Source organism: Microbacterium imperiale, from assembly GCF_017876655.1.
Taxonomy (GTDB): domain Bacteria; phylum Actinomycetota; class Actinomycetes; order Actinomycetales; family Microbacteriaceae; genus Microbacterium; species Microbacterium imperiale.
The window spans coordinates 1808626-1863195 of sequence record NZ_JAGIOK010000001.1; the positions used below are offsets into that span (position 1 = coordinate 1808626).

62 protein-coding genes (2 of these 62 cut by a window edge) are annotated in these 54570 nt (G+C 71.3%); 39 read left to right on the forward strand and 23 right to left on the reverse strand.

Annotated elements, in window-relative coordinates:
- The 11 genes from JOF37_RS08895 to csrA all read left to right on the forward strand — a co-directional run.
- A protein-coding gene (locus JOF37_RS08895; RefSeq protein ID WP_210006492.1) for a motility protein A crosses the window boundary here: on the forward strand, positions 1–27 show its final stretch. 777 nt of this gene lie to the left of the window's left edge; the window shows 27 of its 804 coding nt (coding positions 778–804); its start codon lies off the left edge, out of view; its stop codon occupies positions 25–27.
- 23 nt (positions 28–50) lie between these two features.
- Positions 51–839: an OmpA/MotB family protein gene (locus tag JOF37_RS08900; RefSeq protein WP_245338133.1), complete on the forward strand. Its 789-nt coding sequence runs from the start codon at positions 51–53 to the stop codon at positions 837–839.
- A gap of 323 nt (positions 840–1162) precedes the next feature.
- Positions 1163–2092 (forward strand): flagellar motor switch protein FliM, encoded by a 930-nt coding sequence (locus JOF37_RS08905; protein ID WP_210006494.1) that lies wholly within the window; start codon positions 1163–1165, stop codon positions 2090–2092.
- Positions 2089–2739 (forward strand): flagellar motor switch protein FliN, encoded by a 651-nt coding sequence (gene fliN / locus JOF37_RS08910; RefSeq protein WP_210006495.1) that lies wholly within the window; start codon positions 2089–2091, stop codon positions 2737–2739. Before JOF37_RS08905 ends, fliN begins: the two co-directional genes overlap by 4 nt.
- A gap of 49 nt (positions 2740–2788) precedes the next feature.
- The gene (locus JOF37_RS08915) at positions 2789–3169 is read left to right on the forward strand and encodes a flagellar biosynthetic protein FliO (RefSeq protein ID WP_210006496.1); all 381 of its coding nucleotides are present in this window, start codon (positions 2789–2791) and stop codon (positions 3167–3169) included.
- A gap of 43 nt (positions 3170–3212) precedes the next feature.
- Entirely contained in the window at positions 3213–3947 is a 735-nt protein-coding gene (gene fliP, locus JOF37_RS08920; protein WP_372445438.1) for a flagellar type III secretion system pore protein FliP, read from the forward strand.
- Positions 3944–4219, forward strand: coding sequence for a flagellar biosynthesis protein FliQ (gene fliQ / locus JOF37_RS08925; RefSeq protein WP_210006498.1), 276 nt, complete (start codon positions 3944–3946; stop codon positions 4217–4219). The genes fliP and fliQ overlap by 4 nt, the downstream gene beginning before the upstream one ends.
- 1 nt (position 4220) lies before the next feature.
- Positions 4221–4982 (forward strand): flagellar biosynthetic protein FliR, encoded by a 762-nt coding sequence (locus JOF37_RS08930; RefSeq protein WP_210006499.1) that lies wholly within the window; start codon positions 4221–4223, stop codon positions 4980–4982.
- A complete protein-coding gene (locus JOF37_RS08935) occupies positions 4979–6070 on the forward strand; it encodes an EscU/YscU/HrcU family type III secretion system export apparatus switch protein (RefSeq protein WP_210006500.1) in 1092 nt (363 codons plus the stop codon). The genes JOF37_RS08930 and JOF37_RS08935 overlap by 4 nt, the downstream gene beginning before the upstream one ends.
- A complete protein-coding gene (locus JOF37_RS08940; RefSeq protein ID WP_210006501.1) occupies positions 6067–8115 on the forward strand; it encodes a flagellar biosynthesis protein FlhA in 2049 nt (682 codons plus the stop codon). The genes JOF37_RS08935 and JOF37_RS08940 overlap by 4 nt, the downstream gene beginning before the upstream one ends.
- Positions 8116–8205: 90 nt before the next feature.
- The gene (csrA, locus tag JOF37_RS08945; RefSeq protein ID WP_372445439.1) at positions 8206–8460 is read left to right on the forward strand and encodes a carbon storage regulator CsrA; all 255 of its coding nucleotides are present in this window, start codon (positions 8206–8208) and stop codon (positions 8458–8460) included.
- Between the two features lie 34 nt (positions 8461–8494).
- Here csrA and JOF37_RS08950 read toward each other — a convergent pair whose 3' ends face one another.
- A complete protein-coding gene (locus JOF37_RS08950) occupies positions 8495–9562 on the reverse strand; it encodes a metal ABC transporter solute-binding protein, Zn/Mn family (protein ID WP_210006503.1) in 1068 nt (355 codons plus the stop codon).
- Between the two features lie 218 nt (positions 9563–9780).
- On the opposite strand from JOF37_RS08950, the gene JOF37_RS08955 reads away from it, so the two are divergent.
- Positions 9781–10347 (forward strand): manganese efflux pump MntP, encoded by a 567-nt coding sequence (locus tag JOF37_RS08955; protein WP_210006504.1) that lies wholly within the window; start codon positions 9781–9783, stop codon positions 10345–10347.
- A gap of 19 nt (positions 10348–10366) precedes the next feature.
- On the opposite strand, the gene JOF37_RS08960 is transcribed toward JOF37_RS08955, so the two are convergent.
- The 4 genes from JOF37_RS08960 to JOF37_RS08975 are packed head-to-tail and all read right to left on the reverse strand — an operon-like array spanning position 10367 to position 14146.
- Complete coding sequence (locus JOF37_RS08960; protein WP_210006505.1) at positions 10367–10618, reverse strand: DUF4287 domain-containing protein; 252 nt, start codon at positions 10616–10618, stop codon at positions 10367–10369.
- Between the two features lie 27 nt (positions 10619–10645).
- Entirely contained in the window at positions 10646–12001 is a 1356-nt protein-coding gene (locus tag JOF37_RS08965; RefSeq protein WP_210006506.1) for a dihydrolipoamide acetyltransferase family protein, read from the reverse strand.
- 31 nt (positions 12002–12032) lie between these two features.
- The gene (locus JOF37_RS08970) at positions 12033–13013 is read right to left on the reverse strand and encodes an alpha-ketoacid dehydrogenase subunit beta (protein WP_210006507.1); all 981 of its coding nucleotides are present in this window, start codon (positions 13011–13013) and stop codon (positions 12033–12035) included.
- Positions 13010–14146 (reverse strand): thiamine pyrophosphate-dependent dehydrogenase E1 component subunit alpha, encoded by a 1137-nt coding sequence (locus JOF37_RS08975; RefSeq protein ID WP_210006508.1) that lies wholly within the window; start codon positions 14144–14146, stop codon positions 13010–13012. The genes JOF37_RS08970 and JOF37_RS08975 overlap by 4 nt, the downstream gene beginning before the upstream one ends.
- A 178-nt stretch (positions 14147–14324) precedes the next feature.
- On the opposite strand from JOF37_RS08975, the gene JOF37_RS08980 reads away from it, so the two are divergent.
- The 3 genes from JOF37_RS08980 to JOF37_RS08990 all read left to right on the forward strand — a co-directional run bounded on the left by JOF37_RS08980 (position 14325) and on the right by JOF37_RS08990 (position 17174).
- Entirely contained in the window at positions 14325–15002 is a 678-nt protein-coding gene (locus JOF37_RS08980) for a response regulator transcription factor (protein ID WP_210006509.1), read from the forward strand.
- Positions 14995–16341, forward strand: a complete 1347-nt coding sequence (locus JOF37_RS08985; protein ID WP_307803456.1) for a sensor histidine kinase — start codon at positions 14995–14997, stop codon at positions 16339–16341. The genes JOF37_RS08980 and JOF37_RS08985 overlap by 8 nt, the downstream gene beginning before the upstream one ends.
- An 86-nt stretch (positions 16342–16427) precedes the next feature.
- Complete coding sequence (locus tag JOF37_RS08990) at positions 16428–17174, forward strand: PepSY domain-containing protein (protein WP_210006510.1); 747 nt, start codon at positions 16428–16430, stop codon at positions 17172–17174.
- Positions 17175–17189: 15 nt separating this feature from the next.
- Here the strand turns inward: JOF37_RS08990 and JOF37_RS08995 are convergent, their stop codons facing one another.
- Entirely contained in the window at positions 17190–17651 is a 462-nt protein-coding gene (locus JOF37_RS08995; protein ID WP_210006511.1) for a MarR family winged helix-turn-helix transcriptional regulator, read from the reverse strand.
- 49 nt (positions 17652–17700) lie between these two features.
- On the opposite strand from JOF37_RS08995, the gene JOF37_RS09000 reads away from it, so the two are divergent.
- Entirely contained in the window at positions 17701–18543 is an 843-nt protein-coding gene (locus JOF37_RS09000; protein ID WP_245338135.1) for an alpha/beta hydrolase, read from the forward strand.
- On the forward strand, positions 18540–19505 hold the full coding sequence (locus tag JOF37_RS09005; RefSeq protein WP_210006512.1) for a COX15/CtaA family protein: 966 nt from the start codon (positions 18540–18542) through the stop codon (positions 19503–19505). Before JOF37_RS09000 ends, JOF37_RS09005 begins: the two co-directional genes overlap by 4 nt.
- Here JOF37_RS09005 and JOF37_RS09010 read toward each other — a convergent pair.
- Positions 19483–19848 (reverse strand): VOC family protein, encoded by a 366-nt coding sequence (locus tag JOF37_RS09010; protein WP_210006513.1) that lies wholly within the window; start codon positions 19846–19848, stop codon positions 19483–19485. The two genes, JOF37_RS09005 and JOF37_RS09010, sit on opposite strands and share 23 nt — an antisense overlap.
- Positions 19849–19901: 53 nt before the next feature.
- Here JOF37_RS09010 and JOF37_RS09015 point away from each other — a divergent pair, with 53 nt between their 5' ends.
- Entirely contained in the window at positions 19902–20369 is a 468-nt protein-coding gene (locus JOF37_RS09015; protein WP_210006514.1) for a MarR family winged helix-turn-helix transcriptional regulator, read from the forward strand.
- 71 nt (positions 20370–20440) lie between these two features.
- Here the strand turns inward: JOF37_RS09015 and JOF37_RS09020 are convergent, their stop codons facing one another.
- Genes JOF37_RS09020 through JOF37_RS09030 form a run of 3 tightly spaced genes read right to left on the reverse strand, consistent with a single transcriptional unit; the run spans position 20441 to position 22829 of the window.
- Positions 20441–21262, reverse strand: coding sequence for an alpha/beta fold hydrolase (locus JOF37_RS09020; protein WP_210006515.1), 822 nt, complete (start codon positions 21260–21262; stop codon positions 20441–20443).
- A gap of 52 nt (positions 21263–21314) precedes the next feature.
- A complete protein-coding gene (locus tag JOF37_RS09025) occupies positions 21315–22190 on the reverse strand; it encodes a helix-turn-helix transcriptional regulator (RefSeq protein ID WP_210006516.1) in 876 nt (291 codons plus the stop codon).
- Between the two features lie 42 nt (positions 22191–22232).
- Positions 22233–22829 carry a TetR/AcrR family transcriptional regulator gene (locus JOF37_RS09030; protein ID WP_210006517.1) on the reverse strand — a complete coding sequence of 199 codons (597 nt, stop codon included), beginning with the start codon at positions 22827–22829 and terminating at the stop codon, positions 22233–22235.
- 199 nt (positions 22830–23028) lie between these two features.
- On the opposite strand from JOF37_RS09030, the gene JOF37_RS09035 reads away from it, so the two are divergent.
- The 4 genes from JOF37_RS09035 to JOF37_RS09050 all read left to right on the forward strand — a co-directional run bounded on the left by JOF37_RS09035 (position 23029) and on the right by JOF37_RS09050 (position 25759).
- Positions 23029–23241 carry a hypothetical protein gene (locus tag JOF37_RS09035; RefSeq protein WP_210006518.1) on the forward strand — a complete coding sequence of 71 codons (213 nt, stop codon included), beginning with the start codon at positions 23029–23031 and terminating at the stop codon, positions 23239–23241.
- A gap of 60 nt (positions 23242–23301) precedes the next feature.
- Entirely contained in the window at positions 23302–23865 is a 564-nt protein-coding gene (locus JOF37_RS09040; protein ID WP_210006519.1) for a TetR/AcrR family transcriptional regulator, read from the forward strand.
- A gap of 73 nt (positions 23866–23938) precedes the next feature.
- Positions 23939–25363 (forward strand): MFS transporter, encoded by a 1425-nt coding sequence (locus tag JOF37_RS09045; RefSeq protein WP_210006520.1) that lies wholly within the window; start codon positions 23939–23941, stop codon positions 25361–25363.
- 39 nt (positions 25364–25402) lie between these two features.
- Positions 25403–25759: a hypothetical protein gene (locus JOF37_RS09050; protein ID WP_210006521.1), complete on the forward strand. Its 357-nt coding sequence runs from the start codon at positions 25403–25405 to the stop codon at positions 25757–25759.
- A 4-nt stretch (positions 25760–25763) separates the two neighbouring features.
- Here JOF37_RS09050 and JOF37_RS09055 read toward each other — a convergent pair whose 3' ends face one another.
- Positions 25764–26828 (reverse strand): histidinol-phosphate transaminase, encoded by a 1065-nt coding sequence (locus JOF37_RS09055; RefSeq protein ID WP_210006522.1) that lies wholly within the window; start codon positions 26826–26828, stop codon positions 25764–25766.
- A gap of 72 nt (positions 26829–26900) precedes the next feature.
- Here JOF37_RS09055 and JOF37_RS09060 point away from each other — a divergent pair, with 72 nt between their 5' ends.
- Positions 26901–27308 (forward strand): phage holin family protein, encoded by a 408-nt coding sequence (locus JOF37_RS09060; protein WP_210006523.1) that lies wholly within the window; start codon positions 26901–26903, stop codon positions 27306–27308.
- A gap of 23 nt (positions 27309–27331) precedes the next feature.
- On the opposite strand, the gene JOF37_RS09065 is transcribed toward JOF37_RS09060, so the two are convergent.
- Complete coding sequence (locus JOF37_RS09065; RefSeq protein WP_210006524.1) at positions 27332–28651, reverse strand: alpha/beta hydrolase family protein; 1320 nt, start codon at positions 28649–28651, stop codon at positions 27332–27334.
- Positions 28648–29001 carry a hypothetical protein gene (locus tag JOF37_RS09070; RefSeq protein WP_210006525.1) on the reverse strand — a complete coding sequence of 118 codons (354 nt, stop codon included), beginning with the start codon at positions 28999–29001 and terminating at the stop codon, positions 28648–28650. The genes JOF37_RS09065 and JOF37_RS09070 overlap by 4 nt, the downstream gene beginning before the upstream one ends.
- 143 nt (positions 29002–29144) lie before the next feature.
- Between JOF37_RS09070 and JOF37_RS09075 the strand changes: the two genes are divergently transcribed.
- Both JOF37_RS09075 and purB read left to right on the forward strand, forming a co-directional pair.
- Complete coding sequence (locus JOF37_RS09075) at positions 29145–29621, forward strand: low molecular weight protein-tyrosine-phosphatase (protein WP_210007740.1); 477 nt, start codon at positions 29145–29147, stop codon at positions 29619–29621.
- Positions 29622–29648: 27 nt separating this feature from the next.
- Positions 29649–31031, forward strand: coding sequence for an adenylosuccinate lyase (purB, locus tag JOF37_RS09080; protein WP_210006526.1), 1383 nt, complete (start codon positions 29649–29651; stop codon positions 31029–31031).
- A gap of 94 nt (positions 31032–31125) precedes the next feature.
- On the opposite strand, the gene JOF37_RS09085 is transcribed toward purB, so the two are convergent.
- Positions 31126–31464, reverse strand: a complete 339-nt coding sequence (locus tag JOF37_RS09085; protein ID WP_210006527.1) for an amino acid transporter — start codon at positions 31462–31464, stop codon at positions 31126–31128.
- Positions 31461–32126 carry an acyl-CoA synthetase gene (locus tag JOF37_RS09090; RefSeq protein ID WP_245338136.1) on the reverse strand — a complete coding sequence of 222 codons (666 nt, stop codon included), beginning with the start codon at positions 32124–32126 and terminating at the stop codon, positions 31461–31463. Before JOF37_RS09090 ends, JOF37_RS09085 begins: the two co-directional genes overlap by 4 nt.
- Positions 32127–32243: 117 nt before the next feature.
- On the opposite strand from JOF37_RS09090, the gene JOF37_RS09095 reads away from it, so the two are divergent.
- From JOF37_RS09095 to JOF37_RS09105, 3 genes are all read left to right on the forward strand, one after another.
- On the forward strand, positions 32244–33167 hold the full coding sequence (locus tag JOF37_RS09095) for an NADP-dependent oxidoreductase (RefSeq protein ID WP_210006528.1): 924 nt from the start codon (positions 32244–32246) through the stop codon (positions 33165–33167).
- A 100-nt stretch (positions 33168–33267) separates the two neighbouring features.
- Positions 33268–33969 (forward strand): hypothetical protein, encoded by a 702-nt coding sequence (locus tag JOF37_RS09100; protein WP_210006529.1) that lies wholly within the window; start codon positions 33268–33270, stop codon positions 33967–33969.
- A gap of 92 nt (positions 33970–34061) precedes the next feature.
- Positions 34062–34508, forward strand: a complete 447-nt coding sequence (locus JOF37_RS09105) for a GIY-YIG nuclease family protein (RefSeq protein WP_271175014.1) — start codon at positions 34062–34064, stop codon at positions 34506–34508.
- A gap of 18 nt (positions 34509–34526) precedes the next feature.
- Here JOF37_RS09105 and JOF37_RS09110 read toward each other — a convergent pair whose 3' ends face one another.
- Positions 34527–35333 (reverse strand): alpha/beta fold hydrolase, encoded by an 807-nt coding sequence (locus JOF37_RS09110; protein ID WP_210006530.1) that lies wholly within the window; start codon positions 35331–35333, stop codon positions 34527–34529.
- A 34-nt stretch (positions 35334–35367) separates the two neighbouring features.
- Positions 35368–35703 carry a DUF3140 domain-containing protein gene (locus tag JOF37_RS09115; protein WP_210006531.1) on the reverse strand — a complete coding sequence of 112 codons (336 nt, stop codon included), beginning with the start codon at positions 35701–35703 and terminating at the stop codon, positions 35368–35370.
- 200 nt (positions 35704–35903) lie between these two features.
- On the opposite strand from JOF37_RS09115, the gene JOF37_RS09120 reads away from it, so the two are divergent.
- Entirely contained in the window at positions 35904–37322 is a 1419-nt protein-coding gene (locus JOF37_RS09120) for an HNH endonuclease (RefSeq protein WP_245338137.1), read from the forward strand.
- Between the two features lie 193 nt (positions 37323–37515).
- Positions 37516–38538 (forward strand): zinc-dependent alcohol dehydrogenase family protein, encoded by a 1023-nt coding sequence (locus JOF37_RS09125; RefSeq protein WP_210006532.1) that lies wholly within the window; start codon positions 37516–37518, stop codon positions 38536–38538.
- Between the two features lie 114 nt (positions 38539–38652).
- On the opposite strand, the gene JOF37_RS09130 is transcribed toward JOF37_RS09125, so the two are convergent.
- Positions 38653–40002, reverse strand: a complete 1350-nt coding sequence (locus tag JOF37_RS09130; RefSeq protein WP_210006533.1) for an APC family permease — start codon at positions 40000–40002, stop codon at positions 38653–38655.
- Positions 40003–40116: 114 nt separating this feature from the next.
- Between JOF37_RS09130 and JOF37_RS09135 the strand changes: the two genes are divergently transcribed.
- Positions 40117–40890, forward strand: coding sequence for an EI24 domain-containing protein (locus JOF37_RS09135; protein ID WP_210006534.1), 774 nt, complete (start codon positions 40117–40119; stop codon positions 40888–40890).
- Here JOF37_RS09135 and JOF37_RS09140 read toward each other — a convergent pair whose 3' ends face one another.
- Positions 40891–42177, reverse strand: coding sequence for a dicarboxylate/amino acid:cation symporter (locus JOF37_RS09140; RefSeq protein WP_271175015.1), 1287 nt, complete (start codon positions 42175–42177; stop codon positions 40891–40893). It lies immediately after the preceding gene.
- A gap of 174 nt (positions 42178–42351) precedes the next feature.
- Here JOF37_RS09140 and JOF37_RS09145 point away from each other — a divergent pair, with 174 nt between their 5' ends.
- The 3 genes from JOF37_RS09145 (at position 42352) to JOF37_RS09155 (ending at position 45019) form a co-directional block, all read left to right on the forward strand.
- The gene (locus tag JOF37_RS09145) at positions 42352–43095 is read left to right on the forward strand and encodes a FadR/GntR family transcriptional regulator (RefSeq protein WP_210006535.1); all 744 of its coding nucleotides are present in this window, start codon (positions 42352–42354) and stop codon (positions 43093–43095) included.
- Positions 43096–43199: 104 nt separating this feature from the next.
- Positions 43200–43919: a YoaK family protein gene (locus JOF37_RS09150; RefSeq protein WP_271175016.1), complete on the forward strand. Its 720-nt coding sequence runs from the start codon at positions 43200–43202 to the stop codon at positions 43917–43919.
- Positions 43916–45019 (forward strand): acetamidase/formamidase family protein, encoded by a 1104-nt coding sequence (locus JOF37_RS09155; RefSeq protein WP_210006536.1) that lies wholly within the window; start codon positions 43916–43918, stop codon positions 45017–45019. The genes JOF37_RS09150 and JOF37_RS09155 overlap by 4 nt, the downstream gene beginning before the upstream one ends.
- Here JOF37_RS09155 and JOF37_RS09160 read toward each other — a convergent pair.
- Both JOF37_RS09160 and JOF37_RS09165 read right to left on the reverse strand, forming a co-directional pair.
- Positions 45016–45402 (reverse strand): DUF2256 and DUF3253 domain-containing protein, encoded by a 387-nt coding sequence (locus JOF37_RS09160; protein WP_210006537.1) that lies wholly within the window; start codon positions 45400–45402, stop codon positions 45016–45018. The genes JOF37_RS09155 and JOF37_RS09160 overlap by 4 nt on opposite strands.
- A gap of 68 nt (positions 45403–45470) precedes the next feature.
- Positions 45471–46490, reverse strand: a complete 1020-nt coding sequence (locus JOF37_RS09165) for an LLM class flavin-dependent oxidoreductase (protein WP_210006538.1) — start codon at positions 46488–46490, stop codon at positions 45471–45473.
- Between the two features lie 141 nt (positions 46491–46631).
- Here JOF37_RS09165 and JOF37_RS09170 point away from each other — a divergent pair, with 141 nt between their 5' ends.
- The 5 genes from JOF37_RS09170 (at position 46632) to JOF37_RS09190 (ending at position 52251) form a co-directional block, all read left to right on the forward strand.
- The gene (locus tag JOF37_RS09170) at positions 46632–47585 is read left to right on the forward strand and encodes an ATP-grasp domain-containing protein (RefSeq protein ID WP_210006539.1); all 954 of its coding nucleotides are present in this window, start codon (positions 46632–46634) and stop codon (positions 47583–47585) included.
- A 61-nt stretch (positions 47586–47646) separates the two neighbouring features.
- Complete coding sequence (locus JOF37_RS09175; protein ID WP_210006540.1) at positions 47647–49203, forward strand: cryptochrome/photolyase family protein; 1557 nt, start codon at positions 47647–47649, stop codon at positions 49201–49203.
- Positions 49200–49952, forward strand: coding sequence for an SDR family NAD(P)-dependent oxidoreductase (locus JOF37_RS09180; RefSeq protein WP_210006541.1), 753 nt, complete (start codon positions 49200–49202; stop codon positions 49950–49952). The genes JOF37_RS09175 and JOF37_RS09180 overlap by 4 nt, the downstream gene beginning before the upstream one ends.
- Complete coding sequence (locus JOF37_RS09185; RefSeq protein ID WP_210006542.1) at positions 49952–50842, forward strand: UbiA family prenyltransferase; 891 nt, start codon at positions 49952–49954, stop codon at positions 50840–50842. Before JOF37_RS09180 ends, JOF37_RS09185 begins: the two co-directional genes overlap by 1 nt.
- A complete protein-coding gene (locus JOF37_RS09190) occupies positions 50839–52251 on the forward strand; it encodes a phytoene desaturase family protein (protein ID WP_210006543.1) in 1413 nt (470 codons plus the stop codon). Before JOF37_RS09185 ends, JOF37_RS09190 begins: the two co-directional genes overlap by 4 nt.
- Positions 52252–52286: 35 nt before the next feature.
- On the opposite strand, the gene JOF37_RS09195 is transcribed toward JOF37_RS09190, so the two are convergent.
- Positions 52287–53609, reverse strand: coding sequence for an APC family permease (locus JOF37_RS09195; RefSeq protein ID WP_210006544.1), 1323 nt, complete (start codon positions 53607–53609; stop codon positions 52287–52289).
- A gap of 97 nt (positions 53610–53706) precedes the next feature.
- On the reverse strand, positions 53707–54570 hold the 3' portion of the coding sequence (locus tag JOF37_RS09200; RefSeq protein ID WP_271175017.1) for an ATP-grasp fold amidoligase family protein. It continues 39 nt past the right edge of the window; only the last 864 of its 903 coding nucleotides appear in the window; its start codon lies beyond the right edge, outside the window; the stop codon is at positions 53707–53709.

The window sequence follows — 54570 nt, forward strand, 5'->3', positions numbered from 1 at the left end:
GACGAGACCGCGGACGCCGGCGTATGAGCGCGCCGCGGCGTCGCCGCGTCATGGAGTCTTCGCACGAGGGCCCCGACGAGCGCTGGATGGCGTCGTACCTCGACATGATCACGGTGATGATGTGCATGTTCATCGTGATGTTCGCGATGTCCAACGTCGATCAGGAGAAGTTCGAGCAGCTGCGCGCCTCGCTCGCGACGGGCTTCGGCTCGGAGATCTCGGAGTCGCGCGACGTCTCGGAGGGCGTGGTCGTGCCGCCCGAGCTCGTCGAGGAGGAGGGCGAGGGCTTCGTCGCGACGCCGACCGGCCCGACCCCGGCCGAGCAGGAGTACAGCTCGCTCGACGCCCTGCGCGCGCAGCTCGAGGGAGCGCTCGACGCGCAGGGTCTGGGCGACGCGGCCACCTTCACGATCGACGACCGGGGCCTGACGATCGGGCTCATCAGCGCCGAGACCTTCTTCGCCACCAACAGCACCGACCTGAGCGATCGCGCCCGGGCCGTGCTCGACGCGACCGGTGCGATCCTCGCCGCCGACTCGCACCTCATCTCGGTCGAGGGCCATGCCGACCACCGCCCCGCCGTGGCGCCCTTCGCCGACAACTGGGAGCTGTCGACCGCTCGCGCGAACGGTGTGCTCGGGTACCTCGTCGATGCGCGCGCGGTCGCCCGCGAACGCATCAGCTCCGTCGGATACGGCTCGTCGCGACCGCTCGCCGAGGGCTCGAGCGCCGAGGCTCTCGCCCAGAACCGCCGCGTCGACATCGTCGTCCTCTCGGATGCCGACGCCCAGGTGCGGGGCGAGCTCGCGGGTCTCGCCGCGGCCGACGCCGCCGGCTGACCCCGCCGCCCACGCCCGGGCGCGCCGGAGCGGGCGCGGAGCTCCGACTGGCAGCACCAGCCCCGTCCCCCGCGCCAAGTGGGCGCAACCCGCCAACTCAAGCCCCGCGCAGGATTACACCTGGCAGCAACAGCCCCATCCCCCGCGCCAAGTGGGCACAACCTGCCAACCCAACAGCCAACCCAACGGCCGACCCAAACCCCGGCCCCGCGCCCCAAGCCCCGCGCGAGACCCCACCTGGCCCCCATCCCCCATCCCCATCCCCTCCCATCCCCTCCCGGCCCGGCCTAACGTGGCACCGCGCGCGGCCGATAGTCCCCGCCGTGCAGACCGTCCGGACCGAATCGCTCGCGCGAACCGAGGATGCCGCCGCGGCAGAGCCGGTGCGCTACGACTTCGGCCGACCCGCAGCGCTCTCCCGCGAGCACACGCGCGCGCTCGCGGGCGCCTTCGACGCGTTCGCCCGCCAGTGGGCGATGCAGCTGGCGGCGAAGGCCCGCGTCCGCGCGCACATCGCGCTCGAGCGCGTGAGCCTCGAGACCTATGACGAGTACGTCGCGACGCTCCCGACGACGACGACGCTCGTGCTGTGCTCCGACGCGAGCTCGGACGACCGGGCCATCATCGAGTTCCCGCTGCCGTCGGCGCTGTCGTGGATCGTGAAGATGCTCGGCGGCGGCGGGTCGCTGCTCCCGGAGCCGCGCGCCCTCACGGCGATCGAGCAGGCGCTCGTGCGCTCGCTGATGGACGAGACCCTGGCGCACCTACGCACGGCGCTCGGCTCGCTGCTGCCGCGCGAGCTCACGGTGGGCGCGGTGCAGTACAACGCGGCGTTCGCTCAGGTCGTCGGCGCGCAGGACCTCGTCGTCGTCGCGCGCTTCTCGCTGCGCCTGGCCGACCGCACCGAGACCGCCACGATCGCACTGCCGGCCGCGCCGCTCCTCGAGCGGCTGTCGCACTCCGCGTCGACGCCTCGCGCCGCGGCCGACCCGGCGCTCGTGCGCCGCCATGTCGAGGAGACGCCCGTCGAGCTGACATTGCGCCTCACGCCGCGCGCGGTGCTGCCGGGCGACGTGCTCGACCTCGCGGTGGGCGACGTCATCTCGCTCGCGCACGCCGCGGACCGACCACTCGACCTCGCCGTCGATGATCAGGTGGTCGCCGCCGCCGCCGTGGGTGCGGCCGGCGCGCGGCTGGCCTGCGTCGTGACGGCATCCGATCTCTCCCGCTCGCTGTCCGAGGAGTCGCCATGAGCAGCACCACCACCCACGAAGCCGCCGCGGCGGCCGCGTTCGCCGATCGCCTGCCGACGGCCTCGCGCATCACCGCTCGTCCCGCGACCGGGTCGGGCGAGACCGGTGACGCGGTGATCGTCTCGTCGGTCGGCGACACGAGTGCGGCCCTGGCCGTCGTCGTGCTCGACCACGCGGCGCTCGTCGGCGCCGACGCCGAGCTGACGCTCGTCGAACGCCTGCGCGACGCGCTGGATGCCGCGGCGACGGCGTTCGGGCCGAGCGTGCTGGGCGAGCCGTCGATCGGCGACGCGTCGGCGCTGTTCGCGCACCCGGCGGCGCAGGTGTTCGACCTCGTCGACGAGTCGGGCCGCACGATCGGTCGCCTCGCCGTGCGCGTGTCGCACCCGGCTGCGGCGTCGCCGCGTCGACTGCAGCGGATCGCGGGCGTCGAGATGGAGCTCACCGTCGAGGTGGGTCGCACCCGGATGGCCGTGCGCGACGTCCTCGAGCTCGAGCCGGGCCGCATCATCGAGCTCGACCGCTCCGCCGGCGCCCCTGCGGACGTCAAGCTCAACGGCCGCCTCATCGCGCACGGCGAGATCGTCGTCGTCGACCAGGACTACGCCGTGCGCATCACCCGCATCATCGAGAACGCGGAGGCCTGACATCGACGACCTGCTGCTCGCCCTGCGCGTCGTCGTCTCGCTCGGCGCCGTGCTCGCGATCGTGTGGCTGCTGCAGCGCCGCCTCGCCCGCGGTTCGGGCGCCGGCATCGCCGGGCGGGCACGCGCGCGCACCGCGACCCGCGGCCGCACCGACGACGACATCACCGTCGTCGCCAAGCGCGGCATCGGCCCCAAGGCGCAGGTCGCGGTCGTCGAGATCGGCGGCGCGCGCTACGTCCTCGGCATCACCGAGGCCGGCGTCTCGATGCTCGATCGCGTCGACCCCGCGCCCGCAGCCGACGCCGCGGAGCTCCCGGCCCCCGTCCTCGTCCCGCGCGAGACGGATGCCGCCGACGCGGCGCCCCTGGCCCCGCCCCTGCCGCTGCGTCGTTCGGTCGCGCGGAGCGGGCATCGCGCCCGACGACGATGACCGCCCGCGACGCGGCCCAGGTGCTGCGCCGCGCCCTGGGCGCGTGAGCCCGGGCGGCGTGCTCGGGGCACTCGCGCTCGTCGCCGCCTCGGCGCCCCCGCCGGGCGAAGGCATCTCGGTCGACATCAACGGGATCGACGGCACGCCGTCGTCGTCGGTGCTCACCCTCATCGGCATCACGCTGCTGTCGGTGGCACCCGCGCTGCTGCTGATGATGTCGTCGTTCACGAAGATCTTCGTGGTGCTCGCGATGACCCGCAATGCGCTGTCGCTGCCGACGATCCCGCCCAACCAGGTGCTGGCGGGCCTGTCGCTGTTCCTGACGCTGTTCATCATGTGGCCGGTTCTCACCGAGATCAACACGGTGGCCGTCCAGCCCTACGTCGACGGCTCGCTGACCTTCACCGACGCCGTCGGTGTGGGCGCCGATCCGCTACGGACCTGGATGCTGTCGTTCACCCGCGAAGAGGACCTCGCTCTCATGACGCGCTTCGCGGGCGCCGAGAACCCGGAGGATCCGGCCAGCGTCCCGATGATCACGCTCATCCCGGCGTTCATGATCTCGGAGCTGCGGGCGGCGTTCATCATCGGCTTCGTCATCTTCGTGCCGTTCCTCGTGATCGACCTCGTCGTCGCGGCGGCGCTGATGTCGATGGGCATGATGATGCTGCCGCCGGTGATGATCTCGCTGCCGTTCAAGATCCTGCTGTTCATCCTGGTCGACGGCTGGGGACTCATCCTGCGCACGCTCATGGAGAGCTACGGAGCGGGCGGATGAACCCCGAGGCGGTCCTCGACATCGGGATGCAGGGCGTCGTGCTCGCCGCGAAGCTCGCCGCCCCGCTGCTCATCACGGCGCTCGTGGTCGGCTTCGCGATCTCGCTGCTGCAGTCGATCACGCAGATCCAGGAGGTCACGCTCTCGTTCGTGCCCAAGGCCATCGCCGTCGCGATCGCCCTGGTGGTGTGCGGTCACTGGATGATCGCCGAGTCCATCACCTTCACGCAGGCGCTGTTCGACCGCATCCCGCACCTCCTCTCGGGCGGGTGACGTGGAGATCCTCCTCGACTTCGCCTGGATCGAGGCGACGGGTCTCGCCGCCGTCCGCACCACCGCCTTCGTCTTCATCGCCCCGCCGTTCTCGTACGGCGCGTTCCCGGCTCGCATCAAGGCGATGGTCGCCGTCGGGGTCGCCCTCGCGCTGAGCGGCACCGTCGCTCCCGGGTACGAGAGCCTCGGCACCGGCCCCTTCTTCGTCGCACTCACGCTGCAGGTGCTCACCGGGGCGATCCTCGGGTTCCTCGTCCTCGCGTGCTTCACCGCGGTGCAGTCCGCCGGTGGACTCATCGACGTCTTCGGCGGCTTCCAGCTCGCGCAGGCGTTCGACCCGCAGATGAACGTCAACGGGGCGCAGTTCACGCGGCTGTTCCAGATGATCGCCCTGGTGCTGCTGTTCGCCTCCAACGGCTATCAGCTGATCCTGGCCGGGCTGGCGCGCAGTTTCACCGCGATCCCCGTCGACGGCGTGCTCGACCTCGCGCGTCCGGCCGAGCTGATGATCGGCACGGCGTCGCAGCTGCTCGTGTCCGCGGTGCAGATCGCCGGTCCGCTTCTGCTGGTGCTGTTCCTCGCCGACATCGCGCTGGGGCTCGTGAGCCGCGTCGCGCCCGCGCTCAACGCCTTCGCGCTGGGCTTCCCGCTGAAGATCATCCTCACGTTCCTGCTCGCCGGCACGGTCATCCTCGCCCTGCCCGGTGTCGTCGGCGCCCTGACCGACGACGCGGTCGGTCTCCTGATCGGGGGCGCGCGATGAGCGATGACACCGGCGAACGGACCGAGAAGGCCTCCCGGCGCAAGCTGCGCGAGGCCCGCCGCAAAGGCCAGCTGACCCGTAGCCAGGACCTGTCGGCGTGGCTCGGGATCGGCACGGTCGCGGCGCTGCTGCCGATGATGATCGGCGCGGGAGCCGACGCCGGCCGGGCACAGTTCGTCGAGGTCGCCGCCGTCATCCGCGACCCCGATCCCGGTCACGCCGTCGCCGCGCTCGGGTCGGCGCTGGCCGGCATCCCGGCGATGCTCGGCGTCGCGCTCGCGGCCGTCGCGGTGGTCGCGGTCGTCGGGTCTGTCGCCCAGGGCGGCATCCACCTGCGCGGGGTGCCGGCGCGGTACGAGCAGTTCAACGTCATCGCCGGGGTCAAGCGCCTCTTCGGGATGCAGGCCCTGTGGGAGGGTGCGAAGGCCCTCATGAAGACGGCCGCGATCGGGCTGGCGCTGTGGTTCGTCGTCGCGGGTCTGATGCCGGTGCTGATGATGAGCGGCGCGCATTCGATCTCGCGGCTGCTCGAGATCGCCTCGTCCGTCGTGACCTCGCTGCTGATCACCGCCGTCGCCGTCGGCGTCCTGCTCGCCGCCGTCGACGTCCTCGTGGTCATGCGCCGCAACCGCAAGCACACGCGCATGACCAAGAAGGAAGCGCGCGATGAGCACAAGAGCACCGAGGGCGATCCCCTCGTCCGAGGCCAGCGTCGCGCGCGCCAGATGGCGATGAGTCGCAACCGGATGATCGCCGCCGTCGCCGACGCCGACGTCGTGCTCGTCAACCCCACCCACGTCGCCGTCGCCCTGCGTTACGAGCCGGGTAAGTCGGCCCCGCGCGTGGTCGCGAAGGGTCAGGGCATCATCGCCGAGCGCATCCGCGAGCGGGCGCACGAGGCCGGGGTGCCGCTCGTCCGCGACATCCCGCTCGCCCGCGCCCTCCACGGCGCGTGCGAGCTGGGCCAGCCGATCCCGAGCGAGCTCTACACCGCCGTCGCACGCGTGCTCGTCTTCGTCGACGGGCTCAAGCGCCGCGGCGCGGCCCGCGGCGTCCACACCGTTCCGCAGAGGAAGGACCCCCGATGAACATCCTCAAGAGGTCGCTCGTCCCCGTCGGGGTCGTGGGCATCATCATGCTGCTCGTCGTCCCCGTGCCGCCGCCGCTGCTCGACGTGCTCATCATCACCAACATCCTGTTCGCGCTGCTCGTCCTGCTGACGGCGATGTTCGTGAAGAAGCCCCTCGATTTCGCCGTCTTCCCGTCGCTGCTGCTCGTCGCGACCCTGTTCCGGCTGGGGCTGAACGTCGCCTCGACGAAGCTCGTGCTGGGCGAAGCGCACGCCGGCCAGGTCATCGACGCGTTCGCCGCGATCGCGGTCGGCGGCTCGCTCGTCATCGGCATCGTCGTCTTCCTCATCCTCATCGTCATCCAGTTCGTCGTGGTCACCAAGGGCGCCGAGCGCGTCGCCGAGGTGGGCGCCCGCTTCACGCTCGACGCCATGCCGGGCAAGCAGATGGCGATCGACGCCGACCTCAACGCCGGCCTCATCACGGATGCCGAGGCGCGACGGCGCCGAGCGGAGATCGCCGCCGAGGCCGACTTCTACGGCGCGATGGACGGCGCGTCGAAGTTCGTCAAGGGCGACGCGATCGCGGGCCTCGTCATCATCATCATCAACCTCGTCGGCGGCGTCGCGATCGGCGTCATGTCGGACGGCATGGAGATCGGTGAGGCGCTGAACACCTACGCGCTGCTGACGATCGGCGACGGCCTGACCACCCAGATCCCTGCGCTGCTCATGGCGGTCGCGACGGGCATGATCGTCACCCGCTCGGGCGCCGAATCCGACATGGGCACGGCGGCGGCGATGCAGCTGACGCAGTCGCGCAACGCGCTGTCGATCGCCGGCGGCGCCGCGATCGTCATGTCGTTCATCCCCGGCATGCCGATGCTGCCGTTCCTCGCGATCGGCGCGACGCTGCTGCTCATCGCCCAGCGGGTCGGCTCGCGCACCCCGGCCCCCTCGGCCGAGGACGCGCCCCTGCCCGACACCCGCAGCGCCGACTCGCCCGAGGAGCTCGCCGAGCGCATGCGCGTGCACGCCCTCGAGATCCTGCTCGCCCCCGACGTGGTCGACCTCGTCACCGGCGGTCCCGATGACCTGCTCGGCCGCGTCCGCTCGCTGCGTCGCAAGACCGCCGCCGAGCTCGGGCTGGTCGTGCCCCCCGTGCGCACGCGCGACAGCATCGAGCTGCCGCCCGCGACCTACGTCATCCGCGTCGCGGGCATCGAGGCGGGACGCGGGGTGGCTCCGCGCGGGTCGATGTTGGCGCTCGGGGCGGGTCTCGACGCGCTGCCCGGCGCATCGTCGCCCGATCCGGTGTTCGGCATCGACGGCAAGTGGGTGCCGCTCGAGATGCGCCACAGCGCCGAGCTCGCCGGCGCGACCGTCGTCGATCGCGCGAGCGTCATCATCACGCACCTCTCCAGCGTCATCCAGACCCACGCCGCGCGGCTGCTCAGCCGCGAGGACGTGCGGCAGCTCACCGAGGCGCTGCGCCAGGTCAGCCCCGCCGCGGTCGAAGAGCTCACCCCGGCCCTGCTCTCGCTCGCCGAGGTGCAGCGCGTGCTGCAGGGACTGCTCGCCGAGCGCATCCCCATCAACGACCTCGCCCGCATCTACGAGGCGCTCGCGCTGCGCGCGAAGACCTCCACCGACCCCGAGGTCCTCGTCGAGGCCGCTCGCGCCGCGCTCGGACCGGCGGTCGCGACGAGGTTCGCGGAACAGGGGCGTCTGCGCATCGTCATGATCGATCCGTTGCTCGAGCAGTCGATGCTCGAGGCCATGCGCCCGAGCGAAGAGGGGATGCACATCGCTCTCGACCCGCGGCGGCTCGAGGCGGTCATCTCGTCGACGAAGGCGGCGTTGGCATCGGCCGGCGCCGGAGCCGAGCCCGTGCTCGTGTGCGCGCCGTCGCTGCGTCCGGCGGTGCGACGGCTCATCTCGTCGCAGACCGACGGCGTGCCGGTCCTGTCGTACACCGAGGCGACCGCCGGCGGTCTCGCGATCGACACCGTCGGCGTCGTCCGCGACACCGTCGACGACCGGCCGGTCATCAGCCCCGCGTGAGCGGGCGACAGGCGGATGCGTACGGCGCAAGCGCGCACGGCGCGGGGGACGACGACGCGCGGACGCGGAAAGTAGGGTGATCGAGTGCTGGTGTTGACGAGACGTGTCGGTGAGCGGGTGCTCATCGGCGACGACATCGAGGTGACGGTCCTCGAGGTCAAGGGCGACAGTGTGCGGCTGGGCATCCAGGCGCCGCGCGAGACCCGGATCCAGCGCGCCGAGATCGTCGCCGCCGTCGAGAGCGAGAACGTCTCCGCCGCGCACGCGCCGGCGGATGAGGGTCAGGCCCTCCTCAACGCGCTCGTCCGCCGCCAGGGCTCAGCCCCGACGGCGGACGAAGAGTAGCGGCGGCCGCGCCGCCCGCGGTGCGAGCGCTCGCTCAGCCGGCGAGCGCTTCCGACATCTCGTCGATGTTCTGCTGCATCCATTCGACGTAGTCGACGCCGTCGGGCATGAGCTCGGTGAACTCGAGCACGGGGATGTCGAGCTCTCCCGCCAGGTTCACCATCTCGGTGGTCTCGGCCCCTCCGGTCTGGGCGTTGACGATGACGACGCGCACGTCGCCGGAGCGCAGCGTCTGCTGAGCCTCGAGCAGTGTCGCCGGGGGAACGTCCTGCCCCTCTTCGACCGCCTCGCTGAAAGCGGCGGGCGTCGCGTCCTCGAGCCCCGCCGCGGCGGCGAGGTACACCGGCACGGGTTCGGTCACGAAGATCTTCTCGCCGCCGTGGTCGGCCGAGATCGCGTCGAGCGAGGTCTCGAGCCCCTCGATGCGCTCGATGAGTGCGGCGGCGTTCGCCTCGAAGGTCTCGGCCTGGTCGGCGTCGAGCTCGCCGAGCTCGTGCGCGATGTCCTCGACGAGGTGCGCGATCGTGTGCGGGTCGTACCAGACGTGCTCGTTGAAGCCCTCGATGTGGTCGTGACCCGCGTGGTCGTGACCGTGCTCGTCGGCGTGCTCCTCCTCGGCGTGCTCGCCCTCCGCGGGGGCGGCGTCGGCGGACGCGGCGGGTGTCTCGTCCGCGTGCTCCTCGTCCGCGTGGTCGTCGTGGCCGTGACCCTCGGCGCCCGGGTAGTCGTGCGCGAACTCGACCGCGGTGAGCACGGGCGCCTCCGTGCCGCTCGCGTCGATGAGGCCCTCGAGGAACGAGTCGTAGCCGCCGCCGTTCTCGATGATGAGGTCCGCCTCCGACACCGTCAGCTGGTCGCGCGCCGATGCCTCGTACGAGTGCGGGTCCTGCGCGAGCGAGGTGATGATGGCGGTGACCTCGACGGCGTCGCCGCCGACCTCGGCCGCGAGCGAGCCGTAGACGTTCGTCGACGCCACGACGCTGAGCTTGTCACCGCTGTCGCCCGAGCCGCTCGCGCCGGGTGCGGCCGAGCCGGCGCAGCCGGCGAGGGTGAGGGATGCCGCGGCGACGAGCACGGCCGCAGGAAGAAGACGACGGGTCATGCCGACGATTGTACGTTACTGATAATCGTTCTCGCGCCAGTTCGCGTGCCGCCGATGATTTCGGCGGACCGAACGATTCGCAGGCCCGAAATGCTGGCAATCGGGGCTTTCGGCCATTTTCGTCCGCCCGTCACTGGCAAGCTCGTTGACGGCGAATCCCGCGCTCCGACGCCGGACGATCGCCGACCATCCCGAGATCACCGCCCCGAGGAGGAGCCATGTCGCCGTGGGCGCTGTTCATCCTCGCCGTCGGCGTCTCCGCCGACGCGTTCGCGGTCGCACTCGGCAAGGGCCTGCAGCTGCGTACCCACATCGTTCGCGGGGCGCTGCTGATCGCGGGCGCCTTCGGCCTCGCCCAGGCGGTCATGCCGCTCATCGGCTGGCTGCTCGGCAGCACCTTCGCCGACGCCATCGCGCCCGTCGATCACTGGATCGCCTTCGCCCTGCTCGCCGCGATCGGCGCGAAGATGCTGTGGGAGGCGTTCCGGCCCGACGACGACGCGGATGTCGCGGCATCCGGCATCTCGGCGCGCGAGATCGTGCTGCTCGCCCTCGCGACGAGCATCGACGCGCTGGCCGTGGGCGTCTCGTTCGCGTTCCTGATGGTGCCGGTGTGGGTCGCCGTCGTCTCGATCGGCGTCGTCACCTTCGCCCTGTCGTTCCTCGCGGTGCTCATCGGTCACCGCGTGGGCACGCGCTGGCGCAAGCCGGCCGAGATCATCGGCGGCATCGTGCTCATCGGCATCGGCACCCAGATCCTCATCGAGCACCTGGTCGCCGGCTGACGGCCGGCCGTCGCGCGGGTCAGTCCGCGAGCTTCGCCTTGACGTATGCCACGACGGCGTTCGCGTGACCATGGCCCAGGCCGTGCTCGGTCTTGAGCGACTCGACGACCTGCATATGCGACCGGCCCTCGCCGAGCTGGTCAGCCGCGATGTCGAGCCAGTGCTGGACCGGCAGGCCGTACGTCTTCTCGATACTCGGGAAGTACGACGCCGGCCCCTTCGGCTTGTTCGCGGGGTCGATGTCCGGAGCCGAAACGCGACGCTCACTCATGCGCCCGAGGCTACTCCCCCGCCCGGGTCACTCGAGCAGCAGCGCGGGCTCCTCGAGCACGGAGGCCACGTCGGCGATGAACCGGCTCATGCCGTCGCCGTCGACGACGCGGTGGTCGAACGAGCCCGACACGGTCGTGACGTAGCGCGGGCGCACCTCGCCGTCGACGACCCAGGGCTTCTGCCGGATGGTTCCCATCGCGACGATGCCCGACTCGCCCGGGTTGATGATCGGCGTACCGGCATCCATCCCGAACACGCCGATGTTCGTGATCGTGATCGTGCCGCCTTGCTGGTCGGCGGGCGTGGTCTTGCCCTCGCGAGCGGTGAGCGTCAGCTTCTCGAGGGCGCGGGCGAGGCCGCGCATGTTGAGGTCCTGCGCGTCCTTGATGTTCGGCACCAGCAGGCCGCGCGGGGTCGCGGCGGCGATGCCGAGGTTGACGTAGTGGCGCACCCGGATCTCGGCGCCGGCCTCGGTCTCGACCCAGGCGGCGTTGACCATCGGGGTGCGGCGCACGGCCCACACGACGGCGCGAGCGACGATCAGCAGCGGCGAGACCTTGATGTCGGCGAAGTCGGGCGAGGCCTTCATCCGCTTGACGAGCTCCATCGTGCGCGTGGCGTCGACGTCGGTCCACACCGAGACATGCGGCGCACTGTAGGCGGAGTCGACCATGTGCTTGGCGGTGACCTTGCGCACGCCCTTGACCGGGATGGTCTCCTCGCGGTCGTCGGCGGGCTCGCCCGTCACGACGGCCGCCGGCACGGGAATGCGCTGCTCGCGCACCTCGGGACGCTCGGGCGTCTGCAGGTTGCGGAACACCGATGCCTGCGACGCGTGGTTCACGACATCCTGACGCGTCACCTCTCCCGCCGAGCCCGTCGGCGTGACCGAGGCCAGGTCGACCCCGAGGTCGCGTGCGAGCTTGCGGATGGGCGGCTTGGCCACGACGCCGACCGCGGCGCGGGCGGGCGCCTCGGCCGGCTTGCGGCGACGCGACTGCACCTGTCCGGCCCCGCCGTAGCCGACGAGCACCGATCCGCTCTCCTCGGGCGCCGCCGGAGCGGGAGCAGCCGGAGCCGCGGGGGCAGCCGGAGCGGCGGCGGGGGCCTCGGCCGCCGGGGATGCCGCAGCGGCGGGCGCCTCGGCGGCGATCGTGATGATCGCCGCGCCGACCTCGACCGTCGCCCCCTCGTCGACGAGCAGCTCGCCGACCGTGCCCGAGAAGGGCGACGGGAGCTCGACGAGCGACTTCGCGGTCTCGATCTCGACGAGGACGTCGTTGACCGCCACCGCGTCGCCGGCGGCGACGCGCCACTGCACGATCTCCGCCTCGGTGAGGCCTTCGCCGACGTCCGGCAGGTGGAAGGTCTGGGTGCTCATGAGGGGATCCTCTCGCAGGAGCGGCGGATGGTCAGTAGGCGAGGGCGCGGTCGACGGCCTCGAGGATGCGGTCGGCGTCGGGCAGGTACGAGCCCTCGAGCTTCGCGGCGGGGAACGGCACGTCGAATCCCGACACCCGCAGGACGGGCGCCTCGAGTGAGAAGAAGGCCTGCTCGGTCACGGTCGCGGCGATCTCGGAGCCGAGCGAGGTGAATCCCGGCGCCTCCTGGCCGTAGACCATGCGTCCCGTACGACGCACCGACTCGACGATCGGACCGTAGTCCACGGGCGAGAGTGATCGCAGGTCGACGACCTCGCACGAGATGCCCTCGCTCTCGGCGAGCGCGGCGGCCTGCAGCAGCACGGTGACCATGGCGCCGTGGCCGACGAGCGTGACGTCGGTGCCGCGGCGCACGACGCGCGAGGCGTGCAGCGGCAGTGCCCGAGCGGCCAGGTCGACCTCACCCTTCGGCCAGTACCGCGACTTCGGCTCGAGGAAGATCACGGGGTCGGGCGAGGCGATGGCGTCCTGGATCATCCAGTACGCGTCGTTCGGCGTCGACGGCGACACGACCCGCAGGCCCGGCGTGTGCGTGAAGTACGCCTCGGGGCTCTCCTGGTGGTGCTCGACGGCGCCGATGTGGCCGCCGTACGGGATGCGGATGACGACGGGGAACGACATCCGTCCGTCGTGCCGGTTGGTGAGCTTCGCCAGCTGCGTCGTGATCTGGTCGAACGCGGGGAAGACGAAGCCGTCGAACTGGATCTCGCACACGGGGCGGAAGCCCGCCATCGCGAGGCCGATCGCCGTGCCGACGATGCCGGACTCGGCCAGGGGCGTGTCGAGCACCCGACGGTCGCCGAACTCGGCCTGCAGCCCTTCGGTCACGCGGAAGACGCCGCCGAGACGGCCGATGTCCTCCCCCATGAGCAGGACGTGGTCGTCGTCCTGCATCGCGCGGCGCATGCCCGCGTTGAGCGCCTTGCTGAACGGCAGCGTCTCGACGCTCATGCGCGTCCTCCCTCGAAGGATGCCTCGTAGTCGGCGAGCCATTGCCGCTGCTGGTCGACGAGCGGATGCTGCTCGCTGTAGACGTGCGCGAACATGCTGTCGGGCTCGGGGGCGACGAGCGCGTTGGTGCGGACGCGCACGTCGTCGGCGTACGCCGCGGCCGCGGCATCCACCTCGTCGAAGAAGGATGCCGCCGCGCCGCGACCCTCGAGGTAGCCGCGCATCCGCGCGATCGGGTCGCGCTGCGCCCAGAAGGCCTCTTCGTCGCTCGTGCGGTACTTCGTGGGGTCGTCGCTCGTCGTGTGCGCGCCCATGCGGTAGGTCAGGGCCTCGATCGCGCGTGGCCCCTCGCCGGAGCGGGCTTCGTCGAGGGCGAGCTTGGTGACGGCGTAGCTGGCGAGCACGTCGTTGCCGTCGACGCGAACCGACGGCATGCCGTATCCGGCGCCGCGGCGCACGAGCGGCACCTTGGACTGCGTCGAGACGGGCACCGAGATCGCCCAGTGGTTGTTCTGCAGGAAGAACACCTGCGGGGTGTTGTAGCTCGTGGCGAAGACCATCGCCTCGTGCACGTCGCCCTGGCTCGAGGCGCCGTCGCCGTAGTAGACGATGACGGCCGCGTCTCGCTCGGGGTCGCCCGTGCCGGTACGGCCGTCGAACACCATGCCCATGCCGTAGCCCGACGCGTGCAGCGTCTGCGAGCCGAGGACGAGCGTGTAGATGTGGGTGTTGCCGTTCTTGGGGTCGGTCGGATCCCATCCGCCGTGGGTCAGTCCGCGCATGAGCCGGATGATGTCGATGGGATCGACCCCGCGGATCGTGCAGACGACGTGCTCGCGGTACGACGGGAAGAGGTGGTCCTGCGGGCGGGTCGCGCGCGCCGAGCCGACCTGCGCCGCCTCCTGGCCGAAGGACGGCGGCCACAGCGCGAGCTGGCCCTGCCGCTGCAGGTTGGTGGCCTGACGGTCGAATGCGCGCACCGTGACCATGTCGCGGTAGAACGTCTCGAGCTCGGAGTCGGGCAGCGCCTCGATGAGGGGCAGGTAGCGTTCGGCCTCCGGCGAGGGGTCGAGTGTGCCGTCGGCCGCGAGGACGCGGACGAGAGCGGGATCGTGTTCTGCTTCGTCGGTCACCCTCCCACGCTAACGCCCCCGATATGACCGGTTCTGCATGAGGTCGACAATGGATGCCGCGATCCGCGGTGCCCCCGTCACAACCCGCGAGCCGGCGCGCGACCCGTCGAGACCACGCCAGGCCCCCGTACCCACCGCTTCAGGCCTGCTTCAGCATCGACCCGCCACACTGGGTTCGATGCGAGTACTGGTGGTCGACGACGAGGCGCGCCTCGCGGATGGCGTGCGCCGCGGGCTCGAAGCCGAGGGCTTTGCCGTCGACGTCGCGCACAACGGCGTCGACGGCCTGTGGCGCGCCCGCGAGACGCGGTACGACGCCATCGTGCTCGACCTCATGATGCCGGGCATGAGCGGATGGAAGGTCTGCGAGGCGCTGCGCGCGGAGGAGAACTGGACCCCCGTCCTCATGCTGACGGCGAAGGACGGCGAGTGGGATCAGGTCGAGGCGCTCGAGTCCGGCGCCGACGACTACGTCACCAAGCCGTTCTCGTACCCGGTGCTCGTCGCGCGACTGCGCGCGCTCATCCGCCGCGGTGGCGTCGCGCGACCCGTCGTCCTCGAGGCGGGTGATCTGCGCCTCGACTCCGGCGCGCGTCGCGTCCGTCGCGGCGACTCCCCCATCGACCTGACGGCGCGGGAGTTCGCCGTCCTCGAGCACCTGATGCGCCACCGCGGCCAGGTCGTCTCCAAGCGCGACCTCATCGCCGGCGTGTGGGACGACGACTTCGACGGCGACCCGAACATCGTCGAGGTCTACGTCGGCCACCTGCGCCGCAAGGTCGACCGGCCCTTCGGCCGCGAGGCCATCGAGACGGTCCGCGGCGCGGGCTACCGTCTGGCGGCGGACGGTGGCTGAACGGATGAGGCGGGGGCGCGGCATCCGGTCGTGGTCGCTCCGCACGCGCATCACGGTCGTCGCCACGGCCGCCGTCGCGGTCGTGATGATCCTGGGCTCGCTCGCCTTCCACGCCGTGCTGGCCGGGAGCATCCGCGTCGCGACCGAACGCGCCGCCGAGGCTCGTGCCGAGCAGATCGCGGCGCGGGTCGAGACGGAGGGTCCGGGTGTGCTCGATGACCTCGACGACGAGCTGGTCGAGCTGCGCGTCGGAACCGCCGTGACCGCCGCGTCGCCCGAGACCGAGGGGGCACCGCTGCCGCCCGCGGACGCCGGCGACACCGCCCGCTACGACGGCGAGTCCGTGCTGATCGTGCGCGAGGAGCTCGACGACGAGCGGGAGCTCGTGCTCGCGGTGCCCCTCGAGGACGACGCCGAGACCCTCGGCACCGTCGCCCTCCTGCTCGCCGTGTCGACCGGCCTCGTCGTGCTGCTGGTCGCCGCGGTGACCTGGTGGGTCGTGGGACGGGCCCTGCGGCCCGTCGCGCGAATCCGGGCGGACGTCGACGACATCACGGGCGACCGCCTCGACCGCCGCATCGCGGAACCCCTGAGCCGCGACGAGATCGCCGCGCTCGCGGTCACCATGAACCGCATGCTGGACCGCCTCGATGCTGCGGCGACGGCGCAGCGACGCTTCGTCTCGGACGCCTCGCACGAGCTCCGCTCCCCGCTCGCGACGATCCGGCAACACGGCGAGCTGGCGCGCGCGCACCCCGAGGCGACGTCGCTCGACGACCTCGCCGAGGTCGTCGTCGCGGAGGGCGTGCGAATGCAGGAGCTCGTCGACGCGCTGCTGCTGCTGGCCCGACTCGACGAGCACGCACCGCAGCGACGCACGAGCGTCGACCTGGACGACCTCGCTCTGGCCGAGGTGTCGCGTCTGCGCTCCGGTGGTGCGGGCGCGTCGTTCACGCTCGAGGTCGACGGGTCCGGCATCGCAGCTGCACGCGTCACGGGCGACCCGGCGATGCTCGCCCGGCTCGTACGCAACCTCGCCGACAACGCCGCGCGCCACGCCCGCTCGCGGGTCCGCGTCAGCACCACGGTGAGCGGAGACGGCCGGTGGGGCGTCCTGCACATCGACGACGACGGGTCCGGGGTGCCGGCGGGCGAGCGCGACCGGGTGTTCGAGCGGTTCGTGCGGCTCGACGAGGCGCGCGCGCGGGATGCCGGCGGCAGCGGCCTCGGCCTGGCCATCGTGCGCGGCATCGCCGAGGCCGGCGGCGGGTCGGTCACCGTGTCGGACTCACCACTGGGCGGTGCGCGCTTCACCGTCACCCTGCCCGCCGGCGAGTGAGTGTCGAGGCCTCTCAGCACCGCAACCTGAAGACGGCTTCAGGACGCTTCAGGCGTGCTTCAGCGGCCCGTCGAGACCATCGAGTCATGAACGACAACGACACCACCGCCTCGACCCCCCAGCCTTCGTCCGAGGGCACGACCACGGGCACGCCCGAGACCACGCCGGCCGCCGCTTCGGCAGCGCCGACGGTGGGTCACGACGCCACGCCGACCGCCGGCGCGAAACCGCGTCGCCGCGGACGCACCGCACTCGTCGCCGGCGCCGCCGTCGTCGCCGCCGCCCTCCTCGCCGGTGGCGGAGTTGCGGTGGGTGCGGCGATCGCCGACGAGGACGACGATGACGACCGCGCGACGAGCGTCGTCTCGAGCGAGGGCGACCGCGGCGCGGCATCCGACGACGCACTCCCCGCCGATGCGGGGGCGGCGTCGGCCGACGACCTCGTGCGGGTTGTCGACGCGGCGGTGGCTACCGCACCCGGCGAGGTCGTCGCGATCAAAGCCGAGCGCGACGGCACCTGGGACGTCACGGTGATCGGCGCCGACCGCGGTGAGACCGAGGTGACGGTGACGGCCGACGGCACGGCGACGGTGCGTTCAACCGAGGCAGCCGATGCCGACGCGACCGACCCGCAGAACGTGCTCGACGAGGCGACGCTGCGCATGATGGTCGAGGCGGCGCTGGCTCAGGCCGATGGCCGCATCCTCTCGATCGACGCCGACGACGACGGCCGTTCTCCCTTCGAGGTGTCGATCGCGACCGCCGACCGCGGCGTGGTCGAGGTCACCCTCGACGCGGACGGCGCGGTCCTGGCCACGGAGACCGACGACTGACCCGCGCCCGGATCGTCAGCGCTCCGGTGCATTCCGAGTGGCGTCGCGGAACACGTCCGCGGCGCCACAGAGGTACCTCGCGATGGCCGTTCGCTCGCTCGCCGTGAACGATGCTTCGAGCTCATCGAGACGCTGGCGCAGCGGGATCAGGTGCGTGCGCACCTCGTCGGTCGCGGCGCCCGTGGGCACCAGGACGTAGCGCCGGCGGTCGCGCTCGTCGCGGTGGCGCTCGAGGTGTCCGGAGTCGACGAGACGCTGCACCACTTCGGTCGCGGAGGACGCCGAGATACCCAGGCGAGCACCGAGTTCCGTCGGACCGATCTGCCCCTGCGCGTACGAGATGTGCTCGAGTGCGCTCGCGTCGGTGGCGTTGAGCCCCATGGCCCGCGCGATCGCGATCGTCGCCCCGTGCATCGCGTCCTGCAGGCCGCGGACGGCGTCGCCAAGGCCCCCTTCAGGGCGGTCGGGCTCGGGCATGGCTCCATCGTACGGCGAAAACTAATACGGCTACCGTAGTATCTCGGGTATGACCGAGCACGCCGCCCCCGACATCGACACCGCCCGCACCACACCCGACGACACCGGCATGACCGCCCCGGCGGGACGCCGCCGCCCCTCCCGCACGGTACGCACGATCCGCATCGCGGGCATCAGCCTGCTCGGACTCATCGCCGCCGCCGTCATCGCGTTCCTCGTGTGGGCGAACATCACCTTCTCGGCCACCGAGGCGGGGCTCGCCGCCGCGCGCGCCGACGACCGCATCGCCATCCGCGTCGACGGCGACCTCGTCGTCATGGAGCCCACGGGCGACCCGAGCCCCGAGCTCCAGGACCAGGGCCTGGTGTTCCTCGCCGGCGCGAAGGTCGATCCCGAGGCCTACGTGCCGACGTTCCGCGAGGCGGTCGCCGAGGGTCTGACCGTCGTCATCGTCCGCCCGATCCTCAACATGGCCATCATCGAGGGGCGCGACTTCTCCACCTTCACGGCGGCAGCCCCCGATGTGACGACCTGGGCGGTCGGCGGCCACAGCCAGGGCGGGGTGCGCGCCTGCACCTACGCTGAACGGGATGACGTCACCGGCCTCGTCCTGCTCGGGTCGTACTGCTCGCTGGGCGATCTCAGCGACCGTGACGACCTGTCGGCGATCGCGATCACCGGCTCGCGCGACGGCCTCCTCAAGCGCGACGCGGCCGACGCCTCGCGCGAGCTGATGCCGGCGCACACCGAGTACGTCGAGCTCGACGGCGTCAACCACGCGCAGTTCGGCGACTATGGACCGCAGCCGGGCGACAAGGACGCCGACGTCTCGGATGACGAGGCACGGGCGAAGATCTCGGCGGCGATCCTCGACTTCTTCGCGCGCTCATGACCGAGCGCCCGAAGACCGGCGACTCCGGTGCGCCATCGCGGGTTCGACGACTGTGGTTCCGGCTGCCCACGGGCCCGAGCCGGGCGCTGCACGGGCTCGCGTGGGCCTCGCTCGTCGCCAACATCCTGATCATCGGGACGGGCGGCGCCGTGCGCCTGACCGGGTCGGGCCTCGGCTGCCCGACCTGGCCGCTGTGCACCCCCGAGTCGCTCGTCAGCACGCCAGAGATGGGCATTCACGGCGTCATCGAGTTCGCCAACCGCACCCTGACGGGCGTGCTCGGCCTCATCGCGGTCGCCGTGGTGCTCGCCGTCATCCGCTGGCGCCGTGACCGTCCCGACCTGTTCGACCTGGCCGTCGTCGTGGCGGGCGGCATCCTGTTGCAGGCCCTCATCGGCGGGATCACGGTGCTCACGGGTCTGAACCCGTTCGTCGTCGGCCTCCACTACGTGATCTCGACGCTGCTCGTCTGCGTGTGCACGGTGTTCCTGTTCCGACTGCGACCCGCCGCTGACGCGCCGCAGCAGCAGGTCCGGATGTCGCGGCTGCTGCGTCCGGTGGCCGCCGCGATCGCTGTGCTCGCGGGCGTCACAACCGTGCTCGGCGTGCTGACGACCGGTGCCGGCCCGCACTCGGGCGACGCGGCCGCGGTCCGCAGCGGCTTCGACGCGACGGTGCTGCAGCACCTGCACGCCACCCCGAGCTACCTGTTGCTCGGTCTGACGGTGCTCATCGTGGCCGTCACGGTGGCGCTGCGGCATCCGGCTCGGGGCGCGGCCGTCGCGGTGGTGGCGGTCGAGGCGTGCCAGATCGCCGTCGGACTGTTCCAGGCGCGCAACGGCCTGCCGCCGCTGGCCGTCGGGGCGCACATGGTGCTCGCGGCGGTGCTTGCCGCGAGCGTCACGTGGATGCTGTGCACGGTGTGGGCGACGACGCGGGTCAGCCGCGATCGTGCAGCGTGATGCGGTAGCCGTCCGGGTCGACGAAGGCGAAGGTGAAGCCGAACGGGCCCTCCACCGGTTCGGCCGCAATGTGGATGCCGGCTGCGACGAAGGCCTCGTACCGCTCGCGGGCGTCGCTGTCGAGCATCCAGACGGCGACCCCGCCGCTCGGGTCGGGGGTGCCGTCCAGGTCGAAGCCCGCCACCCGCTCGCGCACCGCCACCGGGACGGGCTGAGTGTCGAAGACGACCGCGTGGGGCGGACCGGGCCGCCGCGACAGGCCGAGGTGCTGCTCGTAGAAGTGCGCTGATCGTTCGATGTCGCGAACCTGCAGCGAGATGAAGTCGGGACCGGTGACGGGCATGATCTCTCCTTGATGTCAGTTGCCTGACATAGAGCTTATGTCATACTCCTGACATGCGTTCTGCGAGCGATGGAATCGACCTCGACACGGCGGTCGGCTACCGCCTGAAAGAGGCGGCCAGCGCCTACCACGCGGCGATGGAACGGGCGCTTCGACCGTCCGGGCTGACCATCACGCAGTACGCGACCCTCGAGATCCTCGCCCAGCGGCCCGGGCTGTCGAGTGCCGAGCTCGCGCGCGCGACCTTCGTCACCCGGCAGTCGATGGGCGCCGTCCTGCAGGCGCTCGCAGGCGAGGGGCTGATCGACCGAGCCGACGAGGCCCCCCACGGCCGCGCGCTGCCGGTCGATCTCACCGCGGCGGGCCGGGAACGGCTGAGGCGGGCGAGCACCGCGGTGCGCAGCGTCGAGGACCATATGCTCGCAGCGATCGACCCCGGCCAGACCGAGCCGCTGCGCCGATCGCTCGACCATGCGACGCGCGCGCTGCGCGATTACTCGCCGCCCGGCGACGAGGACTGAGCAGCGCGACACGCAGAACCGCCCGGAGGAGCACGCGCTCCCCCGGGCGGTTGGTCGTCACGCCGCGGGCGTCACTCGGCGAGGAACGCGAGGATGTCCTGTCCCAGCTCTCGCTGGTAGTCGCCGTAGATGCCGTGCGGAGCGCCCGCGTACACCTTCAGGGTGCCCTTGCTGACGAGCTCGATGCTCTTCTCCGCCGCCGCGGCGATCGGCACGATCTGGTCGTCGTCGCCGTGCGCGATGAGGATCGGCACGTCGAGAGCGCGCAGGTCCTCGGTGAAGTCGGTCTCGGAGAACGCCTTGATGCAGTCGTATGCGCCCTTGAGCCCCACGAGCATGCCCTGACGCCAGAAGTCGTACTTCGCTCCCTGCGACACCTGCGCGCCCGGACGGTTCGCGCCGAAGAACGTCTCGGTGAGGTCGAGGTAGAACTGAGAACGATCGGCCAGCACGCCCGCGCGGATGCCGTCGAACACCTCGATCGGCGTCCCCTCGGGGTTCGACGCCGACTGGACCATGACCGGGGGCACGGCACCCGCCGTGATCACCTTGCGCACCCGGCCGTTTCCGTGCTGCGCGGCGAACCGCACGACCTCGCCACCACCGGTCGAGTGTCCGATGAGCGAGAGGTCGTCGAGCTCGAGGGCGTCGACGAGTGCCGCGAGGTCTGCCGCATAGGTGTCCATGTCGTTGCCGTTCCACGGCTGCGACGACCGGCCATGGCCCCGGCGGTCGTGGGCGATCGCACGGTAGCCGTTGTCGGCCAGGAGCTTCAGCTCGACCTGCCAGGCGTCCGAGCTCAGCGGCCAGCCGTGGCTGAGGATCACGGGGCGTCCCTCGCCGAGGTCGGTGTAGTAGATCTGGGTGCCATCGGCGGTGGTGATGTAGGGCATGCGACATCCTTCTGTGTCGGGGGGAGGCGCCGGTTCCGGCGCGCTTCCGACGCTAGAGAGAAGGAGCCGCCTCCTGAGAGGCCCCCGTTGTACCACCCAGCGTGAGAGCCGCGGCAAGACGACCGAACACCGTCTCGGTGACGCTGCCCGGTGCTCCCGACAGCACGGTGAGCTGATAGCCCGGCAGGCTGCGCACGCCGAAGTTCTGCGCCTCGACCTCGAGCACGCCGATGCCCTCGACCGCGATGTGGAAGCAGGCGTCCTCTCGTTCCGAGACGTCGTGACGTGCCCACATCCGCGCGAAGTCGGGATCGGCCGACAGCTGGGCGACCAGCTGTCGGAGACGCGGCGATGCCGGGTGGGCGTCGCGGCGCAGCGTCGCGACCGCCGCGCGCGCCATGTCCTCCCACTCCACGATGGCCGTCTTGTTCTGCTCGGTGAACAGGCTCGCGATCTGATTGTTGCCGGCGGCGAGCCCGCCGCCGCCGAACACCGCGGCCAGCGGGTTGGCCGCGACGATGTCGCGGTGCGCGTCAGACATGTAGGCCGGCGTGTGCGTCCACTTCGCGAGCACCCGGGCGATCTGCTCCCCCGCCGCACCGGGGGCGAGCGGCGGGGCGGGCGGCATCCCGCTCGCGAGCCGCAGCATGTAGCCGCGAGCCTCGCCGTCGAGCCCGAAGACGCGGGCGATCGACGCGAGCACCTGGTCGGACGGACGGGCACCACGGCCCTGCTCCAGCCGCAGGTAGTACTCCGCGCTGATGCCGGCGAGGGTGGCGACCTCGTCTCGGCGCAGACCAGGCACCCTGCGACCGGGCAGCCGCTCGAGTCCGACGTCCTCGGGTTGGGTGATGTTCCGCCGCGCCCGCAGGTATCCGCCCAGCTGGGCCAGGTGCGGGGGCACCGCCGCCGATAGTGGAGTGGTCACTCCAGAAAGCTACCGCTTCGACGGCGCGAGGGGGAAGCGCTCTCAGGCGGCCGCGGCGAGGCTGCGCGCGACCCCCGCTGCGGCATGCCGTGTGACGACGCGGATGTCGCTCTCGTCTCGCCCGATGCGCGAGAACTGGATCACCGCCTGCGAGACCGCCACGAGGTGCGCGGCCGACGACACGACCTCGGGATGCCGCACCTCCAAGCCGCTCGCCCGGGCGAGGCCATCGGCGACCGCGCGGTCCATGTTCGACACGGTCTCGTTGCTGATCTGCGCCACCTCGGCAGACGAGCCGAGCTCGGCCATCGTGTTGATCATCAGGCAGCCGCGCCGGTCGGGCTGCCCGGTGCAGTCGGCGACGATGGCATCGAGGAATCCGGTCGCCGTGGCTGCGACATCCCCGGGTCGCGCCTCGACAGCCCCGCGGACCAGCTCGAGGCGACGCGCGCAGTAGCGGCGGAAGGCCGCGAGGAAGAGCTCCCACTTGCTGCCCCACGCCTGGTACAGGCTGCCGTTGGCCAGACCGGTCGCCGCCGACAGGTCGCTCACCGAGGCCGCCCGGTAGCCGCGCACCCAGAACAACTCGATGGCGGCATCCAGGGCGGCGTTCTCATCGAAGGCGCGGGTTCGGGACATCTGCTCACGGTAGCCGGGTTGCTCGGCCCTCGCGCACCCCGCGGGTCCGCGAGCGCGCCGAGGCGGGGATCAGCACGGAGGCGACCGCCCGCAGCACGGGTCTTCCCGCGTCGCGGCACGCATTCAGCCGCGGGGGGGCGATCTCGGATCACGGGCTGCGGCGACCATGAAGGGACCCACCGGACGACGGGAGCGGCGCATGCGGATGACGATCGACGCCTGGCTCGTGGCGGCCGAATCCGCCGTGTTCCTTCTCGCTGAGGCCGAATTGGAATCGGGACCGTCGCTCACGGCGACCCGGAGCGCCGCCTCGTTCTGGCTCATCCCGACACTGCTGATCGCGGTGGTGGTGATCGTCGGCCTGATCGCGCGCCAGCGCGAGCGCGCCCGCTCCGGCATCCGCGACGTCTGACCGGTCCCGACATCGCGCGGAGCGTTGCGCGTGTCGGTGAGTGAGTGTACAGTCACTCCCATGTCACCTCGCAGCTCCATCCTCTCGACCGCGGACGTCCGCCGCCCGATCGTCGCGAAAGCGGCGCTGCGCGAGTTCGCCCGCGGGGGATACCACGGCGCCACGGTCGCCGATGTCGCCCGCGAGGCGAAGATCTCACCTGCCTACGTCTTCAAGCTCTTCCCCCGGAAAGAGACCGTCTTCGTCGCGGCGCTCGACGAGTGCTTCGTCCAGATCCTCGAAGCGCTGGCCGAAGGCGCGGATGCCGCGGACGCGCAGACGTCGGACGGCGTGCTCGATGCGATGGGGGCGGCGTATGCCGGCCTCATCCGTGACCGCGACCTGCTGATGCTGCAGGTCCATGCGCAGTCGGTCGCCGACATCCCCGAGATCGGCGAGGCACTGCGTTCGGGTCTGGCCCGTGTCACGGAGTTCGTGAAAGAGCGCTCCGGCGCCGCCGACGACGACGTCCAGCGCTTCATCGCCTACGGCCAGCTGTGCCACCTGCTCGTGACCGCGCGCGTCGAAGACGTGCCGGCCAGCTGGGCCCGAATCCTGTCCCACGGCATCCGCCATCCCGAGTGAGCCCCGCGTCGACGCCGTCGACGTGTGCCCGAAAGAGTGAGTGAGTACTCACTCTCACCCCTGAAGGAGAATCATGACCACGATCGCCCCACCGACCATCGCGAGCGGCACGGCACCGCGCAGCACCCGTCGCTGGCTCGCTCTCAGCGTGCTGGCGCTCGCCCAGTTCCTCGTCGTCCTCGATGCCTCGATCGTCAACATCGCGCTGCCGGTGCTCGGTCAGCAGCTCGGCATCGACACCACGGCGTTGGCCTGGGTCGTCACGGCCTACGTGCTGGCCTTCGGCGGTCTGCTGCTGCTGGGCGGTCGCCTCGCCGACCGCTACGGGCACCGCCGCGTCTTCCTGATCGGAACCGCCGGGTTCGCCGCCACCTCGGCGCTCGCGGGCCTGTCGATCACGAGCGAGATGCTGCTCGCCGCGCGCGCACTGCAGGGCGCCTCGGCCGCGCTGCTGGCTCCCGCCGCCCTCGCGCTGCTCACCCATCTCTTCGCCGACAGCCGCGACCGCACCCGGGCGCTCGGCGTATGGGGCGGGGTCGCCGGCATCGGCTCGGCGGCGGGCGTCCTGCTCGGCGGCATCCTCACCGCCACGCTCGGATGGCAGTCGGTCTTCTTCGTCAACGTCCCGATCGGACTCGTCGTGCTCGTCACCATCCCGCTGCTGATCACCCGTGACGCATCCGGCGCGCGCGGCAAGCTCGACGTTCCGGGCGCCGCCACCATCACCGGCGCCCTCGTCGCCGCCGTCGGCGCCCTCAGCGCGATCGAGCAGGTCGGCCTCGTACACCCCCTCACCCTCGGACTGGCCGCGGTCGCGGTCGTCCTCGGCACCGCGTTCGTCGCGATCGAACGACGCACCCGCGAGCCCCTCGTCCCGCTCGGAGTCTTCCGCAACCGCAACCTCACCGTCGGCAACATCGTCATGCTGCTGGGCGGCGCCGCCATGGTCGCGCTCTTCTTCGCCCTCTCGGTCTACATGCAGTCCGTGCTCGGATACGACGCCCTCACGACCGGCCTGACGCAGCTCCCGCTCGCGGGCGCTCTCGTGATCGTCGCCGGCCTCGCACCCGCCGCCATCGCCCGCCTGGGTGCCCGATCGACCCTGATCGGCTCGCTCATCGTGCTTGCCGGCGGTCTGGTGTGGCTGTCGTTCGCTCCGGCCGACGCGGTGTTCGTCACCGACATCCTCGGCCCGAGCATCGTCATCGGCGTCGGCATGGGCGGCGCGTTCGTCACCACGACCCAGCTGTCCGTCGACGGCGTCGAGGGCGGCGAGTCGGGCCTCGCCGGCGGCCTGGTGAACACGAGTCAGCAGATCGGCGGCGCGCTCGGCCTCGCCGTCCTGGGCACCGTGGCAGCGCTGCGCACCGATGACCTGCTCGCCGCCGGCGTGCCCGCGCCCGAGGCGATGACCGGCGGCTTCGCCTGGCTCTTCGCCGGCACCGCCGCCGTCGCGGTCATCGCCGCGATCGTCACCGGCTTCGCACGCAAGAACTGAACCGCTCTCCCACCCTCGCGACACGAAAGAGAGAAAACCATGTCCGACACCACCCGACCCACCGTCCACACCACCGCGGCACCCCGCCGCGCCCCGATGTCCGCCTTCATCTCCGCCTGGGCGGTGCCGATCCTCGTCCTCGGCGAGTTCGCGCTGCTGGCCGCGCTACCGGTCGTCGTCCTGATCGTCGCGACGCTGCGCGACGCCCGGATGCGCTCGATGCGCTGGTGGGTCGCCGCTCTGGCGGTCGCCTACGCGACCCCGCTCGCCGTCTGGCTGCTGCGTCCCGGCAGCGCCGAGAGCCTGTCGAAGGACATGTCACCGTTCGCGATCGGGGTCGTCGTCGCGGTGTCGATCGCCGTCATCGCCAAGCTCCACACCCGGCGCCCGCGATGAGCCGTCAGCTCAGCACGGATGCCGCGGCCGCGACGATCCGCTCGATCGATTCCTCTTCGCCGATCGAGATCCGCACACCGTCACCGGCGAAGGCCCGGACGATCAGCCCGGCCGCATCGAAGGCCTCGGCGATCTCGAGCGCCCGGTCGCCCGCGGGGAGCCAGACGAAGTTGCCCTGGGCCACGGGGACGTCCCATCCCGCAGCGCGCAGCCGGTCGGCGAGCGCGTCACGACGACCGGCGATGTGGCGAACGCGCTCGAGCAGCTCATCCTCGGCATCGAGGCTCGCGAGCGCCGCCTCTTCGGCCTGGGCCGTCACCGACAGCGGGATGCCGGTGCTGCGGGCCGCGTCGAGGATGCGATGGTCGCCGATGGCGTACCCCACGCGCAGCCCCGCCAGACCGTACGCCTTCGAGAACGTGCGCAAGATGACGACGTTCGCGTGGCCGGCGGCGAGCACGGCGGCGCCGGTGACGGCATCCGGGTCGGTGACGAACTCGGCGTACGCCTCGTCGAGCACGATCAGCACGTCGCGCGGCACGCGGGCGACGAACGCGTCGAACGCCGCCTGCGACACGACGGGGCCGGTCGGGTTGTTGGGGCTGCAGACGATGATCATGCGGGTGCGCTCGGTGACGGCATCCGCCATCGCGTCGAGGTCGTGACCCGACTCGGCCGTCAGCGGCACCAGGACCGCGGTCGCCCCCGCGACGGCGGCGAGGCCCGGGTAGGCCTCGAACGAGCGCCACGCGAACATGATCTCGTCGCCCGGCCCGCTCGTCGCCGACGCGAGCTGGTAGAGGATCGACACCGATCCGGCGGCGACGTGCACGCCGTCGGGGGCGACCGCGTAACGGTCGGCGAGGCGGGCGCGCAGCCGCGCGGCCGACGCGTCGGGATAGCGGTTGAACGTGGTCGCCGCGCGCACGGCCTCGACGACGCCGGGCAGCGGGTCGAACGGGTTCTCGTTGCTCGACAGCTTGAAGGCGTCGGCGGCGGCCTGGCGGCCCTGGCGGTAGGCGGGCAACGCCGCGATCTCGGGTCGGATGCGCACGGGCAGGTCGGTCACCCTGCGAGTCTACGGAGGACGCCGTTTCGGACGCATGACGCACAGCGCCCCGCGTGGGAGACTGGCGGCATCATGAGCCTGTTCATCCGCCTGATCGTCAACGCGTTCGCGATCTGGATCGTGACGCTCATCCCCGCCCTGCAGGTCGAGGTGGTGCCCTTCGCGCCCGGCGACGACCTGCAGCTCGTGCTCACGCTGCTGTTGATCGCGCTGATCTTCGGACTGGTCAACGCCGTCGTCGGCACCGTGCTGAAGCTCCTCGCCTTCCCGCTCTACATCCTGACCCTCGGGCTCATCTCCTTCATCATCAACGGCTTCCTGCTGTGGCTCACCGGGTGGGTGACCTCGGGCTGGGACTGGGGCCTGCGCATCGGCGACTTCTGGCTCGCGGTCCTCGCCGCGATCGTCATCGCGCTGATCAACTGGGTCGCCGGCATCCTGTTCCGCCCGCGCCGCGACCGCGACCGCGGGCGCCGCTGACACCGCAGCTGAGGCCGCCGCTCTCATTCCGGCCGGCTCACCCGGTAGGTGGTGACGACGGCGGGATCGTCTCCCGCGAATCCCGACAGCAGCGCGTGCAGCTCGGCCACCCGCGGATCGCCGGACTCATCGACGAGAGCGGCCGTCTCGCCGTACGCGTCCATCGCGTGCGCCCCGAGGGCGAGGTCGCCGATGCCCGCGCCGGGGTCGGCCACGCGCTCGGCGACGAAGCTCGCGGCACTGCCCACCGCGACCGGGTGTCCGCCGGCCTGCAGCGCGGGGACGGGGTCGTCGGTGTGACGCACGGTCACCTCGGTCGTATGCGCCGGAGCCGTGACCTGCACCGGTGACCCGAAGGTCACGTTGCCCACAACGGTGAAGGGACTGTCGGTCGCCAACCGTGAGGTGATGGCACCGCCCTGCGAGTGGCCGATGGCCAGCACCTCGTCGCCGGGTCTCGCGCCGGCATCCCGCAGCGCCGCGATGACGGCGTCGTACGACGCCGAGCGCGCGCCGCTGTACAGCTGAACATTCGAGGCCATGTCGAGCGGCTCCCGCCCGCCGAAGCCGAGCGGGGCACGCGTGCCGGCGACGTACACCGCGAACCGGCTGCCGCCACCGGGCTGGGGGTATCGCTCGACGCGCAACTGATCGTCACCGCGCGGCATGCGCTCGGCCAGGGTGGCCAGCGTCCTCGGGCCGGACGCCGCCGGTGCCGCGTGCGGCGCGATGTCGACGGGCACCGGCGTGCCCGACAAGCGGTCGGAGCGATGCACGCTTCCTCGGCCGAGAGCGGCGATCACGGTCAGCGCGATTCCGCTCGCCGCGACGGCGACACCCCCGAGCGCACCGAGCGGCGTCATGGCGAGACCGATCTGGCTGTGCAGCGGAGAGTGCCGAGTGAGGGGCCACGCCGCCAGCAGCAGATCCGCCTCGGCGGCGGCATCCGGCATTCGCGACCGCGCCTCGGCGAGCCGCCGCTCCATGAGCGGCAGCGACCGCTGATCTCCCGCGAGCGAGGCCGCGCGTGCGGCCGCCTCGAGCTCGACGATCTCGTACACGTCCGCGGCCCCCGCGAGCGCTCGCGCCAGTTCCTCCGCGTCGGAGCGGATCTCGCCGAGGATGCCGTCCACGGCGCGGGCGAGTCCGACCGCCAGCTCGACCGTGCTCCAGGCGGTAGCCGCATGCGCCGTGAGACCGACGGCGACCTGTTCGAGCTCGCCACGGACGGCCTCGCAGGCATCGGCGAGACCGGCCAGATCGGATGCCGCCGCCCGCAGCTCCACGGTGTCGACGGCCACCACGCCCCCGTCGCGGATGTCGACGGCGTCGCTGTTGCTCACGGGATCCCCCGGAGCGAGGCCGACCGCGCCTGGGCGTACCGCAGCTCGTCCTCGAGCGCATCGATGCGTCGCGCGGCGTCGTCGACGCGCTCGAGCCACTCCCCCAGCCGTTCCCGATAGCGGTCGGCCGACCGCGCCGACCAGGCCGTGCGCTGCTCGAGCGACCGCCCGCGGGCGCGAATCGTGACGAGGCCGTCCTGCGCGCGACCGAGCCGCTCTCGCGCGATCGCGAGGGCCTGCATCACCGCGACGTCGGCGGCGGGATCCACGGTGCCGACCGGAGCACCGGCTGCGGCGGCATCCGGAGCGCCGTCGCGGTCGGAGCGTCCGAGGGCGGGGTAGGGCGGCATGACCCCAGGCTGACGCAGGCGTGCCGGCTCGCGAGCGCCCGGTGTGCGGCCCGGGGACAACGCCGCCGAAGCTGCGCCTGTGCAGGACGGGCTCCATCCTCCAGAATGGGACGGTGACCCGACGCGACGACCCCTTCCGCGTCATGTTCGTCTGCACGGGGAACATCTGCCGGTCCCCGATGGCCGACGTGGTCTTCCGGTGGTTCGTGGACCAGGCGGGCCTGTCGGACCGCATCGTCTCGGCGAGCGCGGGAACCGGCGACTGGCACGTCGGCGAGCCCGCCGACGGTCGCACTCTCGCCGCGCTCGAGCGCCGCGGCTACGACGGCGGGCGGCACCGCGCCCGGCGGTTCACCTTGGCGGACTTCGATCGGTCCGACCTGGTCGTGGCCCTCGACCGGTCGCACGAGCGGGTGCTGTCGAACTGGGCCCGCACGACCGCCGACACCGACAAGCTCGGCCTGCTGATGACGTACGACCCGCACGCGGGCGGCGACCTCGACGTGCCGGACCCGTACTACGGCGACGCCGGGATGTTCGACGAGGTGCTCGCTATGATCGAGAACGCGAGCCGGGCGCTCTTCCGGCAGCTCGAACCCGCCATCCGCACCACGTCCTGAGCGCCCGTTTTCACCGATCGGAGCCTCGTGACCTCTCTGCCCCCGCAGCCCCTCAGCCCCCTCGACGGACGCTACGCCGCCGCGGTCGGCTCGCTCGCCGACTACCTCTCGGAGGCGGGACTCAACCGCGCCCGTGTCGAGGTGGAGGTCGAGTGGATCATCGCGCTCACCGACCGGTCGCTCTTCGGCAGCGCGCCGCTGTCGGACGAGCAGAAGACCCAGCTGCGCGGGCTGTACCGCGACTTCGGTCAGGCCGAGATCGATTGGCTCGCCGCGAAGGAGGCCGTCACGCGTCACGACGTCAAGGCCGTCGAGTACCTCGTCCGCGACCGGCTCTCGACCCTCGGGCTCGACGCGATCGCCGAACTGACGCACTTCGCCTGCACGAGCGAGGACATCAACTCGGCCTCGTACGCCCTGACGGTCAAGCGCGCCGTCGAGAACGTCTGGCTGCCGAAGCTCCGCGCCGTCATCGACGCACTCGGCGAACTCGCCCGCGAGCACCGCGACGCACCGATGCTGTCACGTACCCACGGCCAGCCGGCGACGCCCTCGACGATGGGCAAGGAGATCGCCGTGTTCGCCTGGCGTCTGGCGCGGGTGGCCAAGCAGATCGAGGGCGGCGAGTACCTCGCGAAGTTCTCCGGTGCGACCGGCACGTGGTCGGCGCACCTGGCCGCGGAGCCGGATGTCGACTGGCCCGAGCTCTCGCGCACCTTCATCGAGGGCCTGGGCATCGACTTCAACGTGCTGACGACGCAGATCGAGTCGCACGACTGGCAGGTCGAGCTCTACGACAGGGTGCGCCACGCCGGTGGCATCCTGCACAACCTCGCGACCGACATCTGGACCTACATCTCGCTCGGGTTCTTCGCGCAGATCCCCGTCGCGGGTGCGACCGGGTCGTCGACGATGCCGCACAAGATCAACCCCATCCGATTCGAGAACGCCGAGGCGAACCTCGAGATCTCGGGCGGACTGTTCTCGACCCTCGCCTCGACGCTCGTCACGAGCCGGATGCAGCGCGACCTGACCGACTCGACGACGCAGCGCAACATCGGCGTCGCCTTCGGTCACTCGCTGCTCGCGCTCGACAACCTGCAGCGCGGCCTGACCGAGATCTCGCTCTCGCGCGATGTTCTGCTCGCCGACCTCGACGCCAACTGGGAGGTGCTCGCCGAGGCGATCCAGACCGTCGTGCGCGCCGAGATCGCCGCCGGTCGCTCCAACATCACCGACCCCTACGCGCTGCTGAAGGACCTCACGCGCGGTCGCCGGGTCGGCGCCCCCGAGCTCGCGGAGTTCGTCCGAGGCCTCGACATCGGCGACGCCGCGAAGGAGCGCCTGCTCGCCCTGACCCCCGCCGGCTATGCCGGCCTGGCCGACGCCCTGGTGTCACGCCTGGGTTGACCCCGGCTCGCGCCGGCTGACGCCGAGAACGCACCGCCCCGTCGACAACGCTCGCGGGGCGGTGCGTTTTCGCGGGGCGGGCGGTTCTCGCGGCTCAGTGACGCGGAGTCGAGGAGGACGAACCGGGGGTCGGGTCGTCGGGGGTCTCGGACTCGTCGGGGTACAGCACGGGGCGGTCGACGCTCTTGTTCACCTGAGCCGGGTCGACCGCGAGCATCAGCAGCGCGATGATCAGCAGCGTCGCGATGAAGGCGACACCGGCGACGATGAGGGCCACGACGACGGCGCGCGCGGCATCCTCCTGCGGGATCGACTGGAACGCCCCCATCGACACAAGCGTGATGACCCCCGAGAACACGGCGGCGACGAAGGCGAGCCCGACGAGCTGGACGGGACGCATGAGCTCGCGGCGGGTGGGGTGTTCGCCGCTCACGATGCGACCTCCGGGTTCGAGGGGGTGGACGATGCGGATGCCGCAGGCGCGGCCGTCACGCTCGCGGTGTGCTCATCGTGGCGCGGCGAGAACCCGGCGATGCCGAGGAACACGGCGACGATCGCGGCGTAGCCGCCGAAGAGGCCGACGCCGATCGTGATGCCGGTCAGGGTGAAGGCGCCGCCGGCCTCGGCGATGAAGTACTCGAGGCTGTACGCCGGGTTGACCAGCAGCAGACCTGCAACCAGCGCGATGGTGACCGCACCGATGAGGATCTCGTCGCGTGCCACAGCGTCGGTGCGACGACGCCGGATGCCGGCGACGAGCTCGATGGCGCCGGTGACCGCGGCCCAGCCGATCACGACGGCGAAGAAGCCGACGGGTGCGCGCAGCACGGGGATACCCCCGAGGATCGCGGCGATCAGGGTGACCCCACCGAGCGCGATCGGCACCGTCCGCCGCCCGGCGGGGTGCACGAGCCACGCGCTGACGAGGAAGATGATCGCGGTCGCGGTGGCGAAACCGCTGAACACCGACATCCCCACGACGGCCGAATGATCCGGCGAGAAGGTGATCATCACCGCGGCGACGGCGGCGAAGAGCGCACGCGCGAGCTGCACATGCCGCACTTCGAAGGTGCGGACGGCGGATGCTGCGGACACGGCGGAACTCTCGCTGATCAGGACGGGATCACCCGATTCTACGCGTCCGACCCGGCGTGCCGGCCGCTCGGGCCGCCGCGGGGAATCTCCCGGCGGGAGACGACGTTGCCGACCGATATGAAGGCACTGACGTATTCCGAGTTCGGCGGCAACGACCGCTTCGAGATCACCGAACGAGACATGCCCCACATCGGCCCCGACACGCTCGTGGTGCGCGTGGTCGCCGCCGGGTTGAATCCCGTCGACTACAAGGTCCGCGAGGGCTACCTGCAGGGACTCATCGACACGCAGCTGCCCGCCGTCCCGGGATGGGATGTCGCGGGAGTGGTCGAGAAGACGGGGCTCGACACCCCGGAGTTCCAGGTCGGCGACGAGATCCTCGCCTACGCGCGAGCCGACCTCGTCAGCGGCGGCTCGGTCGCGGAGTACATGGCGGTGCCGGTGCGCACGGCCACCCGCAAGCCCGAGAACCTCGGCTTCACCGAAGCGGCGGCGATCCCCCTCACGGGTCTCACGGCGCTGCAGGCGATCGAGCGGTCGGCGGTGAGCGAAGGGTCCACGGTCCTGATCCACGGCGCCGCCGGTGGCGTGGGATCGTTCGGCGTGCAGCTCGCCCGCCTGCGGGGAGCGCGCGTGATCGGAACCGCCTCGGAGCGCAACCACGACTACCTCCGCGAGCTCGGAGCCGAGCCCGTGACGTACGGCGACGGGCTCGCCGAGCGGGTTCGGGCCATCGCACCCGAAGGTGTCGACGTCGTGCTCGACTTCGCCGGCGGCAGCTCGCTCGACTCGACGGCCGAGGTACTGCGCGAGGGCGGGGTCGTGACGTCGATCGCCGACCCGCGGGCGGCATCCGAGTTCGGCGGCAACTACATCTGGGTGCGTCCGGATGCCGCTCAGCTCGCTGAGCTCGCGCGGCTCGCGGCCGACGGCTCGCTGCGGGTCGAGGTTGCCGAGACGTTCCCCCTCGACGATGCCGCCGCCGCCTACGCGCGCCTCGAAGAGGGGCACACGCGGGGCAAGATCGTCGTCACGGTCTGATGCCGCTCGTCCGCGGGCGGCGTCGGTTGACCGGCGTCGCCCGCGGCCCGGCGCTGGGCGGGCTCTGGTGCCGCCGCTGCCCCGCTGGTATCCAGGGTTCATGGCCCCGACCTCAGCGCCTCCCCGTCCGCGAGATGTGAGCTCGCCGCAACGTCGGCGCCAGCGCAAGGACGTCGTGCTGACCGTCGTGACCATCGCGGTCGTCGTGGCGGTGTGCGCCGTGGCCGGGTTCGCGGCCTGGGCGATGGCGAACTCGTGGTGGACCGAGACGGATCCGGCGCCGTCGGCGGATCAGCAGCTCGCGGACGGCCAGTCGCGCTTCGACCGAGCCGGTGTCGACTTCCTCACTCGGCAGGGCGTCGCGACGGTGCACCTCACCGGTGACACCGCGGCGACGGACCTCGGCCTCGATGCCGACGGCGTGCGACGGATCGAGCCCCTCGTGCCGATCGGGATCGAGGTCGTCGGATCGACCGGGACGATCTCGTTCGGCGGGGTGGACGACTTCGGCCTCGCCACCACGGCCGACCGCGTGACCCGTGTCGACGTGCTGCCCGCCGCGAGCGGCTCTTGGCAGACGATCACGGCCGATCTGCGCAACCGCGGCGCTGCGTGGGGCTGGTCCGAGGACGAGATCTCCGCGCTCGAGTCCGAGCTCGGCGACGCCAGCCGGTCGGCGCCAGGCCAGACGCACACCGCGGCGCTGCCGGGAGTCACGGTCGACGGCATCGACGTCGAGGCGATCGTGACGATCGAGGCCGACAGCGGACGCGTGCAGCTCCGCTACGTCCTGTCGCGCTGACGGCGTGCGCTGTCGTGGCGATGGTCGCCGGCGGGCCGGCTCGGGCGGTGCGCGGGATCGCGGATGTCGCAGGCAGCGACCATGCTGACGGAGTGCCCACCGTCCTCGGCGAGATGCCGTTCCCGTGCCGCGTCTGCGGTGCGCGTGAAGGCGAGCGCTCGAAGGCGTCCGAGCCGTGGTGCTGCGCCCGCTGCGGGTGGCGCCTCGGCGATGCTCCCGATGCCGACCTGCCGCGGCCGGTCGTGGAGGTCGTCTACTACCTCCGTTACGCCGCCCGCGTGAAGATCGGCACGAGCACCCGACCGAAGCAGCGGCTGGCCGCCATCCGCCACGACGAGCTGCTGGCGTTCGAGCGGGGCGGTCGAGCCGTCGAACAGGCGAGGCATCGCGAGTTCGGCGACCTGCGCGAGGGCGGCGAGTGGTTCACACTCGACGGTGCGCTCGTGACGCACATCCAGGCTCTGCGAGCGGCTGCATCCGACCCGTGGGCCGCCTACGACCGGTGGCTGGGCGACGCGCTGCGCGCGGCATCATCGTGACGCGAGGGGCGCGAGACGTCAGGCCTCGGTGAGGAACTCGATCGCCGTCTGCCGGAACACCCGCGAGCCCGGGGCATTGAAGTGGTGGCGGTCGGGGATCTCGACGAAGCGACCCTGCGGCGTCGCCGAAGCGAGCGCCTTCGAGCCCTCGATGATGCCGTCGAGCGAGCCCGTCGCGAACAGAACCGGCTGGCCCGGTGCGTGCTCGGGGTCGGGATCCACGGTGCCCGACGCGCGCATCCCGCCGGCGATCGCGAGCAGCGCGCGCAGGTCGTTGCCGGGAACGCGTTCGGTGAGGCGCACGTAGTTCTGGGTCACGGGATCGGTGACCGGGGTGCCGTTCTCGACGAGGGCGCGAACCTGGTCGATGTCGAGGCGGGCGAGCGGGATGCCGTCGGGAACGCCACCCAGCACACCTCGCGTGATGCGCGACGAGAAGTCCTGCAGCACCTCCCACCCGACGCGTGCGCCCAGGGAGTATCCGACATAGGCAGCGGTATCGACGAGGTAGGTGTCGAGCACCGCTTCGACGTCGGAGGCGAGCTGATGCAGGTCGTAGTCCTGAGGGCGATGCGGCTTGTCGCTCGCGCCGTGCCCCCGCTGATCCAGTCCGAGCACCCGGAACCCCGCGCGCTGCAGATCGCGGACCCATCCCGTAGACACCCAGTTGTCACGGGTGTTCGAGGCGAAGCCGTGCACCAGCACGACCGTGGGTCGATCGTCCTCGCCCCACGAATACGTCGCGATGCGGTGCCCGTCCTCGCCCACCAGGACGTAACGGGGATCGGGCAGCTCGGTCAGGCCGGAGGCGGCGGAAATGCTCACCACACCATTCTCCCGCTGGCCCGGCGCATCGACGTCACTCCTTGGCGGGGTCGTGGCCCCAGTTCATGAGCGAGTACCGCCACGGCGTCTCGGTGATGTCGCCCGACGGCCGTTGGGCGAGGTGCCGGCGCACGTACCCGACCACCTTGCGCATGTGCTGCACATCGGAGTCGGTCAGATCGTCCTTCTTCGTCCGTAGGAGCTCGACGATGCGCCGTCCCGACTGGTGGCCTGTCGATTCACCGCCTCCGTCTTTCTGCCCCACACTCTGTGATTCGTCGCTGTCGAGCCACTTCTCCAGCTCGGCGGGTGCCATGTTCACGACATCGCGGAACTCGTGGCGGGTCTGGTCGTCGTTCTCCTCGCTCATGCTGGAATCGTGCCGGGATCCGGGACCGCACGCATCGGGTTGACAGGCGACGGTGGAGAAGATTCCGCGAGGGTGGTTCTGGGGAGGAACGCCGCCCAGCGGTAGCGGTGTTTCCTGCACATCGGCGGCGCGCGACGAGTTGTCCACGAAGGTGCTCTGAGGCGGTTCGGATGTCGGTGGCCCCGGGGCATCATGGACATATGGCAACGATGGGCGGTAGTGACGGGGTGGGGCTGAGTCCCCATGCCGGTGCACTCGGGGCGTTCGCTGAGGCGTTGGATGCTGCTCACGCCGGGGACGTCGCCCTGATGCGAGCTCTCGCTGAGATCGGGCGGTCGGCGTTGCGAGTCGCGCACGTCGACGGCGTGCGGGGGATGGCGTCTGACATGGAGCTGCGGTCGGTCGCGGCGGAAGCGGCAGGTTTGGCGGGTCGGTCGGACCGCCGGTTACAGCACGACATCGACCACGCGATGACCATCGTCGACGACTACCCCGCCGCGTTCACTGCTTGGGAGAACCGGCGGATCACGCGGGATCACGTGGAGGTGATCGTCAAAGCGGGAACGGTGGTGCCGGCGGAGGTTCGACCGGCGTTCGAGGAAGCCGCAATCGAGATCTGTAAGCGGGACATCGCGGTGCGGGTGAAGGAGCCGCTGAGGGCTTTGGCGGAGCGGATGCATCCGCGGGATTTCACGCAGCGCCACCGAGACGCCGCCGCCGGGCGGTGCGTTCGGGTGCTTCCCGGGGCGGACGGGATGTCGGACCTCATCGCGACCTTGCCCACCGTTATCGCCGCGGGGATGCTGGACCGGCTCACGCAGATGGGCCAGTCCGTGAAGGATGCCCGGGCCGCGGGAGCCGCGGGAACGGGGGAACCGGGAGCCGCCACCGCGGGGGCGGATCCCGCGGGCGCGGCGTTCGGCGAGGCCGCGGCAGCCTCAAGCGGGCAGCCCGAGGAGCCGGATACCCGGACCATGGACCAGCTCCGCGCAGATGCGCTGGCTGATCTCGTCCTCGCGGGTGCGCCGGCGGTCGACCCAACCTACGGCACCGACGCTCCTGGCCCGTTAGGCGCCATTCGGGCGCGCGTGCAGGTCGTCGTCACCGCAGACACCCTCACCGGAACCGACCACGGACCGGCCGGAGCGGTCGGCACCGGGCTCGTCGATGCCGACACGGCCCGCGAACTCGCCGGGCAGACCGCATCCTGGGACCGGCTCTTCATCGACCCGATCACCCGCACTCCGGTCGAGATCGACACCTACCGGCCCACCGCCTCGATGCGACGCCTCCTGCAAGCCCGCGATCAGCATTGCCGGTTCCCGGGATGCCGGCGGGCTGCGATCCGCTGCGAGATCGATCACACCATCGACCACGCCCTCGGCGGGCATACGCACATCTACAACCTCGCCCACCTCTGCCAACGACACCACTCGATGAAGCAATTCACCGACTGGAAAGTCCGGCAACTCGGCGGCGGGGTCCTCGAATGGACATCCCCCGGCGGGCGGATCTACCGCGAAGACGTGCCGATACCTGCCGTCTGCTTCACTCCCGAACCCGACCCACCACCGGGCGCGCGTACGGGCCACCCCTTCGACGAACCGCCTCCCTTCTGAGCTGCGTGCACCTGCGATCGGGGTGACTCCTCCGCTGGTCGTCGACGAGCGAACAGGCGCGACGCCCAACCACACTGCTCCGCCGCCTGCGCGAGAACCCGCATCATGCCAGCCCCCTGCACGACGGACCAGGGGCGCCGCGGCGGCCGCATCCTGGGGTGAGATGGACCTACCGCTACGGAAGGAATCGCATATGCGCGGAGTCATCATGCACGCCCCTCGCGACGTCCGGGTCGAGGACCGTGACGACCCCACGATCGAGCAGCCGACGGATGCTGTCATCCGAGTGTCCGCCGCCTGCATCTGCGGCTCCGACCTCTGGCCGTACCGCGGCGACGACCCGGTTCGGCGCCCCCAGCCGATGGGACACGAATATGTCGGCGTGGTCGAAGCGATCGGTGACGACGTATCGGAGGTGTCCGTCGGCGATTTCGTCGTCGGGTCGTTCTTCGCCTCCGACAACACCTGCGAGATCTGCCGCGACGGCTACCAGTCGCACTGCGTCAATCGCGTCCCGATGGGCGCCCTCGGCACGCAGGCCGAGCGCCTGCGGGTGCCGCTCGCCGACGGCACGCTCGTCGTCGTGCCCGGCTCGCCTACCGAGTCGCAGATCCGCAGCCTGCTCGCGGCATCCGACGTGCTCGGCACCGGCTGGTTCGCCGCGGTCGCGGCCCACGCGGGTCCCGGCAAGACGGTCGCGGTCGTCGGCGACGGTGCTGTCGGCCTGCTCGGCGTGGTCGCGGCCCGACAGCTCGGAGCCGAGCGCATCATCGCGATGTCACGTCACGCCGACCGGCAGCAGCTCGCCCGGCGCTTCGGCGCGACCGACATCGTCGAGGAACGCGGCGCCGACGGCGTCGCCCGCATCAAAGAGCTCACCGACGGGCTGGGCGCGCACTCCGTCATCGAAGCCGTCGGCACCCAGGAGTCGATGATGCAGGCGATCCGCTCGACCCGGCCTGGCGGGCACGTCGGCTACGTCGGCGTCTCGCACGACGTCGAACTGCCTGGCGGCGAGCTGTTCGGCTCGGGCGTCCACCTCCACGGCGGCCCGGCCCCGGTGCGCCAATACCTGCCCGAGCTGATCGAGCTGATCATGGCCGGCACGATCGACCCCGGCGCGGTGTTCGACCTCGTCCTCCCCCTCGAGGATGCCGCCGAAGGCTACCGGGCGATGGACGAGCGGCGCGCGACGAAGGTGCTGCTCACCCCCTGACGCCCGCGCCGCGCCGCCCCCAACCGCGCCGCCCCACTCACGCCGCAGCCGCCGGTCCCGGTCATCCCGGGTTCCGGCGGCTGCGTCGTTGGCTCGGAGAACGCGTGTCCGCGGTCAGTTCGTGGACGACGCCTTCGAACGCTCAGCGCGACGGCGGCCGGCGCGGGCGATGAAGAACAGCACCGTCCCCACGACGACGTAGCCCGCAGTGGCGAGCCACACCGGGCCGGTCTGCTGCGTCAGCAGCACGATGCTGGCGATGATCGCGAGCACCGGCACCACGCGCGGCACCGAGAAGTGCTTGTGCTCGACTCTGTCCTTCTTCAGCACGAGCACACTCACGTTGGCCGAGAGGAAGACCAGCAGCAGCAGGAGCACCGTCGTCTCGGCCAGGGTGCCGATGTCGCCGAGAACGGTCAGCAGCATGGTCGCGCCGGCGACCACGAGGATCGACACCCACGGCGTACGGCGGCGGGGCAGCACGCGCCCGAACGCCCGCGGCAGCAGCCCCGACTCGGCCAGGCCGTAACCCACACGACTGGCCATCACCATGAACAGCAGCGCGCCATTGGCGATCGCCACGAGCGCGATCAGGCTGAACAACCACGTGGGCACCGCGAAGCCGCTCGCCGTGACGACCTCGAGCAGCGGCCCGGTGGAGGTCGCGAGCTCGGTGGGCGGCACCACGATGACGGCGCCGACGGCGATCAGCAGGTAGATCACCGCGGCGGTGATGATCGCGCCGAACAGAGCCCGCGGGTACGACTTCGAGGGGTTCTTCACCTCTTCGGCCATGTTCGCGGCCGCCTCGAACCCGAGGAACGAGAAGAACGCGACGATCGACGCGGCGAAGGCGCCCTGCAGCGGCGGGACGTCGGGGGCGAACTCGAAGATGCGGGCGGGCTCGCCGCCGCCGCTGCCCAGCACCATCGCTGCGAGCACGATCACGATCACCAGACCGGTCACCTCGATGATCGACGCGACGAGATTCGCGCCGAGCGATTCGCGGACGCCTCGCAGGTTGATCAGCGTCAGCAGCAGGATGAACACGATCGCGGTCGGGATCGGCGGGATGTCGAAGAGCGCCGCCAGGTAATCGCCGGTGAAGGCGTTCGCGAGGGCGGCCGCCGTCGTGATGCCCGACGCCATCATGAGGAAGCCGACGAGGAACGACAGGAACGGGATGCCGAACGCCTTGTCGACGTAGCGGGCCGCGCCGCCGGCGTGCGGGTACTTCGTGATGAGCTCGGCGTACGTGCCCGCCGTCAGCAGTGCGACGACGAGCGCGATGAGCAGCGGCAGCCAGATGACACCGCCGACATCGTCGGCCATCGTCCCGACGAGCGTGTAGATGCCCGCGCCGAGGGTGTCGCCGACGATGAACGCGAAGAGAAGGGGCGTACCGATGGCACGCTTCAGTCCGGGCCGCTCGTCGGCGTGCGGCGCACTGGTCTCATTGGTCATCCGATCACTTCAACCCGATCCCGGCGGAAGCGACAACCCCTGGCGCTCGCGCGCGATGTGTGGTTGCGACGCCACCGGATGGCAGCGACCCCGGCGGAACGGCAGGATGATCGCATGCCCGACACCGCTCCCCCCGTCGCCGCACGCGGCGGCATCCGCTCGTTCGTCACGGGCGTCGGCGACCTCGGGCGCGGATTCGCGTTCTGGTCGCGGCGACCCGGCGCCATGGCGCTGGGTCTCGTCCCCGCGGCGATCGTCGGCGTCGTGCTGATCGCAGGGCTCATCGCGCTCAGCGCCTTTCTGCCCGACATCGTCGACACGATCACCCCGTTCGCCGACGGCTGGCCGACGCTGTGGGCGTCGGTCGTCCGCATCGCGGCGGGCACGGCGCTGCTCGGCGGCGCGATCGTGCTGGTCGTCGTGTCGTTCACCGCCCTGACGCTGCTGGTCGGCGAGCCGTTCTACGACCGGATCTGGCGGGCGGTCGAGACCGACCTCGGCGGGGCGGTGCCGGGCGGCGACAGCGGCTTCTGGCGATCCGTCCGCGACGCGATCAGCCTCATCGCCCGCGGCGTGCTGGCCGCGCTGCTCGCCGGTGTCGTCGGACTGGTCCCGGTCGTCGGCGGCGCGCTCGGGTCGGTCACCGCGGTCACACTCACGGGCTGGCTGCTCGCCGACGAGTTGACCTCGCGCGCGCTCGCGGCACGGGGCATCCACGCCACCGAGCGACGACGCCTGCGGCGAGCGCACCGCGCCCGATACCTCGGCTTCGGCGTCGCGACCCAGCTCTGCTTCCTGATCCCGCTCGGCGCGGTCGCCGCGATGCCGGCGGCGGTGGCGGGGTCGACCCGCCTCGTCCGCTCGATCCTCGCGGCCCGCGACGCCTGATCAGTCCGCCGCGTCGGCCGTCTGGAGCGCGGGGCGCTCGCTGGCGTCGGTGCGCGACGTCCGGGCGTTGTAGACGTCGCGGTCGAGGTCGTCGCTTCCTTCGGCGACGAGCATCGCCACGAGCGTGTCGCCGTTGACGTTGAGGAAGGTGCGGAAGATGCCCGCGAACCAGTCGACGGCGATGAGGAGTCCGAGCGCCTCGAAAGGCAGCCCGAGCGAGGTCGCCAGGAACATGGCCACGACCGGGAAGCCTCCGGGCACGGTGATCGTGCCCATGTTCACCAGCACCGCCAGCGCCATCCCGAGCACGACGGTTGCGGGGTCGAGCGCGACGCCGCCGGCCTGCGCCAGGAACATGATGACGATCACGTAGTTGAGCACCGCCCCGTACGAGCCCATGGTCAGGCCCACCGAGAGGGTGAAGTTGGCCACGCTGCGCCCGATGCCGACCCTCTCAATCGCGGTCTTCAGCACCGTCGGGTAGGTCACCGCCGAGCTCGTCGTGGTGATGGCGATCATCGTCTGCTGCGACAGCTTGCCGGGCAGCAGTCCGACGTTCACCCGCGTGCGCATCCACACGACGAGCACGAACAGGACGAGCAGGATGACGACCCCGAGCAGCGTCGACGACAGATACGCGAGCCCGCCGATCACGACGTCGAAGCCGACCGTGCCGGCGAGGTTCGCGAGCAGGCAGAAGACGCCGACGGGAGCGATGATCATGACGAAGCGGATCATCGTCAGCACGACCTGCTGGATCTGCTCGAAGAAGTCGAGGACCACGCGGTTGCCGCTGGTGGTGACGTACACGTTGAGGGCCGCGCCGAACAGCAGCGAGAACACGATGATCGGCACCATGTTCGCGGTCGACATCGCGTCGAAGATGTTGGTCGAGACGAAGTTGACGATCGTCTGCTGCCACCCGGTCGACTCCGCAGCGGCATCCTCGAGCGCAGGATCGACGCCGCCCGAGAAGTCGATGCCGGCGCCCGGCTGCAGCACCACACCGATGCCCCACGCCACGACCGCGGCGACGGCCGAGAACGCGATCATCCAGCTGAAGGTGCGCGCCGCGAGCTTGCCCATGCCCGAACCGCTCAGGGCGCCGGTCGCCACGATGACCGACGACATCACGAGGGGCACGATCGCCATCTGGATGAGTCGGATGAAGATGTCGCCCACGAACTTGAGGTTGCCCGCCCACTCGCCGACGATCAGTCCGAACACGATGCCGAGGATCGCGGCCAGGCCGATCTGCAGCGCGGGGTTCTTCAGTGCTCTCTTCACGATGCTCCTCGTTCGGGCGCGAGCACTCCGATCCGCTCGCGGTGCGCCTCACGCTAAGCGGCATCACGTCGCCAGCCCGCTAAATTGGTAGGACCGTAACGCGCCTTTTACATCGGGATGTCGTCTGTAACACGCTCGGAACAACAGCGACCTCTCCGTGGAAGACTGGCCGACGTGACCGATCCCGCCGGGGTGGCCCTGGGCCCCCTCCCTCGCACCCACGCCCTCGTCGCCGATGACGTCGCGCGTCACCTCGAGCGGCTCATCGTGACCGGCGACCTGCCCGCGGGGGCTGCACTGCCCCCCGAGCGCACGCTCGCGCAGACGCTCGGGGTGTCGCGCAACGCGCTGCGCGAGGCACTCACCCGACTCGCAGGCATCGGCCTCATCGAACGCCGTCAGGGCAGCGGCAACCGCGTCAGCCGCACGATCCCGCTCGCCGCGACTCTTGCCGGCCGCATGCAGGACGTCGAGGCCGAGTTCCGCAACTCGGCGGAGTTCCGCGCCGTCATCGAGCCGCAACTCGTGCGCCTCGCCGCGACGCGCGTCGACGACGCGCAACTGGCCGCACTTCGCGCCCTCGTCGACGAAGCGGGTGCCAGCATCGCCGCCGGGGCCGCGGAAGGCTCCGCCGGCCTGGATGTCGCCTTCCACACCGCCATCGCGCAGGCCACCGCCAACCCGTTGCTCGCCGCCCTCGGCGATCTCACCGCGTCGTGGACGGTCGAAGCCCGCGTGTTCTCGCACCTCGACGACGACGGTCGCCGCCTCTCGCATGAGGGTCACGCCCGCATCCTCGCCGCCCTCGTGGCGCGCGATCCCGACGCGGCCGAGTACGCCATGCGCATACACCTCGCCGAGGTGCGCGAGATCATCGAGCGGGCCCGAGGCACCGCCGCAGCCGCCGGCGACGACTGATCCCGGCGCGATAGGCACGCCGGGTTGGTCCGACCAATCCCGCCGCGTCCGCTACCCTCGGACTCGGATCGGCCGACCGGCGGCCGCCGACGAAGAGGTGGACCGTGGCCCGCAACCGCACACCCCGTGACGCCGAGTCGACCCGGCAGGCAGTCGCGCTCTCCACTCTGATGATCCTCACGTTCGTGACCGGCGTCGTCGACGCCGTCGGCTACCTCGCCCTCGACCGGGTGTTCGTCGGCAACATGACCGGCAACATCGTCATCCTCGGCATGGCGGTCGCGGGCGGAGACGACCTGCCGATTCTCGGTCCCGCGATCGCGCTCGCGGCCTTCACCGTCGCCGCCTTCGCGGCAGGGCTGTTCCTGCGCACACGACGCAAGGAGTGGGGAGGCGCCGTGACGGGCCTGCTCATCGCCGGGGCGGTGGTGATCGCGGCGCTCGGTGTGGCGTTTCTGATCCCGGATGCCGCCGACTCCGAGGCCCTCATCCTCACCGCCTCGACGCTGACGGCGGCAGCGATGGGCATGCAGGCGGCGGTGGCGCGCAGTCTCGCCGTCGCCGACATGACCACGGTCGTCGTGACCTCGACGCTCACCTCGCTCGCGAGCGAATCGCTCGTCGACGGCGGCATCCGCGGGTTCTGGAACCGGCGGCTCGGGGCGATCGTCCTCATCTTCCTCGGCGCGCTCGCGGGAGCCGCCCTCCTGGTGTTCGGCCCGGGGGTGCCGCTGCTGCTGGCGGCGCTCCTCACCGTCGTCGTCGTGGTGATCGGCCACCGGCGGCTGTTCACCCCGGCCCGGCGCGAGCCGGTCGTCGCATGACGATCCTGCAGCCCGGGGTCGGCGAGACGCCCGGAGACCACTACCTGCCGGCACGTCCCGACACCGTGATGTGGGGCCGGCTGCCGTGCGCAGCCGATGCGCCGGTGCTGACCATCGCGTCGGGATCGAGCGTGACGATCGACACCGTCAGCCACGAGGGCGTCCTGGAAGACCAGGGCAAGGATCCCCGCGCCTACTTCGGCCGCCACGGGGTCGAACCCGGCCAGGTGCTCGATGACGCCGTCGCGATCGCCGCGGCGCTCTCCCGCGATCCCGCGAACGACGGCCCCCACATCGTGACCGGTCCCATCCACGTCGAGGGCGCGCAACCGGGCGACCTGCTGCGCATCACCGTCGAACGCCTCGTTCCGCGCGTCCCGTACGGCGTGATCTCGAACCGTCACGGTCGCGGCGCGCTCGTGGGGGTCCTCCCCCGCACACCGCTCACCGTCAGCGTCTTCACTCCTGTCGAGGAGCGCGTGTCAGGCCTCGTGGGCACGCTGCCCCTGAACGACGACGGCGACCGCGTCGTCGAGTTCCCGCTCGCGCCGTTCCTCGGCACGATGGGGGTCGCCGTCGCCGGAAACGAGCGCCCCCACTCGGTCCCTCCGGGCGCGCACGGCGGCAACCTCGACATCAACCTCCTCACCGAAGGTGCTCGTCTCTACCTTCCGGTGCAGGTGCCCGGCGCTCTGGCCTACGTCGGCGACCCGCACTTCGCGCAGGGCGACGGCGAGGTGGCGCTCACGGCGCTCGAGGCGTCGCTGCGTGCGACGCTGCGCTTCGACGTGGTCCCCCGAGCCGAGGCGCTGCGCGAGTTCGGCGCGGTCGCCGGACCCCTCGTGCGCACCGACGAGTTCCTCGTCCCGACCGGCCTCGACGTCGACCTCGCCGAGGCGATGCGCAAATGCGTCCGCGCGGCGATCGACCTCATCAGCGCCCGCTGGGGCATGGACGAGCACCTCGCTTACGCGTACCTCAGCGCCGCGACCGACTTCGACATCTCGCAGGTGGTCGACATCGTGTGCGGCATCCACGCCCGAATCCGTGAAGCCGACTTCGACGCCGTCGACCGCCCGGAAGACCCGGCAGCGGGCTAGGCCTGCCGGCGCCGGATCCGGATCGGTCCCTTGGCGGTCGAGGGGTCGACGACCGCGCCCCGCTGCGTGATCTCGACCTCGCCGTCCGCGACGAGACGTCGCGCCGCGCGCCGCGCCGGCTCCAAAAGGTCGCGCCACTCCTCGCCGCCGACTCTCCGCGCCGCTTCGGACGGGCAGATGGTCGCGGTCGCCGCCCGCGCGTCGAGCAGATCGAGGATGGCCTGCGTCAGCTGGGCATCGACCGGGCGGATGCCGCGACGCCGGCAGGCATCCGAGCAGTAGCGGACCTCGTCCCAGTTCTTCGCCCATTTCGCGCGCCACTGCATCTCACGCCCGCACGACGCGCAGGTCTTCGGCGGCGGAGTGGCGTCGGCTCGGGGCATGGTCCCAGTATCCGTCGCCACGCGGCGGGTCGGCGCGGCGGGCCGGCTCGACCCTTCCCGGCGAGAGCTCAGCGCACGAGCGGGATGACCTGATCGGCGAACCGCTCGAGCTCGTCGAGCGCCGGCGAGAACTGCAGCAGCAGCGTGTCGACGCCGACATCCTCGAAGGCGCGAATGCGGTCGGCGACCTGCTGGGGCGTGCCGATGAGCTCGGGACGCAGCCCCCGGTTCGAGACGGAGTACTCGCGCAGGCTGATCTCGACGTCGAGCTGCGACTTCGTCACGAAGTCCTGATACGACTCGTAGGCCGCGCCCGAGCGCACGTCGGTGATGCGCGCCAGCTCGGCCTGCGCCTCTTCCTCGGTGTCGCGGACGATCGCGAACGCCGCCATCCCGAAGTGCTGGAACGGCCGCTGCCCCGTGCGCTCGCGCCGCGCGCGCATATCGGCGATCTTGGTGGCGAGCTCGTCGACCGTGCCCCCGTGGGTGACGTAGGCATCGGCGAACCCGGCGATGGCGGCACGGCCCGCCTCGCTCTCACCCCCGGCGTAGATGAGCGGTGCGGTCGCCGGCTTGGGTTCGAGGTGGGTGCCGGTGAACGAGAAGTGCCGGCCCTCGTGATCGAACGGCGTCTGCGACCACAGCCCCCGCAGGACGTCGACGTACTCCGTGGTCAGGGCGTACCGGTCGTCGTGGTCGGCGAACGAGATGCCGTACTGCCGCGCCTCCTCAGCCCACCACGCCGAGACGACGTTGAGGGTGAATCGACCCTGCGCGATCTCCTGGATCGTCGCCGCCTGCTTCGCGGCGAGCGCGACGGGGTGATAGCTCGGGCGCAGGGCGGCCATGATCTCGATGCGCGACGTGACGGCAGCGGTCGCGGTCGCGATCGCCCAGGCATCGAGAGCCGGGCCCGCGTGGCCCTTGATGTCGTTGAGGTTCAGCTCGGGCACGAGCGTCACGTCGAACCCGCCGTCCTCCGCGGCACGGGCGATCCGCGCGATGTGCGCGAACGTCGCGGGCGTCCGCTCGTCGGCGACGTTGCGCAGCCAGCCGCCGTAGGTGGGGGTCCAGTAACCGAAACGCATGCGTGCTTCCTCTCGACATCGATGGCGGCCGAACCCGTCGATCCTCACACGTCACGGACCCGACGAGGCCCGCACGGCGCCCGGGGTGTCATGGTCCGTCACGCGGCCCCCGCCCGCTCGCGAGCGGCTTAGCCTGACGGGATGTCGACTTCGCCTCAGGTGTACGTGATCCACGAGAACCCGGAGTGGTGGGCGCCGTTCGCGTCGGCCTTCGCCGCGGAGGGCATCGCCGCCGAGCAGTGGCTGCTCACCGACGGGTCGATCGACCTGTCGGCCGAGCCGCCGCAGGGCGTCTTCTGGTCGCGACTGTCGGCGTCGGCGCACACCCGCGACCACGCGGAGTCGAAGGAGTACGGCCGCGCCGTGCTGCGCTGGCTCGAGTCGTGGGGCCGGACCGTCATCGGGGGCAGCGACGTGCTGGAGTTCGAGGTCAGCAAGGTCGCGCAGCACGCCGCGCTCCGCGCCGCCGGCGTGGACGTCCCGCGCACCGTGGCCGTTTTCGGCACGGGTGACCTGAAGCGCCGCGCGCGCGAGTTCCCGGTGCCCTTCATCAGCAAGCACAACCAGGGCGGCAAGGGCTTGGGGGTGCGCCGGTGGGACACGCACGAGGAGTTCGACGCGTGGGTCGACGGCCCCGCGTTCGAGGCATCCCCGGACGGCATCACGCTCATCCAGGAGTTCCTGTTCGCGCGCGAGCCGTTCGTCACGCGAGCCGAGTACGTCGGCGGCGAGTTCGTCTACGCCGTGCGCGTCGACACGAGTGCCGGCAGCTTCGAGCTGTGCCCGGCCGACGCGTGCGTCGTCGACCCCGGCGCCGCCGCCCCCGCTTTCCCGCCCTTCGCGCGTCGCGAGGAGATCACCGCCGACCACCCGCTCGTGGTCCAGCACCGCGACTTCCTGCGCGGCGCCGGCATCCGTATCGCCGGGATCGAGTTCGTCGAGACGATCGACGGCCGCCTCGTCACCTACGACCTCAACACCAACACGAACTACAACCCCGACGTCGAGGCCGCGGCCCCGGCATCCGGTCCCGGCGAGATCGCGCGCTTCCTCGGCGGGCTGGTCCGCGCCGACGCGGGCGTCCTCGCCGGCTAGCGCAGCCCGGGCCGGCGCACAAGCGATAGGGAAGGTCGGATGCGGTTCCTACGCTGACACCGTGCTCCGGAACCTCGTCATCGTGCTGGGCGACCAGCTCGCTGCCGACGCGAGCGGTTTCGACGGCTTCGACCCCGCGCAGGACGCCGTGTGGATGGCCGAGGTCGGCGAGGAGTCGATGCACGTCTGGAGCACGAAGCCGCGCACCGCGGTGTTCCTCGCCGCGATGCGCCACTTCGCCGCCGACCAGCGCGGCGCCGGGCACACGGTGCACTACATGGAGCTCGACGACCGAGAGAACAGGGGCACGTTCGCCGATCAGCTCGCCGCGGACCTGGCCCGGCTGCAGCCGGCGGGGCTCGTCATGACCGAACCGGGCGAGTGGCGCGTGCGCGAAGCGCTGCAGCAGACGGCGGATGCCGCCGGCATCCCGCTCGACATCCGCGTCGACCGGCACTTCTTCTGCACGGTCGCCGAGTTCACCGAGCACGCCGCGGGCCGCGCGACACTGCGGATGGAGTACTTCTACCGCGAGATGCGTGAACGTCACGGCGTCCTCATGACCGACCGCGGCCAGCCCGTCGGCGGCCGATGGAACTACGACGCGGACAACCGCAAGGCGTTCCCGAAACAGGGTCCCGGGCTCGTGCCACCGCGCGCGACCTTTCCGCCCGACGACATCACCCGCGACGTGCTCGCGCTCGTCGAGCGGGAGCTCGCCGAGCACCCCGGCTCGCTCGATACGTTCGCGTGGCCCGTCACCCGCGCGCAGGCGCTCGAGGCGCTCGAGCTCTTCATCGACGAGCGGCTGCCGGGCTTCGGTGACGCACAGGACGCGATGTGGCCGGGCGAGCCCTGGCTCTGGCACGCGCACCTGTCGTCGTCGATGAACCTCAAGCTGCTGCATCCGCGCGAGGTCGTCGTGGCCGCCGAAGCGGCCTACCGGGCGGAGCGGGCACCGCTAGCGGCGGTCGAGGGGTTCATTCGGCAGATCCTCGGCTGGCGCGAGTACGTCCGCGGCGTCTACTGGACGCAGATGCCCGGGTACCTGCAGCGCAACGCGTTCGAGGCGTTCGAGCCGCTGCCTGACTGGTACTGGACCGGCGACACCCCGATGGCATGCCTGAAGGATGCCATCGACACCACCCTCGAGAACGGTTACGCCCACCACATCCAGCGCCTCATGGTCACGGGGCTCTACGCCATGCTGCTCGGCGTCGACCCGCGCGAGGTGCACGCCTGGTACCTCGCGGTCTACGTCGACGCGGTCGAATGGGCCGAGCTGCCGAACACGCTCGGCATGAGCCAGTACGCCGACGGCGGGCTCATGGGCAGCAAGCCCTACGCCGCATCGGGCAAGTACATCGACCGCATGAGCCCGTACTGCAAGACGTGCCCGTTCGACCCGGCGAAACGGACCGGCGACGATGCCTGCCCCTTCACGACCCTGTACTGGGACTACCTCATCCGTCACGAGCAGCCTCTCGCCGAGAACCGCCGCATGGCGCTGCAGGTGAAGAACCTCGGTCGCCTCGACGACGACGAGATCACCGCGATCCGCGACCGTGCCGACGCCATCCGGCGGGGCGACGTCGCCGCACCGAAGGGAACCCGATGACTCAGAACAACGCGGCCGAGAACGACATCGCCCTCGTCACCGGTGCCCGTGGCGGCGTGGGGCGGGCGCTCGTCGCACGGCTGCGCGCCCGCGGCCTGCGCGTGGCGGCGGTGGGCCGCGACGCGGCGGCGCTTGCCGACGTGTCCGCCGACGCGCACATTGGGGCGGACGTCACCACGCCCGACGGGGCGGCGAGAGCTCTCGACGTGTGCCGCGCCGAACTGGGTGCCGCGCCCGCGATGCTCGCCCACGCGGTCGGCAGCACCCTGATCACGCCGCTGCACCGCACGAAGACCGACGACGCGCTCGTGGTGCTGCGCGTCAACCTCGAGAGCAGCCTGTGGATGCTGCGGGCCTGGCTCGACGCGACGGGCAAGGCCCCGGGCGCCGCCGTCTTCGCGAGTTCCGTCGTCGCCCGCGTCGGCGTCGCCAACCACGAGGTGATCGCCGCGGCGAAAGGCGGTGTCGAGGCGCTCGTGCGCAGCGCCGCCGCGACCTACGCCGCCCGCGGCATCCGCGTGAACGCCGTCGCTCCCGGCATGACCGACACCCCGCTCACCGCGACGATGCTCGCGGCTCCGATGCTGCGCGAGAGCGCCGAGAAGCAGTACCCGCTCGGCGGCGTGCAGTCCGCCGACGAGGTCGCCGCGGTCATGGACTGGCTGCTCTCGCCGGGAGCATCGCGCATCACCGGCCAGGTCGTCCCGGTCGACGGCGGATTCACGACCATCCGGCCGATGGTGAGATAGTGACGACACCCGAACCGAGGAGCGCCGCCATCACTCGTCAGACATCGACCGTCGCGCGCCTCGTCCACATCTCGCGGCCGGTGCTGTGGATCAACACGATCGGCACCGGGGCGCTCGGCATGTGGCTGACCGGTCAGCTGATCGACGTCGCCGCGATCCCGCTTCTGGTCTGGCTGACGCTTCCCTTCAACCTGCTGATCTACGGCGTGAACGACATCTTCGACCAGGAGACCGACGCGCTCAACCCGCGCAAGGGGTCGATCGAGGGGGCGCGGATCGAGCCGCGCGAGGTGAAGCTCATCGCATGGGCCGTCGCGATCACCAACATCCCCTTCCTCGTCTACTTCGTCATCGCGCTGCCCCTGCCCGCCGTCGCGCTGATCCTGCTCTACGCGGGCGTGTTCGTCTTCTACTCGGCCCCGCCCCTGCGGTTCAAGGCGCGTCCATTCCTCGACTCGCTGAGCAACGCCGCCTACGGTCTGCCGCTGCTGATCCTGCCCGTCGCCCTCGAGGCACCGCCCGTCTGGCCCGCCGTCATCGGCCTGCTCGCATGGAGCGTCGCGAAGCACGCCTACGACGCCGTGCAGGACATCGACGAAGACCGCGAAGCGGGCATCACCACGACCGCCGTGCTGCTCGGTCCCCGCGGCACCGCTTTGTGGAGCGGGGCGTGGTGGCTCGTCTCGACCGTGCTGTTCGCGCTGATCAGCGTTCCTGTCGCACTCGTCAACCTCGCCCTCGCCGGCACCCTGGTCGTCTGGATGCTGCTGCGCCCGGCGCCCGCCACCGGCCGCAAGCTCTACCCCCTCTCGGTCGCGTTTCCCTACATCGCGGGATCGGTCGCGAGCGGACTGCTGCTGGCGGCCATGTTCCTGGGGATCTACCCGTGAGCCGCATCGTCGTCGTCGGAGCGGGCCTCGGCGGGCTCGCGGCATCCGCCCTGCTCGCCCATGCCGGCCACCGCGTGACGCTGCTCGAAGCGGGCGAGACCGTCGGCGGCAAGAGTCGGCGCATCGAACTCGACGGCGAACGCATCGACACCGGCCCGTCGCTCGTCACCTTCCCGGCCGTCTGGGACGAGCTGCTGCGCCGCCTGAGTGCGGGCACGAACGCGGGCACGGATTCCGGTCGGCTCGACCTCGTCCGCCTCGACGAAGTCGGCCGCTACTACTACCGCGGCGAAGAGGTCTCGCTGCCGGTGCCGGAGGGGCATCCCTGGCACCCCGCGTGGCAGCGCTTCAGCGACCTGCACGCGCCGCTCGCCGGCGACGTCGCATCGCTGCTCGTAGCCGACCCGCTCGACCGCGCCTCCCTGCCCGCGTTGCAGCGGTTGCTCGCCGTCTACGGTCGGCGGCTCAGCACCCGCGCGTACCTCGACAGCCTCACCTGGATGCCCGAGGGGCTGCGCGAGATCATCGCGATCCACACCCTCAACGCCGGGGTCTCGCCCGCTCGCACGCCCGCGCTGTACGCGAGCATGCCGGCGATCATGGCGGCTGACGGAGTATGGGTGCCCCGCGGCGGCGTCTTCGAGATCGTGCTCGCGCTGCAGCGAATGGCGGATGCCGCCGGCGTCGAGATCCGCACCGGCGAGCGCGTCACGCGCATCGAGCGCGGACGGGTCACGACCGAGCGAGGGTCGCACGAGGCGGATGTCGTCGTCAGCGGGCTCGACGCGTCGCGGCTGGACGGCCTGCTCGGCCGGCGTCGGCGAGCGCTCGGATCGCCGTCGCTGTCGTGCTCGGCCGTCGCGATCTACGGCGTGCTCGACGAGCCGTTGCCCGAGCGGATCGCCGCGCACAGCGTCATCCTGCCCACCAGACCCGACGCCCTGCACCGCAGCCTCGCCGCCGGCGACGAGCCCGCCGACACGATGGCGTTCGTCAACCACTACCGTGCGCGCGAGATCTATCCGAACGACCGCAGCACGCTCGCCGTGCTGCTCACGAGCCCCGCGGACGGTCACGGCTACTCGCTCGACCACCCCTTCGTGAGGCGCGAGATCGAGCGCATCTCGAGTGTGATGGGGCTGGACGCACCCCTGACCGACGGCATGACCGAGACGACGGTGCTCGACCCGCGGTACTTCGGCTCGTTCGGCGAACCGCACGGGGCGCTCTACGGTGCGTCGCGACCGCTGTGGATGAGCGGCCCGCTGCACCGACCCGCGCAGCACGACCCGCGGACGCCCTGGCTCTGGCGGGTCGGCGCCTCGGTGCATCCCGGCGGCGGCATCCCCGCTGTACTGGGCGGGGCGATGATCGTCGCGTCGAAGCTGCTCAAGCGGCATCCCGCCTGAGCGGTCCCCGACTGAGCGGTCCCCGACCGAGACGATCACACCGCGCGTTCGCCCCGACGACGCGCCCAGCGGGCCACGAAGTACAGCACGACGCCGACGGCGATGAGGATCGCGCCGAAGATCCAGACGCGCAGGGTCTGCTGGCTCAGCAGCAGCAGGCACGACGCGATGCCGAGGACAGGCACGAACGTCCACACGCGGAAGTGATCGTGCTCCACCCGGTCGCGGCGCAGCACGAGCACCGACACGTTCGCGCTGAGGAACACGAAGAGCAGCAGCAGCACGACCGTCTCGGCCAGCAGCGCGAGGTCACCGACCAGGGTCAGCAGCATCGCGACGAGCGTCGTGGCGAGGATCGCGACCCACGGCGTGCGCCGACGCGGCAGCACCCGAGACAGCGCCTTCGGCAGCAGCCCCTGCTCGGCCATGCCGTAGGTGAGGCGGCTGGCCATGATCATCGTCAGCAGTGCGCCGTTGGCCACCGCGATGAGAGCGATGAGGCTGAACAGCCACGACGGCACGGCGACGCCGCTCGCCTCGACGACGGCCAGGAGAGGTCCGCTCGAGCTCGACAGCTCCTCGGGAGGCAACGCGATGCTGCTCGCGAGGCCCACCAGCACGTACACGACGCCGGCCGCGCCCAGCGCCGCGAAGAGCGCACGGGGGTACATCTTCGACGGTTCCTTGACCTCTTCGATCATGTTGGCCGAGGTCTCGAAGCCCACGAACGAGTAATAGGCGATGATCGCACCCGCCAGCACGGCCGACGCGACTCCGGTGCCCTGGGGCACCTCCATGACGCGCGACACGTCTCCGCCGCCCCCGGCGAGGAGGAAGCCGACCACCACGACGACGATCACCAGTCCCGAGACCTCGATCGCGGTCATCACGAAGTTCGCACCCATCGATTCCCGGATGCCGCGGGCGTTGAGCGCCGCGAGCACGGCGAGGAACACGATGGCCACCGGCACGACGGGAACCTCGACGAATGTCTGCAGGTACTGACCCGCGAACGCGATCGACAGGCCCGCCGCGCTCACCACGCCCGCGGCCAGCATGCAAAAGCCGACGAGGAACGACACGAGCTTGTTCTTGAACGCACGCTCCGCGAAGACCGCGGCACCGCCGGCGCGGGGGTACTTCGTCACCAGCTCGGCGTACGACCCGGCGGTGAGCATCGCGAGCACGAGGGCCGCGAGCAGCGGCGCCCACAGCATCCCGCCGACGCGCTCCGACAGCACCCCCATCAACGCGTAGACGCCGGCCCCCAGGACGTCGCCCAGGATGAACGCGAACAGCAGCGGTCCACCGATCCCCCGACGCAGGCGGGATGGCGCAGGGGTGTCTGTCTTACTCATTCCGCCGACGGTAGGGCGCGAGGGGTGGAATCGCTCAGCGGCTTGACAGCGGACCGCGGATGAGCGCACACCTCGGAGTGCAGGTGACGCGGCAGCGTCAGCGGTATCGACGCGGCACGGTCCAGGGGCGCCCGAACTCCGTGTTGAACGACTCGGGATCGAACGGGCTGTCACCCCCGGCGGGGAAGCTCGTCAGCTCGCCGAACACGACGCGGCCGTCGACGTCGTACAGATCGACGCGGACGAAGTCCGCGCCCTCACCCAGCTTCTGGGCGACGCGGATCATCTCGTCGAGATGGTCGGGACGGGCGCGCTCCGGGTCGGCCCACGGCGGGCCGCCGCTCATCGGGATCCGCGTCCAGTCGGGGCGGAAGAAGTCCTGCGTGCGGCCGCCGAAGCGCCCGCCGTCGACCTGGACGAAGTGGCATCGCCCGTGGAAGACAAAGAACTTGTAGTCATCCGGGATGCCGCCGTCGGCGCCCACCAGGAACTCCTCGACGATGACGCGTCGTGGCACCTGTCCGTAGACCCATTCACGGTTCGGGCCCTGCCCGTAGAGCTTCTCGACCCAACCCTCGGCGATCGCCACGACCTCGTGCGGATGCGCGGACTCGGGGCGCACGTGCCGGTACACCCATCCCCACCGGGCCTCGGGTAGCCGGGCGTCAGCGGGCGCCGCCGCGGAGACGACGATCGCCGCGCCGCTCCCGTGCGTCGGCTTCACCACATAGGCCTCGGGCCAGTCCAGCTCCAGCAGATCCCGCGGTTCATCGACGATCGCGTACGCCCGGGGCAGGTACCGCTCGCCGATCACGGCCGCGACATGCTCACGCACGGCGGCCTTGTCGGCGAACGTGACGATCAGGCTGCGGCGATCGCGCAGCATCTTGTAGCGCACCTTCTCGCGGAACGTCGTCGGGTTACGGGTACGCCACAGGCGCAGCATCCGCACCAGCCGACT

Excerpts from the sequence above, each read along its gene's own strand:
- JOF37_RS08900 (WP_245338133.1), top strand. The coding sequence starts at position 51 with ATGGAGTCTTCGCACGAGGGCCCCGACGAGCGCTGGATGGCGTCGTAC.
- fliN (WP_210006495.1), top strand. The coding sequence starts at position 2,089 with ATGAGCAGCACCACCACCCACGAAGCCGCCGCGGCGGCCGCGTTCGCC.
- fliQ (WP_210006498.1), top strand. The coding sequence starts at position 3,944 with ATGAACCCCGAGGCGGTCCTCGACATCGGGATGCAGGGCGTCGTGCTC.
- JOF37_RS08935 (WP_210006500.1), top strand. The coding sequence starts at position 4,979 with ATGAGCGATGACACCGGCGAACGGACCGAGAAGGCCTCCCGGCGCAAG.
- JOF37_RS08940 (WP_210006501.1), top strand. The coding sequence starts at position 6,067 with ATGAACATCCTCAAGAGGTCGCTCGTCCCCGTCGGGGTCGTGGGCATC.
- JOF37_RS08950 (WP_210006503.1), bottom strand. The coding sequence starts at position 9,562 with ATGACCCGTCGTCTTCTTCCTGCGGCCGTGCTCGTCGCCGCGGCATCC.
- JOF37_RS08955 (WP_210006504.1), top strand. The coding sequence starts at position 9,781 with ATGTCGCCGTGGGCGCTGTTCATCCTCGCCGTCGGCGTCTCCGCCGAC.
- JOF37_RS08960 (WP_210006505.1), bottom strand. The coding sequence starts at position 10,618 with ATGAGTGAGCGTCGCGTTTCGGCTCCGGACATCGACCCCGCGAACAAG.
- JOF37_RS08965 (WP_210006506.1), bottom strand. The coding sequence starts at position 12,001 with ATGAGCACCCAGACCTTCCACCTGCCGGACGTCGGCGAAGGCCTCACC.
- JOF37_RS08970 (WP_210006507.1), bottom strand. The coding sequence starts at position 13,013 with ATGAGCGTCGAGACGCTGCCGTTCAGCAAGGCGCTCAACGCGGGCATG.
- JOF37_RS08980 (WP_210006509.1), top strand. The coding sequence starts at position 14,325 with ATGCGAGTACTGGTGGTCGACGACGAGGCGCGCCTCGCGGATGGCGTG.
- JOF37_RS08990 (WP_210006510.1), top strand. The coding sequence starts at position 16,428 with ATGAACGACAACGACACCACCGCCTCGACCCCCCAGCCTTCGTCCGAG.
- JOF37_RS08995 (WP_210006511.1), bottom strand. The coding sequence starts at position 17,651 with ATGCCCGAGCCCGACCGCCCTGAAGGGGGCCTTGGCGACGCCGTCCGC.
- JOF37_RS09000 (WP_245338135.1), top strand. The coding sequence starts at position 17,701 with ATGACCGAGCACGCCGCCCCCGACATCGACACCGCCCGCACCACACCC.
- JOF37_RS09005 (WP_210006512.1), top strand. The coding sequence starts at position 18,540 with ATGACCGAGCGCCCGAAGACCGGCGACTCCGGTGCGCCATCGCGGGTT.
- JOF37_RS09010 (WP_210006513.1), bottom strand. The coding sequence starts at position 19,848 with ATGCCCGTCACCGGTCCCGACTTCATCTCGCTGCAGGTTCGCGACATC.
- JOF37_RS09015 (WP_210006514.1), top strand. The coding sequence starts at position 19,902 with ATGCGTTCTGCGAGCGATGGAATCGACCTCGACACGGCGGTCGGCTAC.
- JOF37_RS09020 (WP_210006515.1), bottom strand. The coding sequence starts at position 21,262 with ATGCCCTACATCACCACCGCCGATGGCACCCAGATCTACTACACCGAC.
- JOF37_RS09030 (WP_210006517.1), bottom strand. The coding sequence starts at position 22,829 with ATGTCCCGAACCCGCGCCTTCGATGAGAACGCCGCCCTGGATGCCGCC.
- JOF37_RS09035 (WP_210006518.1), top strand. The coding sequence starts at position 23,029 with ATGCGGATGACGATCGACGCCTGGCTCGTGGCGGCCGAATCCGCCGTG.
- JOF37_RS09040 (WP_210006519.1), top strand. The coding sequence starts at position 23,302 with ATGTCACCTCGCAGCTCCATCCTCTCGACCGCGGACGTCCGCCGCCCG.
- JOF37_RS09045 (WP_210006520.1), top strand. The coding sequence starts at position 23,939 with ATGACCACGATCGCCCCACCGACCATCGCGAGCGGCACGGCACCGCGC.
- JOF37_RS09050 (WP_210006521.1), top strand. The coding sequence starts at position 25,403 with ATGTCCGACACCACCCGACCCACCGTCCACACCACCGCGGCACCCCGC.
- JOF37_RS09060 (WP_210006523.1), top strand. The coding sequence starts at position 26,901 with ATGAGCCTGTTCATCCGCCTGATCGTCAACGCGTTCGCGATCTGGATC.
- JOF37_RS09070 (WP_210006525.1), bottom strand. The coding sequence starts at position 29,001 with ATGCCGCCCTACCCCGCCCTCGGACGCTCCGACCGCGACGGCGCTCCG.
- JOF37_RS09075 (WP_210007740.1), top strand. The coding sequence starts at position 29,145 with ATGTTCGTCTGCACGGGGAACATCTGCCGGTCCCCGATGGCCGACGTG.
- JOF37_RS09095 (WP_210006528.1), top strand. The coding sequence starts at position 32,244 with ATGAAGGCACTGACGTATTCCGAGTTCGGCGGCAACGACCGCTTCGAG.
- JOF37_RS09100 (WP_210006529.1), top strand. The coding sequence starts at position 33,268 with ATGGCCCCGACCTCAGCGCCTCCCCGTCCGCGAGATGTGAGCTCGCCG.
- JOF37_RS09115 (WP_210006531.1), bottom strand. The coding sequence starts at position 35,703 with ATGAGCGAGGAGAACGACGACCAGACCCGCCACGAGTTCCGCGATGTC.
- JOF37_RS09120 (WP_245338137.1), top strand. The coding sequence starts at position 35,904 with ATGGCAACGATGGGCGGTAGTGACGGGGTGGGGCTGAGTCCCCATGCC.
- JOF37_RS09125 (WP_210006532.1), top strand. The coding sequence starts at position 37,516 with ATGCGCGGAGTCATCATGCACGCCCCTCGCGACGTCCGGGTCGAGGAC.
- JOF37_RS09130 (WP_210006533.1), bottom strand. The coding sequence starts at position 40,002 with ATGACCAATGAGACCAGTGCGCCGCACGCCGACGAGCGGCCCGGACTG.
- JOF37_RS09135 (WP_210006534.1), top strand. The coding sequence starts at position 40,117 with ATGCCCGACACCGCTCCCCCCGTCGCCGCACGCGGCGGCATCCGCTCG.
- JOF37_RS09155 (WP_210006536.1), top strand. The coding sequence starts at position 43,916 with ATGACGATCCTGCAGCCCGGGGTCGGCGAGACGCCCGGAGACCACTAC.
- JOF37_RS09160 (WP_210006537.1), bottom strand. The coding sequence starts at position 45,402 with ATGCCCCGAGCCGACGCCACTCCGCCGCCGAAGACCTGCGCGTCGTGC.
- JOF37_RS09165 (WP_210006538.1), bottom strand. The coding sequence starts at position 46,490 with ATGCGTTTCGGTTACTGGACCCCCACCTACGGCGGCTGGCTGCGCAAC.
- JOF37_RS09170 (WP_210006539.1), top strand. The coding sequence starts at position 46,632 with ATGTCGACTTCGCCTCAGGTGTACGTGATCCACGAGAACCCGGAGTGG.
- JOF37_RS09180 (WP_210006541.1), top strand. The coding sequence starts at position 49,200 with ATGACTCAGAACAACGCGGCCGAGAACGACATCGCCCTCGTCACCGGT.
- JOF37_RS09195 (WP_210006544.1), bottom strand. The coding sequence starts at position 53,609 with ATGAGTAAGACAGACACCCCTGCGCCATCCCGCCTGCGTCGGGGGATC.